At 63.9% G+C, this 56,342-nt stretch carries 55 protein-coding genes and 1 pseudogene (2 of these 56 only partly in view); 28 read left to right on the top strand and 28 right to left on the bottom strand.

Annotated features, from left to right (window positions below):
* Window positions 1-93 carry the 3' end of a class I SAM-dependent methyltransferase gene (locus I6F33_RS07070; protein WP_225141695.1) on the top strand. Its footprint begins 687 nt before the window's first position, so 93 of the gene's 780 nt are visible here — the last part of the coding sequence; its start codon lies beyond the left edge, outside the window; its stop codon occupies window positions 91-93.
* Between the two features lie 258 nt (window positions 94-351).
* Complete coding sequence (locus I6F33_RS07065; protein WP_036022807.1) at window positions 352-1,599, top strand: glycosyltransferase; 1,248 nt, start codon at window positions 352-354, stop codon at window positions 1,597-1,599.
* A gap of 564 nt (window positions 1,600-2,163) precedes the next feature.
* On the opposite strand, the gene I6F33_RS07060 is transcribed toward I6F33_RS07065, so the two are convergent.
* Window positions 2,164-2,418: a hypothetical protein gene (locus I6F33_RS07060; protein WP_036022803.1), complete on the bottom strand. Its 255-nt coding sequence runs from the start codon at window positions 2,416-2,418 to the stop codon at window positions 2,164-2,166.
* A gap of 163 nt (window positions 2,419-2,581) precedes the next feature.
* On the opposite strand from I6F33_RS07060, the gene I6F33_RS07055 reads away from it, so the two are divergent.
* Window positions 2,582-3,316 carry a DUF3750 domain-containing protein gene (locus I6F33_RS07055; RefSeq protein WP_036000436.1) on the top strand — a complete coding sequence of 245 codons (735 nt, stop codon included), beginning with the start codon at window positions 2,582-2,584 and terminating at the stop codon, window positions 3,314-3,316.
* A gap of 179 nt (window positions 3,317-3,495) precedes the next feature.
* On the opposite strand, the gene I6F33_RS07050 is transcribed toward I6F33_RS07055, so the two are convergent.
* Window positions 3,496-4,899, bottom strand: coding sequence for a DUF305 domain-containing protein (locus I6F33_RS07050; RefSeq protein ID WP_225141693.1), 1,404 nt, complete (start codon window positions 4,897-4,899; stop codon window positions 3,496-3,498).
* Between the two features lie 433 nt (window positions 4,900-5,332).
* Between I6F33_RS07050 and I6F33_RS07045 the strand changes: the two genes are divergently transcribed.
* Window positions 5,333-6,085: a hypothetical protein gene (locus I6F33_RS07045; protein ID WP_050995868.1), complete on the top strand. Its 753-nt coding sequence runs from the start codon at window positions 5,333-5,335 to the stop codon at window positions 6,083-6,085.
* 158 nt (window positions 6,086-6,243) lie between these two features.
* Here the strand turns inward: I6F33_RS07045 and I6F33_RS07040 are convergent, their stop codons facing one another.
* From I6F33_RS07040 to I6F33_RS07020, 6 genes and pseudogenes are all read right to left on the bottom strand, one after another.
* The gene (locus I6F33_RS07040; RefSeq protein ID WP_225140298.1) at window positions 6,244-6,822 is read right to left on the bottom strand and encodes a cupin domain-containing protein; all 579 of its coding nucleotides are present in this window, start codon (window positions 6,820-6,822) and stop codon (window positions 6,244-6,246) included.
* A gap of 75 nt (window positions 6,823-6,897) precedes the next feature.
* Window positions 6,898-7,746 (bottom strand): enoyl-CoA hydratase/isomerase family protein, encoded by an 849-nt coding sequence (locus tag I6F33_RS38170; protein ID WP_050995869.1) that lies wholly within the window; start codon window positions 7,744-7,746, stop codon window positions 6,898-6,900.
* A pseudogene (locus tag I6F33_RS38165) lies at window positions 7,732-8,400 on the bottom strand (type 1 glutamine amidotransferase domain-containing protein); the annotation flags it as partial. The gene I6F33_RS38170 and the pseudogene I6F33_RS38165, both read right to left, overlap by 15 nt.
* 111 nt (window positions 8,401-8,511) lie before the next feature.
* A complete protein-coding gene (locus tag I6F33_RS07030) occupies window positions 8,512-9,825 on the bottom strand; it encodes an epoxide hydrolase family protein (RefSeq protein WP_225141690.1) in 1,314 nt (437 codons plus the stop codon).
* A gap of 173 nt (window positions 9,826-9,998) precedes the next feature.
* Entirely contained in the window at window positions 9,999-12,743 is a 2,745-nt protein-coding gene (locus I6F33_RS07025; protein WP_225141688.1) for a winged helix-turn-helix domain-containing protein, read from the bottom strand.
* A gap of 305 nt (window positions 12,744-13,048) precedes the next feature.
* Window positions 13,049-13,792, bottom strand: a complete 744-nt coding sequence (locus I6F33_RS07020; protein ID WP_036022789.1) for a hypothetical protein — start codon at window positions 13,790-13,792, stop codon at window positions 13,049-13,051.
* 244 nt (window positions 13,793-14,036) lie between these two features.
* Between I6F33_RS07020 and I6F33_RS07015 the strand changes: the two genes are divergently transcribed.
* Window positions 14,037-15,125, top strand: a complete 1,089-nt coding sequence (locus I6F33_RS07015; RefSeq protein ID WP_036022787.1) for an alpha/beta fold hydrolase — start codon at window positions 14,037-14,039, stop codon at window positions 15,123-15,125.
* Window positions 15,126-15,251: 126 nt separating this feature from the next.
* The gene (locus I6F33_RS07010; RefSeq protein WP_036022786.1) at window positions 15,252-16,148 is read left to right on the top strand and encodes an alpha/beta fold hydrolase; all 897 of its coding nucleotides are present in this window, start codon (window positions 15,252-15,254) and stop codon (window positions 16,146-16,148) included.
* Window positions 16,149-16,245: 97 nt separating this feature from the next.
* Here I6F33_RS07010 and I6F33_RS07005 read toward each other — a convergent pair whose 3' ends face one another.
* A complete protein-coding gene (locus I6F33_RS07005; protein ID WP_225140293.1) occupies window positions 16,246-16,950 on the bottom strand; it encodes a hypothetical protein in 705 nt (234 codons plus the stop codon).
* A gap of 303 nt (window positions 16,951-17,253) precedes the next feature.
* Here I6F33_RS07005 and I6F33_RS07000 point away from each other — a divergent pair, with 303 nt between their 5' ends.
* Both I6F33_RS07000 and I6F33_RS06995 read left to right on the top strand, forming a co-directional pair.
* The gene (locus I6F33_RS07000) at window positions 17,254-17,490 is read left to right on the top strand and encodes a hypothetical protein (RefSeq protein WP_225141686.1); all 237 of its coding nucleotides are present in this window, start codon (window positions 17,254-17,256) and stop codon (window positions 17,488-17,490) included.
* Window positions 17,475-17,705, top strand: a complete 231-nt coding sequence (locus tag I6F33_RS06995; protein WP_225141684.1) for a hypothetical protein — start codon at window positions 17,475-17,477, stop codon at window positions 17,703-17,705. The genes I6F33_RS07000 and I6F33_RS06995 overlap by 16 nt, the downstream gene beginning before the upstream one ends.
* Before the next feature lie 102 nt (window positions 17,706-17,807).
* Here the strand turns inward: I6F33_RS06995 and I6F33_RS06990 are convergent, their stop codons facing one another.
* The 3 genes from I6F33_RS06990 to I6F33_RS06980 form a co-directional block, all read right to left on the bottom strand.
* Window positions 17,808-18,629, bottom strand: a complete 822-nt coding sequence (locus tag I6F33_RS06990; protein ID WP_225141682.1) for a tetratricopeptide repeat protein — start codon at window positions 18,627-18,629, stop codon at window positions 17,808-17,810.
* A 69-nt stretch (window positions 18,630-18,698) separates the two neighbouring features.
* A complete protein-coding gene (locus I6F33_RS06985) occupies window positions 18,699-19,400 on the bottom strand; it encodes a GrlR family regulatory protein (protein ID WP_225142039.1) in 702 nt (233 codons plus the stop codon).
* A 186-nt stretch (window positions 19,401-19,586) separates the two neighbouring features.
* Window positions 19,587-20,621: a glutamine synthetase beta-grasp domain-containing protein gene (locus I6F33_RS06980; RefSeq protein WP_036000382.1), complete on the bottom strand. Its 1,035-nt coding sequence runs from the start codon at window positions 20,619-20,621 to the stop codon at window positions 19,587-19,589.
* 539 nt (window positions 20,622-21,160) lie between these two features.
* Here I6F33_RS06980 and I6F33_RS06975 point away from each other — a divergent pair.
* Window positions 21,161-21,364 carry a DUF2735 domain-containing protein gene (locus I6F33_RS06975; RefSeq protein ID WP_036022780.1) on the top strand — a complete coding sequence of 68 codons (204 nt, stop codon included), beginning with the start codon at window positions 21,161-21,163 and terminating at the stop codon, window positions 21,362-21,364.
* Window positions 21,365-21,475: 111 nt separating this feature from the next.
* Here the strand turns inward: I6F33_RS06975 and I6F33_RS06970 are convergent, their stop codons facing one another.
* A complete protein-coding gene (locus I6F33_RS06970) occupies window positions 21,476-21,802 on the bottom strand; it encodes an MliC family protein (protein WP_225141680.1) in 327 nt (108 codons plus the stop codon).
* A gap of 86 nt (window positions 21,803-21,888) precedes the next feature.
* Between I6F33_RS06970 and I6F33_RS06965 the strand changes: the two genes are divergently transcribed.
* From I6F33_RS06965 to I6F33_RS06950, 4 genes are all read left to right on the top strand, one after another.
* Entirely contained in the window at window positions 21,889-22,632 is a 744-nt protein-coding gene (locus I6F33_RS06965; protein ID WP_036022792.1) for a tyrosine-protein phosphatase, read from the top strand.
* A 24-nt stretch (window positions 22,633-22,656) separates the two neighbouring features.
* Window positions 22,657-23,337, top strand: coding sequence for an SDR family oxidoreductase (locus tag I6F33_RS06960; protein WP_225141678.1), 681 nt, complete (start codon window positions 22,657-22,659; stop codon window positions 23,335-23,337).
* A 98-nt stretch (window positions 23,338-23,435) separates the two neighbouring features.
* Window positions 23,436-24,122, top strand: coding sequence for a DUF2161 domain-containing phosphodiesterase (locus tag I6F33_RS06955; RefSeq protein ID WP_225141676.1), 687 nt, complete (start codon window positions 23,436-23,438; stop codon window positions 24,120-24,122).
* A 95-nt stretch (window positions 24,123-24,217) separates the two neighbouring features.
* A complete protein-coding gene (locus I6F33_RS06950; protein WP_036000395.1) occupies window positions 24,218-24,517 on the top strand; it encodes a hypothetical protein in 300 nt (99 codons plus the stop codon).
* A gap of 80 nt (window positions 24,518-24,597) precedes the next feature.
* Here I6F33_RS06950 and I6F33_RS06945 read toward each other — a convergent pair whose 3' ends face one another.
* From I6F33_RS06945 to I6F33_RS06915, 7 genes are all read right to left on the bottom strand, one after another.
* A complete protein-coding gene (locus tag I6F33_RS06945) occupies window positions 24,598-25,203 on the bottom strand; it encodes a GNAT family N-acetyltransferase (protein ID WP_109143965.1) in 606 nt (201 codons plus the stop codon).
* Window positions 25,204-25,355: 152 nt separating this feature from the next.
* Window positions 25,356-25,754 carry a PaaI family thioesterase gene (locus I6F33_RS06940; protein WP_036000401.1) on the bottom strand — a complete coding sequence of 133 codons (399 nt, stop codon included), beginning with the start codon at window positions 25,752-25,754 and terminating at the stop codon, window positions 25,356-25,358.
* Between the two features lie 140 nt (window positions 25,755-25,894).
* A complete protein-coding gene (kynU, locus tag I6F33_RS06935; protein ID WP_225141674.1) occupies window positions 25,895-27,097 on the bottom strand; it encodes a kynureninase in 1,203 nt (400 codons plus the stop codon).
* Between the two features lie 8 nt (window positions 27,098-27,105).
* Entirely contained in the window at window positions 27,106-27,945 is an 840-nt protein-coding gene (gene kynA / locus I6F33_RS06930) for a tryptophan 2,3-dioxygenase (protein WP_225141672.1), read from the bottom strand.
* Window positions 27,946-27,977: 32 nt separating this feature from the next.
* Window positions 27,978-28,790, bottom strand: coding sequence for an alpha/beta hydrolase (locus I6F33_RS06925; RefSeq protein WP_225141670.1), 813 nt, complete (start codon window positions 28,788-28,790; stop codon window positions 27,978-27,980).
* A 243-nt stretch (window positions 28,791-29,033) separates the two neighbouring features.
* Window positions 29,034-30,311 (bottom strand): ArgE/DapE family deacylase, encoded by a 1,278-nt coding sequence (locus I6F33_RS06920; protein ID WP_036000410.1) that lies wholly within the window; start codon window positions 30,309-30,311, stop codon window positions 29,034-29,036.
* A gap of 54 nt (window positions 30,312-30,365) precedes the next feature.
* Window positions 30,366-31,091 (bottom strand): pyridoxamine 5'-phosphate oxidase family protein, encoded by a 726-nt coding sequence (locus tag I6F33_RS06915; protein WP_225141668.1) that lies wholly within the window; start codon window positions 31,089-31,091, stop codon window positions 30,366-30,368.
* Between the two features lie 74 nt (window positions 31,092-31,165).
* On the opposite strand from I6F33_RS06915, the gene I6F33_RS06910 reads away from it, so the two are divergent.
* Together I6F33_RS06910 and I6F33_RS06905 are read left to right on the top strand one after the other, a co-directional pair.
* Window positions 31,166-32,635 carry a PLP-dependent aminotransferase family protein gene (locus I6F33_RS06910; protein WP_036022770.1) on the top strand — a complete coding sequence of 490 codons (1,470 nt, stop codon included), beginning with the start codon at window positions 31,166-31,168 and terminating at the stop codon, window positions 32,633-32,635.
* A gap of 67 nt (window positions 32,636-32,702) precedes the next feature.
* The gene (locus tag I6F33_RS06905; RefSeq protein WP_036022769.1) at window positions 32,703-32,948 is read left to right on the top strand and encodes a DUF6719 family protein; all 246 of its coding nucleotides are present in this window, start codon (window positions 32,703-32,705) and stop codon (window positions 32,946-32,948) included.
* A 10-nt stretch (window positions 32,949-32,958) separates the two neighbouring features.
* Here I6F33_RS06905 and I6F33_RS06900 read toward each other — a convergent pair whose 3' ends face one another.
* Together I6F33_RS06900 and I6F33_RS06895 are read right to left on the bottom strand one after the other, a co-directional pair.
* Window positions 32,959-33,321 (bottom strand): hypothetical protein, encoded by a 363-nt coding sequence (locus I6F33_RS06900; protein WP_036022768.1) that lies wholly within the window; start codon window positions 33,319-33,321, stop codon window positions 32,959-32,961.
* 32 nt (window positions 33,322-33,353) lie between these two features.
* Complete coding sequence (locus I6F33_RS06895; RefSeq protein ID WP_167361658.1) at window positions 33,354-33,518, bottom strand: hypothetical protein; 165 nt, start codon at window positions 33,516-33,518, stop codon at window positions 33,354-33,356.
* Between the two features lie 412 nt (window positions 33,519-33,930).
* Between I6F33_RS06895 and I6F33_RS06890 the strand changes: the two genes are divergently transcribed.
* A complete protein-coding gene (locus I6F33_RS06890; protein ID WP_036000463.1) occupies window positions 33,931-34,143 on the top strand; it encodes a hypothetical protein in 213 nt (70 codons plus the stop codon).
* 12 nt (window positions 34,144-34,155) lie between these two features.
* Here the strand turns inward: I6F33_RS06890 and I6F33_RS06885 are convergent, their stop codons facing one another.
* Window positions 34,156-34,704 (bottom strand): CreA family protein, encoded by a 549-nt coding sequence (locus I6F33_RS06885; protein ID WP_036000425.1) that lies wholly within the window; start codon window positions 34,702-34,704, stop codon window positions 34,156-34,158.
* A 208-nt stretch (window positions 34,705-34,912) separates the two neighbouring features.
* Here I6F33_RS06885 and I6F33_RS06880 point away from each other — a divergent pair, with 208 nt between their 5' ends.
* The 5 genes from I6F33_RS06880 (at window position 34,913) to I6F33_RS06860 (ending at window position 40,246) form a co-directional block, all read left to right on the top strand.
* On the top strand, window positions 34,913-36,436 hold the full coding sequence (locus tag I6F33_RS06880) for a L,D-transpeptidase (protein WP_074447896.1): 1,524 nt from the start codon (window positions 34,913-34,915) through the stop codon (window positions 36,434-36,436).
* Between the two features lie 89 nt (window positions 36,437-36,525).
* Window positions 36,526-37,095 carry a glutathione peroxidase gene (locus I6F33_RS06875; RefSeq protein ID WP_036022762.1) on the top strand — a complete coding sequence of 190 codons (570 nt, stop codon included), beginning with the start codon at window positions 36,526-36,528 and terminating at the stop codon, window positions 37,093-37,095.
* Window positions 37,096-37,275: 180 nt separating this feature from the next.
* Window positions 37,276-38,298: a polysaccharide deacetylase family protein gene (locus tag I6F33_RS06870; RefSeq protein ID WP_036000479.1), complete on the top strand. Its 1,023-nt coding sequence runs from the start codon at window positions 37,276-37,278 to the stop codon at window positions 38,296-38,298.
* A gap of 9 nt (window positions 38,299-38,307) precedes the next feature.
* The gene (locus I6F33_RS06865) at window positions 38,308-38,859 is read left to right on the top strand and encodes a dihydrofolate reductase (protein ID WP_225141666.1); all 552 of its coding nucleotides are present in this window, start codon (window positions 38,308-38,310) and stop codon (window positions 38,857-38,859) included.
* A gap of 271 nt (window positions 38,860-39,130) precedes the next feature.
* On the top strand, window positions 39,131-40,246 hold the full coding sequence (locus I6F33_RS06860) for a helix-turn-helix domain-containing protein (protein ID WP_051056837.1): 1,116 nt from the start codon (window positions 39,131-39,133) through the stop codon (window positions 40,244-40,246).
* A gap of 3 nt (window positions 40,247-40,249) precedes the next feature.
* Here the strand turns inward: I6F33_RS06860 and I6F33_RS06855 are convergent, their stop codons facing one another.
* Together I6F33_RS06855 and I6F33_RS06850 are read right to left on the bottom strand one after the other, a co-directional pair.
* On the bottom strand, window positions 40,250-40,702 hold the full coding sequence (locus tag I6F33_RS06855; protein ID WP_225133060.1) for a DoxX family membrane protein: 453 nt from the start codon (window positions 40,700-40,702) through the stop codon (window positions 40,250-40,252).
* A gap of 362 nt (window positions 40,703-41,064) precedes the next feature.
* Window positions 41,065-43,374 (bottom strand): NADP-dependent malic enzyme, encoded by a 2,310-nt coding sequence (locus I6F33_RS06850; protein ID WP_225141664.1) that lies wholly within the window; start codon window positions 43,372-43,374, stop codon window positions 41,065-41,067.
* Between the two features lie 239 nt (window positions 43,375-43,613).
* Between I6F33_RS06850 and I6F33_RS06845 the strand changes: the two genes are divergently transcribed.
* A complete protein-coding gene (locus I6F33_RS06845) occupies window positions 43,614-45,578 on the top strand; it encodes a hypothetical protein (RefSeq protein WP_225141662.1) in 1,965 nt (654 codons plus the stop codon).
* A 165-nt stretch (window positions 45,579-45,743) separates the two neighbouring features.
* On the opposite strand, the gene aspS is transcribed toward I6F33_RS06845, so the two are convergent.
* Window positions 45,744-47,516 (bottom strand): aspartate--tRNA ligase, encoded by a 1,773-nt coding sequence (aspS, locus tag I6F33_RS06840; RefSeq protein ID WP_225141661.1) that lies wholly within the window; start codon window positions 47,514-47,516, stop codon window positions 45,744-45,746.
* Window positions 47,517-47,713: 197 nt separating this feature from the next.
* Between aspS and I6F33_RS06835 the strand changes: the two genes are divergently transcribed.
* Window positions 47,714-49,186: a YdiU family protein gene (locus I6F33_RS06835; RefSeq protein WP_057029315.1), complete on the top strand. Its 1,473-nt coding sequence runs from the start codon at window positions 47,714-47,716 to the stop codon at window positions 49,184-49,186.
* Between the two features lie 114 nt (window positions 49,187-49,300).
* Here the strand turns inward: I6F33_RS06835 and I6F33_RS06830 are convergent, their stop codons facing one another.
* A complete protein-coding gene (locus I6F33_RS06830; protein WP_225141660.1) occupies window positions 49,301-50,311 on the bottom strand; it encodes a M23 family metallopeptidase in 1,011 nt (336 codons plus the stop codon).
* Window positions 50,312-50,562: 251 nt separating this feature from the next.
* Between I6F33_RS06830 and I6F33_RS06825 the strand changes: the two genes are divergently transcribed.
* The 4 genes from I6F33_RS06825 to I6F33_RS06810 are packed head-to-tail and all read left to right on the top strand — an operon-like array spanning window position 50,563 to window position 54,575.
* Window positions 50,563-51,414: a phosphodiesterase gene (locus I6F33_RS06825; protein ID WP_036033944.1), complete on the top strand. Its 852-nt coding sequence runs from the start codon at window positions 50,563-50,565 to the stop codon at window positions 51,412-51,414.
* A 1-nt stretch (window position 51,415) separates the two neighbouring features.
* Window positions 51,416-52,366, top strand: a complete 951-nt coding sequence (locus I6F33_RS06820) for a carbohydrate ABC transporter permease (RefSeq protein ID WP_225141659.1) — start codon at window positions 51,416-51,418, stop codon at window positions 52,364-52,366.
* Complete coding sequence (locus I6F33_RS06815) at window positions 52,363-53,232, top strand: carbohydrate ABC transporter permease (protein WP_036000527.1); 870 nt, start codon at window positions 52,363-52,365, stop codon at window positions 53,230-53,232. Before I6F33_RS06820 ends, I6F33_RS06815 begins: the two co-directional genes overlap by 4 nt.
* Window positions 53,233-53,243: 11 nt before the next feature.
* The gene (locus tag I6F33_RS06810; RefSeq protein WP_225141658.1) at window positions 53,244-54,575 is read left to right on the top strand and encodes an ABC transporter substrate-binding protein; all 1,332 of its coding nucleotides are present in this window, start codon (window positions 53,244-53,246) and stop codon (window positions 54,573-54,575) included.
* A 76-nt stretch (window positions 54,576-54,651) separates the two neighbouring features.
* Here the strand turns inward: I6F33_RS06810 and I6F33_RS06805 are convergent, their stop codons facing one another.
* The gene (locus tag I6F33_RS06805; protein WP_225141657.1) at window positions 54,652-55,641 is read right to left on the bottom strand and encodes a zinc-dependent alcohol dehydrogenase family protein; all 990 of its coding nucleotides are present in this window, start codon (window positions 55,639-55,641) and stop codon (window positions 54,652-54,654) included.
* Between the two features lie 103 nt (window positions 55,642-55,744).
* On the opposite strand from I6F33_RS06805, the gene I6F33_RS06800 reads away from it, so the two are divergent.
* Window positions 55,745-56,342 carry the 5' portion of a LysR family transcriptional regulator gene (locus tag I6F33_RS06800; RefSeq protein WP_225114151.1) on the top strand. 302 nt of this gene lie beyond the right edge of the window, so 598 of the gene's 900 nt are visible here — the first part of the coding sequence; it begins with the start codon at window positions 55,745-55,747; its stop codon lies off the right edge, out of view.

Raw genomic sequence — 56,342 nt, 5'->3', positions numbered from 1 at the left:
GCGGCGGTGATTGCCGAGGTGCGGGCCAGAGCCGATGGTCGTCCGGTGCTGCCGATAAGCTCGACCGCGCTCATTGGCGTCGCTGAACGATGAGGCTCAAACATAAAGCCTGGCGGGCCGTCACACTATCGGCCGATCTCTCGATCTCCCGAAACCGGAGCGTCTGACCAGTGAGCAGAAACTCGCGCCCGATTGCGACACATGGGTGGGGTGTGGTCAGTGAACTGGGGAGGGACAAACAACTATCGAGCCGCCAGCAAGTTTGATCCTTCCGGGAGATCAAAGCTTCATCAGAAGCGGCTTGTCTGAGCAGCGGTTGTCGTCCCAATCCATTTCTCAATGGTCAGAAGCATGCGAGTCGCAATCCATACACTAGGCACCCGCGGCGACGTGCAACCCTATCTCGCCTTGGCGCTCGGTCTGAAGCAGGCCGGGCACGAAGTGCTGATCGCCGCGCCCTCGCAGTTCGAATCGTTCGTCGTGAGCCGCGGCATCGCTTTCGCGCATCTTCCGAGTGAATATCTCGCCCTCCTGGAAACCCCGGAAGCCAAGGCGGCAATGGCGGGCGGTGCGGGGTTTATGGCTGGCTTCAGGATGCTGAAGCAGTTCAGGCCGATCGGCCGCCAACAGCTCAGCGCCGAATGGCAAGCCGCCCGACGATTTCGTCCAGAACTGATCATCTATCACCCGAAGGCCATCGCCGCGGCGCATATCGCAGAAAAGTTATCCTGCCCTGCCGTTCTGGCTTCTCCCCTGCCTGGCTTCACACCGACAGCAGCGTTCGCGAGCCCGCTCGTGCCGTTCCGCTCGCTTGGCCCCCTCAACAGACTCACGCACAGCGCGATGGCTCACAGCGCCTACGCCCTCTTTCGCGGGATGATCGGGGAATGGCGGGCCACCGAGCTCCACCTCGCAAACACGCCGGAGAAGAAGCTGCGGCCTCGCGCGACGCTCTACGCCTATAGTCCGCATGTCGTGCCCGTTCCGCCGGACTGGCCGAATACTGTCGCGGTGACTGGGTACTGGTTCCTGGGAGGCGACGACGTTTGGCAGCCTGACCCGCAACTCCAGCGCTTCGTAGAGGGCGATGAGCGGCCTGTTTATGTGGGCTTTGGCAGCATGCCAGGTGTCGACCCGACGTCCCTGACGAAACTCGTACTGGAGGCATTGGCCAAGGCTGGGAAACGCGGCGTTCTAGCGGTCGGCGGCGGTGCTCTTCGAGGCGATCTCGGAGCCAGTCACGTCCATTTCATCCAAGGCGCACCGCATGCGCAGTTGTTCCCGCTGATGTCGGCCTGCGTCCATCACGGCGGGGCCGGCACTACGGGGGCTGCGCTTCGAGCTGGCAAGCCGAATATCATTTGTCCCTTCTTTGGCGACCAGCCGTTCTGGGGAAGGCGCATCGATGATCTGGGCGTCGGACCAAGATCAAGAGGAGTGAGGAACCTTTCAGCCGATTGGCTGGCCGCCGCGATCGCAGAGGCCACCGGAAATCCGTTGATTCAGCAGCGAGCGAACCGCCTTGGCGAAGCGATCCGCGTCGAAGACGGCGTCGCAAGCGCGATTGGCTTCCTGCGAAGCCAACACCTTCTCAATTAGGCCCGAAATTGCACAGGCCGATTCAAAAGGCTCGAGTTGCAATGCAGGTGAGCAGCCCTTGCGGCCGATCAACACAGATGCCTGCTCCTGGTCCACTGCGAGGGGACGTCGACCAAAGCGCGGCCATAGCGAGTGGGCACGCCGCCTTGATCACCGCTACTTCTTAAGGATGCCCGTGTTGGTGTTTCCAAGCTGCTGGACGGCGGCGTTTGCGGCTGGCGTGTTGTAAGACGGTCGAGATCCGCCGCCCTCCTGACCGGACGGGGTCACGCCGAGTCTCTGGCCCGTCGTTCCCTGCCCTTTTGCATTGAGCGTGTTGGGCCCCGGCGAACCGCCGGTTCCGCTCAGCGTCGTCCCGTTCGAGAGCGTCGAGCCACCAGCGCCGCCCGAACCGGTTGCGCCCGCCCCTCCAGCGGAGGAAGCACCTCCCGAACCGCCTCCTGAGCTTTGCGCCATGGAAAACGAGATGGTGCCCAGAAGGACAGTCGCGGCCAAAACCAGAAGTCTCATCGTCCACCCTTTCCTATGCCAGCGTCTGAAACCGCTTGCTTCTTGTCACAGTTCCTAGCGGCGGCGAGCGATCCATGCTCCGGCCAGGAAAGCGACGAGCAAGGACCGTAACGGCGCCCTCACCGTCACCTCGCGCAACTGGTCGGCCCATCGCTTCGCCGGCTCTGGCGACGGCGTGCGGGCCTGCGGAGCAAAAGCTCCTCCTTGCTCTCCGGAACCCGGCCGCGGGCCTGAAGTCCGCTCCATGCCGCCCTGATCGTCCGTCAGCCCGGAGGCTTCGGTCATTGCCGCGGCTTCCTTCATGTCCATGCGTGTGCTCCATCCGTTGCGGAACAACTCGATCGATCTCGTGCCCGTCCGACCGAGGTGACAGGCTCGTTCGGCGACCGGGGGCGGCGGCTATGGCGTCGACATCGATGCGAACTATATGTTTGCCGAAGATCCCCGCCGTACCACTCCCTTGAAAAAGCCGTTGCTCATCTTTCTGTTCCTCGTCTTCGCACCGCTTGCCGCATCGGCGGCGAGATATTTTTGGCTGGATGATGGCCGCCAGAACTGGCAAACGGCCGACCGCTCCAGCGCGGGTCTATTGACCTCCGCGACCGACCACCGTGAGGCCGTCATCCGGGTGTTCGGAGCAAGAACGGTGAGATGGCGCGGCATCTTCGCGATTCACACCTGGATCGTCGTCAAAGAGAAAGATGCGCCGACCTACACAAGGTACGACTACACGGCCTGGGGCGAGCCGATCCGCACCAACGGCTTCGCTCCGGACGGGCGATGGTTCGGCGCTGTGCCTGAAATCGTCGTGGCCGTCGATGGCGAGCGTGCGGAGGCGCTGATCCCGAAGATCAGGCATGTGGTCGAAAACTACAGGTTTCGATCCTATGGAGATTACAGCGTCTGGCCTGGGCCCAATTCGAACACCTTCGTGCAGGCCGCACTCGATTCCGTCCCTGAGCTCCGGGCCGTCCTGCCGCCGACCGCGATCGGCAAGGACTTCCCGTACACCGGCAAATGGTTCGGCGTAACGGCGTCCGGCACGGGCATCTACGCCTCGCTTGCCGGATACATCGGCTTCTCGCTCGGCTGGGTCGAAGGTCTGGAGATCAATTTCTTCGGCGCCGTTCTCGGCATCGACATCCGACGCCCGGCGCTCAAGCTACCTGGCCTCGGTCGGCTTGGGGTAACCCCCGGCCTGTCGTGATGGAGAGCGAACTGCTGGGTTGGCCGCACCGTTTGTGGACTGCTCAGTGCTTTCGTAAGAGCTTGGATCGATAGAAGAGCTGGCTGCTTACTGACGTGATGTTTGTTCCTGCCGAGCATCTGTTGCGCTCAAGCGGGACCAATCAGGACGACGGAGCCTGTCGCGCTCATCGCCCTTCCTCACGGTTGCGGAATGTTCTTCTGACTGAGCCATGTCCGCATCTCGCCGATCTCCCGCCTTTGGGTGTCGATGATCTCGCGAGCAAAGTGCTGGTTTCGAGAATCCTTGCCGAACTTGAGGACGATCTCGGCCATGTCGACTGCGCCTTGATGGTGAGGGATCATGCCGAGCACAAAGGCTGTATCGGGATCAGCATTGGTGATGCCTCGCATCATCGGACCGTGCATGCGGTCCATGGCGGCGCGGTAGGCATCCGGAGCCGTCAACCCTATCGCCGCAGCGCCGTGCATGCCATGCGGATGTTCGGGGTTCGGCGTATGGGTCAGCCGCTCTCCAGCCAGCGTTCCGATGTCTCCTTCGAGGCCATAAATCGCAATGTGCAGTCCCCAGTAACCCGTTGTGAAAATGACTAGCGCCGCCGCAAGTCCGGCCGGGACGCCGGCAAGCCTTCGCTTGAGTGCGGGCAGGAAATGCACCTCACGACTATGATCGGCAGCAATGGCAACGACGACCGCCATGATGAGCGCGTGTCCGATCAGGTCGGTTCGCCCGAACGGATAGACGGCTGCGTTGAAGATGATGAAAAGAGCGATGGCCGACAGCCGGCGGACAAGCGGCGTCCAGATCAAGCCGAATCCCATCGTGAATTCGGCGACGCCTGCCATCGGAATAAATACGTCGCGCGGCATGCCGAAGGTCAAGAAGGGCTTTTCCTGCACGAGCGGGTAGAACCAGTCCGGATAGGCAAACTTTTCGAGGCTCGACCACATCAGTGCGATGGCGACGCCCCAGCGCAGCGCCTCGAAGCGATGGTTGCGCCATTCCGGATTGGATGAAGCCTCCAACACCAGATAGGCGGCGACACCGACTCCAAGCGCCAGGTAGTCCAGCAAATGGAAGACATCATAGTCGCGCAGCGCGAGTAGCCACAAGGCGATGATCCCGAGAGCCGCAAGTGGCTGCGTCTTGCGAGAGAAGATCAACCCGGCGATCAGGAGCTGGGTCCAGGACACCCATTCGGCCGGCGTTTTGAGATCTGGCGTCAGGTAGACGCCGCCGACGGCGAAGATCGCCACGAAGAAGGCGGCGATGACGACGCGCACGAAGTCGTCGAGGCGCATCCAGAGAGGGTCGGTGATGCGATCCATAGCCAGCAGGATCGTCTCGCCGGCGCTCGACTTCTCGATGGCTCGTGACGCGAGGAAGAATGCCAGCACGAGCGCAATGCCGGTCCAGAACCATACATTGGTCAACGTGGCCCCGATCGACTGTGGTGGCGCTCCGACAATATAGGGCGCAAACCATTTGACATGTGCGTGCGCCGGCACCGGGGCCGCCACCGATGCGAGGATGATCAGGGCCAGCAGGCAACCAGAGGAGCGAGGCGGCGCGGGATGGTTCAATTTCTGCTCCTCAGGTGGTGAGGTGACTAAAGCGTGATTGAGGCGGGCGGTAGGAGACGAGAACGCCAGAGCATGATGTCAGGGCGATGGCTCTTGTGATAGTTTAGACGTTGCCAAGCGTGCTCCCTACTCTTTCTTCAATCGAGCTGCATCACGGCGGACGCGCGCTGTATGCCGTACAATGCTGAGCGCGCGTACCGCCGTGGCAGCGGGCTATTGCGGCAGGTAGCCGCCGTTGATCACAAGTTCGGCGCCGGTGATGTAAGCGCGTAAGCACGCGTCGAAGGAGGCTGTGAGCTGGTTCACATGCTGTCTTAGTTAAACGGAGTACGGTTGGAAGAAGCCGGATAAGAGAAGGGCATCGCGTCGGCGCAGCGTCCGCTGCCGGAATTGGGCTTTTTCGGTCCAAACGTTTTCAGAAAAGTCATTTGCCATGTGTATTTTCACAAGCCGAGCCCGGCGCGCGGCAGGTCATAACCAAGCAAGCCGACCTTTCCTCTACCTTTTGGCTTCCATACTCTCGGCGGCCTGCGTCATTTCCTTTGCGAGCGCCGCGTCCGCTCAATGCGCGGCGCGCGACGTGTTGCAAAACAAGCTGAAGCTCAAGACGCGCTCGGCTCCGGCGTCGCAACAGCCTATTAAGTCCGCGCGCGACGTTGCGACATGGAAAACGATCACAATAGGTACCTTCGCCGACTCTCTTGCCTTGCGCAACGAACTCGACAGCAAGGGCTGCAATGTCGGTGGTCAAGCCGCTGAAATCCTTGCTAGGTCGACGTTCACCGTTAGCTCTCGGAAGACATATGTGGAGCTTCTCGATCTATCGCCTGCGCAGCTTGGATTCACGTCCGATACCGTGACTTTGGCTAACGTTTACGCACGCGCCCAGCAGTTCGGCCTCGAACTCGCTGCGGCCGAAGTCGGCCCGCAATTGCGTCTTCAATATTTCGACCAGCCTATCGGCGAATTTCTCATCATCGGAATGGACCCGATCAAGACATGGAGCGGCGAGCCGATCATTCTGAATGTGGCAAATGGCGGCGCCGGATTGATACTCATCGGCCAGGATGGTCGCTCCGAAGCGGATATACCCGTAGCATCTCGTTTCATTTTCGTTCGATCCCATCGACCGGCAGCTGGCCGCGACGTCGTCGGGCCAATAGCAGGAGCCTTTCCGCCGCCGTGAGCGGACCGACGCGCTTTTGCATCGAATGTCAGGTCAATTGGCCCTCAGCCGAACTGCCCATGACCGCCGCGAAGCCTGCTCTCGGAGAGAAACCGGACCGGACGAGCAGAGCGGTCGGACCGCAGCTTGTGACCCGTTGCGGTCATGCGACAACCCGCTCATTCAATCCGTTCCCTGCTGACGAACAGTCGTCGCGGATCGATGACTGCAGTATGACGGAACTGCTTATCGATGTGATAGGCGAATTCACCCGAAGCGGAGTTGCTGTGGTCGCAGAGACGACCATTGCTCCTCTCGCTTCCGATTGCGGCCCCCGCACTGCCGCGCGGATCATCTCGCGAGTCGTGATACTCGAGGCCGAGCGGACCGAGCGCCGAGACCTGCGTGACGTACTCACCTGATTTCGCCCAGTGGAAATGCCAGGTCTCGCCCGGGAGGACAATGACGCTCCCAGGTGGATAGGCCTTGAGCTTGTCGTCATCGAAGGCTTCTCCAAGGCCGATATAGAAGACCCCGGATATGACCGTGTAGATCCGGTCCTCCGGATGCTTGTGCGGCATAAGCTTCGTTCCGCGCGGTACTTTAACCCAAATTAGGTACGGCCCCGGTTCAGCGGGGTGACCAACCATAACAGCTAGACGTGCGCCCGCTGGAAACGCCGGGAACGGCTCCCACGTAATTTCTTCCGGCAGAATCGCTCGGAATGTATCCTCATCCAATTGATGCTCGAGGATCATAACCTCTCCTCTGCTAGCGAAGACCTGAGAGGGGGCCGCCTCGGGGCAGCCCCTTGTCGCGGATTCTCCGGATGGTTAGTTGTTCAGCCGGCCGACGTGATATCCGAGCCGGTTCTCAACATCGCCCGGCCGATGGAAGCCACGATCGAGCAGGATCTTGATTCGGCTCTGGCTGGCCGGACGCTGGACCGACGCGAGGAAAGCGTCCCATTCGGGCGCGATGTCCGCATCCGACGGCAGGCTCGCGACGTTGACCAGCCGCTTTGTCTCGGCGATCGCTTGCTTGTCGAAGGAGGCGATTCGTCTGGCCAGGGCGTCAACGAAGCCGTCGAGTTCTGCGTCCGTCAGCGATCGATTGACGTAACCGTAGCGTTCCGCAAGATCCCCGCTGATGTCATCGGCGCCTAGCAGCACCTCAAGGGCACGACCCCGGCCGATCAAGCGCGGGAGCCGCGCCATTGGGCCGCCGCCCGGCACGAGGCCAGCGCCGACTTCCCATTGCGACAGGATCGCATTTTCGCGGCTCGCAAAGCGCATGTCGCTTGCCAGCGCCAGTTCGCTGCCAACGCCGGTGGCGCGGCCACGGACCATGGCGATTGACGCGACCGGCGCGCGACTCAGACGGACCAGCAGGTCAGGTAGCGCCTGCAGTCCGGTGGCCCCCGGCGGAATCTTCGTCGACTCCTCCAGCGGGGCGAAGAAATTGTAGTGCGTCAGGAAGAAGCCCTCGACTGCGCTGTCGAACACGACCACCTTGACCTGCGGGTCGGTCTCGATCGCCGTGATGATTTCGTTGAGCTGCGGAATGTTCTCGGGCCCAAAGATATTCAGCGGCGGAAGGTCGAAGGTGACGCGCCAATAAGATGGCGTGCGGCGTTGCAGCCTGATGCCGCGGGTGGCTGCAGGCTTCAGGAGCTTGAGCAGCGCCTCGGCGCCGGCCTTTGACGAGGCTGGATTCTGGCCGGTGACGAGCCTTCCGTCGGTGATGACAAAGCTCTGCCAGTCCGGCGCCTTTTCAAATAGCCCGCCCAGCCGCCTCAATTCGTCTTCGACAAGGAACGGCACGACCTTCGTCAACCCAACCGCTTCTTCCTCACTGTTGGTGAATCCGGCCACGCGCTTGCCCTTCACGATCGGCTCGCCGTTGTATGTGACGTGCCGGAGCACGCCCGGCGCATGGCAGACGGCCGCCACCGGCTTGCCGGCGTTGTAGAAGGCTTCGATCAGCGCGACGGAATCCGGATCCTCGGCGAGGTCCCACATAGGGCCGTGACCACCCGGATAGAATACCGCATCAAAGTCTGCGGGCTTCATCTGCGACAGCTTGCGCGTATTGGCAAGAACCGCCTGCGCTGCGGGATCCTGCTTGAATCGCCTGGTCAGGTCGGTCTGACCTTCCGGCGTATCGCTGACGGGATCGAGCGGCGGCTGACCGCCCCGGGGCGAAGCTACGGTGATGTCCGCGCCGGCATCAAGGAAGGTGAAGTAGGGCGCCGCAAATTCCTCGAGCCAGAAACCGGTCTTGCGGCCGGTGTTACCGAGTTGATCGTGCGAAGTCATGACCATCAGGATTCTCATTGGAAACTCCCATTGTCGGCGCCATCAGGTGAACACGCCGTGTTTGGTTTGAGTGGCAAGGGGCGTCAGGTGCTGATGGGGGCGCGCAGTATCCTCGCGCGCCTCCATTTTTCAGGACGATTGACGCAAAGAGCGGAACGAGGCGCGCATCTCCGCGCTGAACAGCTCGGGCTGCTCCCAGGCGGCGAAGTGTCCGCCGCGATCAAGCCGGTTGAAATGGATCAGCTTGGGATAGGCACGTTCCGTCCAACTCCGTGGGGCGGCGTAGATCTCGTCCGGGAACACGCTCACTGCGACCGGAATAGTGACATTCTTGGGCTGGAAGAACTGAAGCTTGTTCTCCCAATAAAGTCGCGCCGATGACATTGCCGTGTTCGTCACCCAGTACAGCGTTATGTTGTCGAGGATGTCGTCCCGCGTGAGCCCGGCGGTCTCGCCGCCGAAGACTCGGGCAATAAGCTGATGGCTGCGTGTATCGTGGTCGAGGATCCATGCTGCGAGGCCGACCGGCGAATCCGTGATGCCGTACAGCGTCTGCGGCCGGTTGGCCATTTCGATAGCGTAGCCGAGGCCGTGTTTGTAGAAGAAGTCGAGCTGGTTCCACGCGTTCTGCTCTTCGCCGGAGAGACTTGACGGCTGCTTCCCACCGGCCTGGAGCGAAGCCGCAACGTCGTCAGGAACAGTTGCAGGCATGTTGGTGTGGATGCCAACAAGTTCGGGTGCGCCGAGAAGCGCCATCTGTTCGGTGATGGCGTTGCCCCAGTCGCCGCCTTGCGCGACGAACCGCATGTAGCCGAGCCGCTTCATCAACACGATCCAGGCGCGCGCGATGCGCTGCGGATCCCAGCCGGTGGTCTCGGGCTTGCCGGAAAACCCGTAGCCGGGGATCGACGGGATCACCACGTCAAAAGCATCCGACGCTGCCGCCCCATGGGCAAGGGGATTAACCAGGCGATCAACGATCTTCAGCTGTTCGATGATCGAGCCGGGCCAGCCATGCGTTACGATCAGCGGCAGCGCATTGTCGTGCCGGGACCGAACGTGAATGAAGTGGATGTCAATCCCGTCAATCTCGGTGATGAATTGCGGGAGTGCATTGAGCCGTGCTTCCACCTTGCGCCAGTCGTAGTCCGTCTGCCAGTACCGGACCAGCTTCTTGACGGTCGCGAGCTGCACGCCCTGACTGTCGTCAGTCACGGTCTCCTTCTCCGGCCACCGCGTCGCGCCGAGGCGGTGACGAAGGTCGATCAAAGTGGCCTCGGGAACATGGACGTGGAAGGGGCGGATTTCGCCAGCGGTCTTGCCCGAGGCGGGCTGCAACGGCAGAAGGCTGACGGCTCCCGCGGCGACGATGCCCATGGCGGCGGTACCCAGCAGTTGGCGGCGATCCTGGTCGATCGTTTCGGAAGTGGACTGCGCGATCATTTTAATCTCCTTGGTTTGCGGGCCGTCGATATGGCCGGCCAGGCGGTTCGTGACGCCGCCACACTTGCGCAGAACCTGGGAGATTGCTCGTTAGGTGATGTAAAAGCGCGTTATGCTCCGCTGGGCCGCTTGCTTGCCTCGCGATAACGCGAAGCGTCGCCCACCGAGAATGATCAGGACTGGAGCAGGCCGCGAGCCGACTGCAAATCGGCTGTCTCAAGCCCCTCACTGAAGCGAGCCAACGTCTGGGCTAAAGCCGTCAGCGCGGATTTCTTGCCCTGTTTGCCGGAAAGCACGACCAGCGTAATCTCGGAGCGCAGCCGCCAGGACAACGCGCCTTGCGTCTCGGCGAGTTCAATGGATGATTTGAGGCTCTGCCTCGCGCCGTCTTCGTCGCCGCCCTGGGCCTTCAGCTTGCCGCGAAGCCGGAGCAACTCCGGCATATCAAAAATCTCACCGCCGGCGGATGTACGGGACATCGAGTTGTCGAGCGCTTCAAGCGCTTCCTCAACCCGCCCTAGCCGGCCTAGCCCTTGCGCTAGGTCGGCGCTGAACCCGGATGCGTAGAGTTCGTAGCGGTCGGCGTGCAGGCGGGGCAGCACGTCGTGGAGAAGATCGACGCCGTCCTTCACGTCGCCGCGGGCTACCATCACCTGACCACGGAATCCGTCGGCCACGGCCTGATACGGAACGAAGCCGTGCATCAAGGCGTGTTCGCTCAGGCGCGCGGTCAATTTTTCCACGCTCGCCCAATCGCCGACCCAGCCAAATACTGATGCAGCCCAGCACAGCGCGATGCTGTACATCACAACGTCTTTTGGCGCGGCATCATTGGTGACCGCACGGGCGAGTTCCACCGCTTGATCAGGAAATCCCCGCAACCACAATGTTCGCGCCAGCGGAATGCGTGGCGTGCGCGCAAAGGCGAAGTGGCTGGGACCGGCAACGCGCAGCGCGATGTCGTTTTGCATGGCCTTTTCGAGGTGATGCTGCGCAAGGATCTGATTGCCGGCCAAATGATGGGAAACGCCGAGCAGGACGCTTGCTCCGGCAAGTCCTGCGGGATCGCCGATCTCGCGTGCCACTTCCTCGGCCGCCTCCGCGGACGGTACCAGGCGGTCGCATTCGCCGGTTCGCCGGTAGAACATGTTGAGGCGCGACAGCAGCCGGAATTGGTTGGGTCGATCCGACAATTTCCTTGCGACGGAGAGCCCTCGTAGCAGCGCGGCCTCGGCCTGCTCGCTGTTGCGCTCTGTGAACATGGCTGCGTGACCGAGCGCCGATTGCAGTTCGATTTCCCAGATTCCGCCGCGGTTGGTGTCGTCGAGCGCTCCGAGGGCGCGTTGCGCCACCCGGCTGCACTCGTTGAGCAGGTTCAGTTCGACGAGCAGCGGAGCACTAGCGCCGCTCAAGGGAACGCGCAATTCTGCCGCACCTTCATCCGAATAGGCCCATGACAGCGCGGCACGCACGTCGCCGAGCAGTTCGGAGCGCGCCGGCAGGCCTAGGGCATTTCCGTTCGACCCGCTACGGACCAGCGCGCTCATCACGTATTCCGCGTGCCGTCGCGCGATGGTATTGGCCTCGCCGCTTTCGCTGAGCCTTTTCAGCGCGTAGGTCCGGGTGGTGTCAAGCAACCGATACCGCATCGACGATTTGATTGGCCTGGCTGACAGCAGGGACTTGGCGACGAGTTGCCCGATCATGTCGATGACCTGCTCGTCGTCGGGCTCAGCTCCGGCAACCGCTATTGCAGCTTCCAGGGTGAACGCCCCGGCGAACACGGCAAGCCGCCGAAGCGCCAGCCGTTCGGCGTCGGTGATGAGATTGTAGCTCCAGTCCAGCATTGCGCTCAGCGTCTGGTGGCGCGGCGGTGCCGTACGACGCCCCCGCCATTCCAGTTTCAGCCGACCGTCCAGCAGCGCATCGATCTCGCGCAGGCCGTGCGCGCCGAGGCGAACGGCCGCGAGCTCGATGGCGAGCGCGATGCCGTCGAGTTTCTCGCAGATGCCGGCGAGGAGCCGCATATTGTCGGGACTCATCTCCACGCTGTATCCGGCCGCCATCGCTCGTTCCGTAAAGAGCCGGACCGCCGGATAGGCCAGCATCTCCTCCGATGTGAGCGCCTGGTCCGCGGGGGGGGTTGCGAGCGGCGGCAACTCGACGATCTGCTCTCCCTGAACCAGCAAGGATTCTCGGCTGGTGGCAAGAATGCTGGTGCCAGGCGCCTGCAGATAGATGGCTTCGGCGAGCCGTGCGGCATGTTCGATGACGTGCTCGCAGCTGTCGAGAATGAGCACGACGCGCCGGCCGCCCAGGAATTGCACGATACTTGAGGTCGGGTCCGCGGTTTGCACGACCAGATTGAGCGCCGAAGCGACGGTGCTTGGAACAAGCTCGCCTTCCTTCAGGGGCCCAAGATCGACGAAGCGCACTTCCTGCGCGCGGCCCGACAATGCGTGGGCAACCGCAAGCGCAACCGTCGTCTTCCCGATGCCGCCAGGTCCCCGCAGCGTAATGAACTGCTCGGCGAGTAATCGCTCCGAGAGGCGCTGAACCACATCTTCCCGTCCGATCGTGCGGGTCAGCAGCAGCGGAAACGACGGTTCGCCCGAGACCATTGCCGCCGGCTTCGGGGCATCCTGCGCCGGCTGGCGCTGTTCGATGGTCGCAACGAAGCAGTATCCCCGATTGGGTACGTTGGTGATGAAGCGCGCACCGTCCTTGCCGTCGCCGAGCACCCTTCGGATCTCTGCGATGTGGACGCGGAGACTGGCCTCGTCCACCGTCAGGTTCGGCCAGGCGTGCGCCAGCAACTCGTCCTTGTGAATAATGTCTCCCGCACGACCAACCAGCAGGCACAGAATGTCGAGCGCGCGGCTACCGATTTTGACGGGACCCTGATCTTTTTCGAGCAATCGGGATTTTTCGTAAAGACAAAACCGGCCGAATCTTACGCCCAGGGAATCAGGCTCGCTCGCGCGAGATGGCTGTGCGCCTCTGTGCTTTGCTGGGAGGCTGGAAGGCATCGCCCGCTACTTCGACAATCGTCGCGATGCAATCCGCGGCGCGCGCGTTGCTTCGTTGCCGTTTATTTCGCGCATTTCACAACTATTCCGGGAAAATTAGCAGTACTGCGGTCGAGGCCAATGAGGAAGCATGTCGCGGGCGGAGCTTCAAATCAATACACAGTTAGGTCATGGGAGATGCGCCCAATATAGGGTCACGATCCGGCATTCGACTCGGCCGGGCTGAAACGAACCACAGATAGATCTATGCCGACCATCAGATCTTCCGGGATCGGCTTCAAATCACGGTCGCGCAGATAGGCGCGCTGCCTGGTCGGAATCGTGATGCCGTCGATCACGACCGGCTCGGAGAAGTATTGGGCGGCAGGAAAATTGCCGGCGATCTGCACGTGATAGTCGTGGCGCCTGATCAGCATGTCGGGTCCGAAATAGAAGTCCTGCTCGAGGCTGTGGCTGGCTAGCCTCTCCGGAAACACGGCCCGCAATCCGCGCCAGATTTCCGCGCCTTCGCGCCATGGTTCGATCTCGCGCAGCGTGAAGCCGCGCATCGTGAGCAGGAATGGCACGGTCAGGCAAGTCCAGAGCGCGTAGCCGCCGAAATAGGCCCGGTGCAGTAGATCCCAGGCGGTACGCATGTCGTGGCCATCGAACGATGCGCGCGGGTTCCTGCGCTCGGCGATTGTCCTGCTGCCGCCGGACAGGATCGCGACGCGGTCGGGGGTGAAGTCACTCCGTTGTCCAGGTTTGCCGATATCGTCGACAGACGCCCATTGCCGGTGCAGATCGACATGCACCGTCCTTGGAAGGCCACTCTGGTGCACGCATTTCAGGTCCCAGAGTTCGCCCGTGATGACGAACGATGCGCTGAGACGGCCGTGCGCCCGCCAGCGGCTTTCGCCACCATGAGCTTCGATCGCTTCGGCCAGGAGCGGAATCATGTCTAATTCTCCCGTTTCAACTAGGCCATGGTGCCGCCGCCTACGCGCGCGGCGCGAGTTCATAGATGTAAAGCGATGTTAATGGCCGCCCGCGGAAGGCTGGACCGGCATGCGAACCGCCGGAATGGCGCCGTTTCGCGCCAAATAACATCAGTTAACGGGCGGAAATCGCCGTGTCGTTGCACAGTGAGCTCGCAACCAAGCTCGACCGAAAGCTGGACGGGCCAACGACAGGAAAATTACCATGTCAGACAAGATCGACGTTCAGCGCCGCAACTTCTTCGGCACCGCCGCGATGACGCTCGCCACGGCTCAATTTGCTCTGGCCGGCACCTCGCAGGCTGGCCTTACCAAGCTGACCGCCGCAGCCGATGCGGATCTCAACCGGACGAAATCGGGCAGCCTACCAGCGATCAAGCCGGGCACGAATACGGCTTTCTCTGCCCTCAAGCAGATCGATGCTGGCCTGCTCAATGTCGGCTATGTGGAGACCGGCCCGACAAATGGACCCGCGGTCCTGCTGCTGCACGGCTGGCCCTATGACATCTACAGCTTCGTCGATGTCGCGCCGCTGCTCGCCGGCTCCGGCTATCGCGTGATCATCCCGTATCTTCGCGGCTACGGATCGACGCGGTTTCTCTCCCCGACATCCTTTCGCAACGGTCAGCCTTCGGCGATTGCGCTAGACATGATCGCTTTACTCGATGCGCTTAGGATTGAGAAGGCTGTTGTCGCCGGCTTCGACTGGGGCGCGCGGACCGCCAACATCATGGCGGCGCTGTGGCCGGAACGCTGCAAGGCGATGGTATCTGTGAGCGGGTATCTGATCGGCAGCCAGCAGGCCGGCAAGATGCCGCTGCCGCCGAAAGCGGAACTGCAATGGTGGTACCAGTTCTATTTCGCCACCGAGCGCGGCCAGCTCGGCTATGACAAGTATCGCCGGGAATTCTCCAGGCTGATCTGGCAGCTGGCGTCGCCGAAGTGGAATTTCGACGATGCCACTTTCGAGCGCAGCGCGAGCGCCTTCGACAATCCGGATCATGTCGCGATTGTCATTCACAATTACCGCTGGCGGCAGGCGCTTGCCGATGGCGAGGCTAGATACGAGGACATCGAAGCGAAGCTCGCGCAGGGTCCTGCCATCGCCGTGCCTACAATCACCATGGAAGGCGACGCCAACGGCGCGCCGCACCCGGAGCCGGCCGCCTACGCCAAAAAATTCTCTGGCAAGTACGAGCATCGGACCATCTCGGGCGGCATTGGGCACAATCTGCCCCAGGAGGCGCCGCGCGCATTCGCAGGGGCGATCATCGATGTCGATGGCGAAGCCTGATCCCGTCGAGCGAACGAGGAGAATGTGACCATGCGCAAGACAAGTGTTCTGGCGGCACTCGCCCTCATCGCGTTGCTCATGCTGATCCAATTCAGCCCGCCGTTTCTCTATGGTTAGGAGATCGGTATGAGCGTGCGGGCAACAAATCGCGATCTGCGTTCGACACGACAGTCGATCGCCTATCGCAGCATCGAGATCGAAGGCCTCGAGATCTTCTACAGGGAGGCAGGGTCGGTCGATGCGCCGACCGTGCTGCTGCTGCACGGCTTTCCATCCTCATCGCGGATGTGGGAGCCGTTGCTGCCGCTCCTTGCCGATCGATATCACCTGATTGCGCCTGATTATCCCGGCTTCGGTCACAGCAGCGCGCCGCCGACATCCGATTTCACCTATACGTTCGACCGGCTCGCGCAGATCATGGACACGTTTGTGACGAAGCTCGGCCTCGCCAAGTATGTCCTGTTCGTTCAGGACTATGGCGGGCCCGTCGGCTTCCGCCTAGCGCTCGCTCATCCCGAACGGGTGCGCAGCATCGTTGTCCAGAACGCGGTGTCGCATGAGCAGGGTTTGAGTTCGCTGTGGGACGCCCGCCGCAGGTACTGGGCCGATCCGGCCGGCGAACTCGATAACCTCAAGGCCAATTTCACCTCGCTGGAGGCAACCCGGCTGCGGCATGTCGGGACCAGCCCGCATCCCGAGCGGTATGATCCGGATAGCTGGACCGACGAGCACGCGTTTCTCTCCCGTCCGGGTCAGGCGGATATTCAGGCGAAATTGTTCCTGGACTATCGCAGCAACGTCGCATCCTATCCGCGCTGGCAGAAATGGCTTCGCGAAGTTCAGCCACCGATGCTAGTGGTCTGGGGAAAGTACGATCCTTCGTTCACCGTGGCGGGGGCAACTGCGTACGTCGACGATGTGCCTGACGCGGAGGTCCACCTGCTTGAAGCAGGTCATTTCGCGTTGGACGAGGCGACCGATAAGGTCGCCGAACTGGTTCGGCGCTTCCTTGCTAATTGCTAGGTGTGGTTGGTTAATGGCGCCTATGGCCCAATGCGGACATCCAGATGCGCGACTTGATTGTCGCCTCCGGAGCAGACGCGACAGAACGATCGGCGCCCTACGCTCTTCGCATCAGCTTGAGCGACGCCGTCAGCCGCAGGCTCCGCTTTCCCGCGAGCGCGATGCCTTCGAGCTCGCCGCTGTCTTCCGTGCAGGTCCCGGAGAAGCCGATGCCGACCTCGAGGCCGCCGAACACCGGGTTCTCGCCTTTCGCCGGCGTGTGCTCCTGGTTCAGCATCTCGCCCTTCCAGCGGCCGTCCGCCGAGGAATAGGCGCCGAGATAGTAGAAGAACGCATCGCCTCCGAGGATGCGCCCGTCGATCAGCAGCATCACGCCGGACAGTCCAGCATCGACGCCGTCGAGAGCGCGCAAGCCCATCCCATAGAGCCCGTTGGCGATGCCGCCCGGTCCGACCGTTCCGCTCGGCGGCAAGCCTTCGTCGTCGAGGCGCGTGAGATTGGCCCAGAACCTGGCGCCGGGCATGGTGTCCGCGCCGCCCTCGAGACGGATCTGGTTGCCGTAGAGCCGGCCACGCGCTCCGATCGAGGCGACGTCGGCGCCCATCAGCGGCTTGTAGCTGGGGTCGAGGTTGTGCCGCTCGGTGATGACCTGGGCGATGATCTCGCCGTCGCGCTCGACATAGGTACCGAGATGCGCGAAGCCAGAATTGCCGCCCAGCATCCTTCCGTCGTGCAGGCACATGATGCTGCAGCCGAACCCATCGTTGACGCCGTATTCAACCTTGTAGAGCCCGTCCAGCAACGTCTTGAACCTGCAAATCGAAAATGAATTGCGGGCTACCTAGCACCGACGCCACAGCGAAGCCACCGGCTTCTGCGCGCACCGCCACCCCGGGGACCTCCGCCCGCCGTGATGCCATTATGCCCCTGTTTTGCCCGACGGGTCAAAACTTCACTTCGTAAAACCCGCAGTCAATGATTTCAGGGACTTGGCTACTGTGCATGGGGTTGTTTTGGAGGTTTATTTGCCGGCCTCCGAAAAAAGCTCCTCGGCCGATCGGCGCCAGGCTCGAACCTGCTCCCACGGACGCACGACCAATCGCGCATGGACACGCAATCAGCCGAGGACGAGCTCAGCGCGATCATCGCCGGCGCCGCGAAGCAGCCGCTGCTCGATGCCGCCTACGCGCTCTGGCGCCAACGCTACCGCCTGGAGGCCATCGCGGGCCGCCCCACCGCCGAAGAGGTGCGGGTCAATCGCACCTTCTCGCCGGAGGAATTCATCATCCAGTACCGCCATGAACGCGCCCCGCCCATGAAGGGCCGATGTTCGGCTATGTGAAGCGCGCTCATCCGCGCGCCGACGATCAGGCGATCCGGCAAGCCATCATCACGGCGGTCAAATTCGAAGACGCCTACAACAAGCACTTCGACTGGAACGGCGATTTCGAGAATTGCGTGGCGCGCGCGGTGAAACAGGCCGCGCGGAAATATCCGCATTATCTCGAGACCACCTACCGCGATGCCCGCAACGATCTCGCCTACTACATGAAGTGAACTAGAGCATGATCCGGAAAAGTGTGAAGCGGTTTTCCGAAAAGATCATGCTCAAACAATAGGCTAAAGCGCGATGACGATTCATCCTGATCGCATCGCGCTTTAGAAGCACAGCGTGGTGACCAGCCTGCCCTGCTTGTCCTTGATCGCATAGGGACAGCGAATGCGCTCCAGCGCCTTCTTGGCATCCTCGTCACCGAGCGCGGCGGCGCGCTCGTAATAGGCCTTTGCGGCGTCCTTGTCCTTCGCACCGCCGCGCCCCTCCTGCGCGAAGGCGCCCATCCGCTCCAGCGCGCCGGGATGGTTTTGCGCCGCCGCCTTCTCGAACAGCGCGCGCGCCGCGACATCGTCCTTTGCGCCGCCATCGCCTTCAGACAACATCAGGCCAAGCTGGTACTGCGCTTCCGCATTGGTCTCGGCGGCCTTGCCGAGCAGCGCACGGGCTTGGGCGGGATCGGCCGGCGCGGCGCCACCTGCGCCACCGAGCGCTGCGAGATTGCTGACGCCGCGCGGGTTGCCGGCCTGCGCCGCCTTCTCGAAAAGCTTACGCGCCTGCGCCTCGTCCTTGGCGACGCCCGAGCCGGTGGCGTAGGTAACACCGAGCTCGACCATGGCCGCACTGGATCCCTTGTCGGCCGCCTTGCGCCAGACCGCGATCGCCTCTGCGGTCTGCCGGTTGGCCGCATAGGCGCGGCCGAGTGCGAACATCGCACGCCGCGAGGAATTTGCCGCCTGCTTGCAGAATTTGATCGCTGTCGCGACGTCGGACGCCGCGATGTCGGTTACGCCCTTCACGTCAGCCGGCTTGTCGGGATCGCTGGGATCGGCGGCGAGACGGTCACACAACACGAGGTCGGCCGATTGCGCCTGCGCCGTCAGGGGCACGGCGAGCGCAAAGAGCATGGCAAGGAGGAAAGTCCGCATGATCGTCACGTTGCGTCTGTGGCCCGGCAAATTCAAGGCTCAAGTCGGTTCGCGTCTGCGATGGGTGGCTCAGGCGGGATGCATCAGCTTGAGCGCTGCGGTCAGGCGCAAGCTCCGCTTGCCGGCCAGCGCGGTTGCCTCCAGCACCGCCTGCTCCGCGTCATAGCTGCCGGAGAAGCCGATGCCGACCTCGTGGCCGCCGAAGATCGGATCGTCCTTGGCCGGCGTGTGCTCCTGGTTGAGGATCTGGCCCTTCCAGCGGCCCTTCGCGGCGGTGTAGCTGCCGAGATAATAGAAAGCCGCATCGCCGCCGAGGATGCGGCCCTGGTTCAGCAGCATCACGCCGGTGAGTCCGCCGTCGAGGCCGTCGAGCATGCGCAAATGGATGGAGTAGAGACCGTCGCTGATGCCGGCTTCGCCGACGCCGCCGGCGATCGGCACCTCCTCGTCCGTGATCGGCGTCATCAGCGACTGAAACGGAACGCCCGGCAGCTCCTTGAGCTCGCCTTTGAAGCGATAGAGATCGCCGTCGGCCCAGCCCTTCGCGATCAGGGTTGCATCGTCGGTGCCGGCCATGGCGCGGTAGCTCGGATCGGGATTATGGCGGACGGTCTTGATCACGATGTCGACGCCGCTGCCCGTCTTCTCGTAGCTGCCGATATGGGCGAAGGCCGAATTGCCGCCGAGCATCTTGCCTTCGCCGGCATGCATCACGCTTCGGCCGACGGTATCGCCGAGCTGAAATCTCACTTTGTAGAAGCCTTCAATCACCAGCCGTGTCCCCGGCCCTGCGCGCATCCAGATGCACTCTATCCCGCTTTCGGCGGCGATGGACAAGTTTCGCGGCGCAGCGCCGGGTGTCTTGGGATCATCAAAATGCAAAAAATCCGCCGGAGCCTTCGCTCCGGCGGATTGCAAGCCAACCCGGGCCAGCCCCCAGCCCGGGCCGGGAGGATCTTAGGCCGCGGCCTTCTTGTCGGTCGGCACGGACGAGATCGTCTTCAGGATCTGCGAAGCGATCTGGTAGGGGTCGCCTTGCGAGTTCGGACGGCGGTCTTCCAGATAGCCCTTGTAGCCGTTGTTGACGAAGGAGTGCGGAACGCGGATCGAAGCGCCGCGGTCGGCAACGCCGTAGCTGAACTTGTTCCACGGCGCGGTCTCGTGCTTGCCGGTCAGACGCTTGTCGTTGTCCGGGCCGTAGACGGCGATGTGGTCCATCAGGTTCTTCTCGAAGGCGGCCATCAGCGCCTCGAAATACTCCTTGCCGCCGACTTCACGCATATAGGCGGTCGAGAAGTTGGCGTGCATGCCCGAGCCGTTCCAGTCGGTGTCGCCGAGCGGCTTGCAGTGGAATTCGATGTCGATGCCGTACTTCTCGGTGAGGCGCAGCATCAGGTAGCGGGCCATCCACATCTGGTCGGCAGCGGTCTTGGAGCCCTTGCCGAAGATCTGGAATTCCCACTGACCCTTGGCGACTTCCGCGTTGATGCCTTCATGGTTGATGCCGGCAGCCAAGCACAGGTCGAGATGCTCTTCGACGATCTTGCGGGCGACGTCGCCGACGTTCGAGTAGCCGACGCCGGTGTAGTACGGGCCTTGCGGCGCCGGATAGCCGGCGGTCGGGAAGCCGAGCGGACGGCCGTCCTTGTAGAAGAAGTATTCCTGCTCGAAGCCGAACCAGGCGCCGGAATCGTCCAGGATGGTGGCGCGCTTGTTGGACGGATGCGGGGTCTTGCCATCGGGCATCATGACTTCGCACATCACCAGCACGCCGTTGGTGCGCGCACCGTCCGGAAACACCGCGACCGGCTTCAGCACGCAATCGGAGCTGTGGCCTTCGGCCTGCTGGGTGGAGGAGCCGTCGAAGCCCCAGAGCGGAAGCTGCTCGAGCGTCGGGAACGACGCGAATTCCTTGATCTGAGTTTTGCCGCGCAAGTTCGGAGTCGGCGTATATCCGTCGAGCCAGATGTACTCGAGCTTGTACTTGGTCATTGAGCCTCTCTGTAGATGATGCGAAAGGTTGGGGGCCCGGGAGGGCCCCCGCACGTTTGTACCCGGCCATCATCGGCCAGCCTTTCCCAAGCATTTCGCGTGCCAAAAGGCCGCAGTACGGGCGGTTTTCCACCGCTTCCGGCTCCTCTTCGCCACAGACGGGCCCTCCACGGCACCGTGCGTCATAGCCGCGCACCTTGGCCCGAAGCTGCGCTGCAAAAATCCGGCGGAAAACGCCCGATTTAGAAGCAGCGGACGCCGACCGCGCATTGCCGATGAAACGCGCATCAACGTCCGGTAACTTTCGCAAACTCCCCCACCCCTCCTCAGCAACCTTCGGAATGGCCCACGCGTTGGTCAGCGGTAGCGTGCCTTGGAGGATGCAGAAGGCTGCCTGCCTACAAATTGAGCGGAAACTGATTTCCTTTTCAGCACTTTCCAATCGGGGATGAGCGGCCGATATGGGGATTCCAGTAACCACAATCGAACGAGTCGGGCGCACCATGGAGGCCAAGGCGCTTCGACCAAGGAGAATCGCAATGATGAACAATGGTCTGAGTCACGGATCTGCAAAGATCTACCAATTCCCCGTCGGCGGCCGTGCGGCCCTCGCCGGACGCCGCTATGGCGAGACCCGCCTTCCCGCCGATCAGGCTTCGCTGCCCGCGAACGTCTCGATCTGCAGCGACAGCTGGTATCACCAGGATGCGGTCGACGAAGCCAAGCCCAAATGGGAACGCTGATGCCAGCTGCTGGTCTGACAGCGCCGGGCTTTCGCAAGCGGCCGGCGGCAGTTTGAAAAAGGGTCGAAACAACGGCGTTTCGGCCCTTTTTAATTCCAGGCGCGCCCGCGCCTAGATCCCGGGCTTGTCGACCACCGCGCAGGCCGTAACCGGCCGCTTCAGGTGTTTGACCGTAGCGGGCCCGGTTTTGGGAATCCTCAGCGTGACTCCCGCCCCCGAATAGCGCATCCCCGAAACCGCCAGCCGCTTGGCGAGCGTAACCGGCTGGCCATCGATCTGGACGAAGGCCCGCTTGTCGTGGTCATAAAAGCCCAGGATGAACTGCGTACCATCGGCGCAGCGGTAGGTTTGGAAGGTCTGCGCATCGGCCTGCCGCGCACCGACCATTGCGCCCGCCAGCATGCTGACCGTCAAAACAATGGCCTTGTGCCGGCCCATGATCGCCCCCTGTAATAGACCGCAAGGACGCCAAACGTGCATCCGGTGGAACCATAACCCAAGCTGATCCCATGCAAGACTCCTCCCTGAAGGACTCCCCCGCCCGCCATCTCGCCCTTCAGGGTGCGAGCAATTTCCGCGACCTCGGCGGCTACCCGACCATTGATGGCCGCACCACACGCTGGCGGCACATCTTCCGCTCCAACCATCTCGGCCAGCTCACCGCTGCCGACATCGAGGTCGTCCGCGCGCTGGGCGTGCGCAGCGCGTTCGATTTCCGTGGCCTGGAGGAGCGCGCGGCCGGCATCTGCGTCGTGGACGAGATCACGGTGCATTCGCTGCCGATCGAGCCGACCGTCGTGGCCGGGCTGCGCGCCGAGCTCGCGAAGGGCACGCTGACCGCGGCCGTGGCGCTCGAGCTCATGCGCGAGTCCTATCGCAATTATGTGCGCCACAACACGCACAGCTTCCGCGCGCTGTTCGGTCATTTGCTGGAAGATCGCGCGCCGCTCGTGATTCACTGCACCGCCGGCAAGGACCGCACCGGCTTCGCCAGCGCGCTGATCCTGCATGCGCTCGGCGTGGCGGACGAGGTCATCGCCGAGGATTATCTCTTGACCAACCGGCACTACAAGCGCGACCCGTCGAACGTCTTCGATCTGCCCGCCGACGTCCTCGACGCGATCGGCAGCGTCGAGGCCTCGTACCTTGCGGCCGCTTTCGAAGCGGTCGGCAGCGAATATGGCGATCTCGAAACCTATTTGCGCGACGGGCTCAAGCTCGGCACGGCAGAGCGAGACGCGCTGAAGGCGCGCTATCTGCAAGCATAGGGCGGCTGTGCCGGGAGAACGATCATGCAAGGCAAGATCTTGATCGTGACGGGCGCACGCGGCGCGCTCGGCAAGGTGGTCGCAGAAACGGCGCTGGTACGCGGCGCGCGCGTGGCCGGCATCGATCACGCACCTTCGCAAACCGCCGCAAGCGCTGACCACATCGACATCGGGGGCGTTGACCTGTCCGACCCAGCGCAGGCGAGAACGGCCGTCGATGCGGCGGCAAAGCATTTCGGCCGGCTCGACGCATTGATCAACATCGCCGGCGGCTTTGCCTTCGAGACCGTCGGCGACGGCGATATCGCGACGTGGCAGCGCATGCATGCGCTGGACGTGCTGACCGCGCTCAACGCCTCGCGTGCGGCGTTGCCGCACCTTGCCAAGTCCACGGCCGGCCGCATCGTCAATATCGGCGCCATGGGCGCACTGCAGGCCGGCAACGGGATGGGCCCCTATGCCGCGTCGAAAGCCGGCGTGCATCGCCTGACCGAGGCCCTCGCAAACGAATGGAAGGGCGAGGTTACCGTCAACGCGGTGCTGCCCTCGATCATCGACACCGCGGCCAACCGCGCCGACATGCCGAAAGCCGACTTTTCCAAATGGGTGACGCCGCAGGAGCTCGCCGAAGTCATCCTGTTCCTCGCCAACGATGCCGCGAGCGGCGTCACGGGCGCCCTGATCCCGGTCGGTGGCCGGGTGTAGTCGCGTTCCGATCAAAACGTTAGAGGCACCGGCTCCGATTCAATCGGGGCCGAGAACGCTCTAGACTGGCTGCAACTGATTCTCCGATCGGACGTCCCTTGGAAACCGCGCTTTACCTGCCCGTCAAACGCTTCCTCGAAGAGCTCGGCTTCACGGTCAAGGGCGAGATCGGTGGTTGCGATCTCGTCGGCCTTAGCGCGGGCGATCCGCCCGTGGTGGTGATCGGCGAGCTCAAGCTTGCCTTTAATCTCGAGCTGATCCTGCAGGCGGTCGATCGCGCGCCGGCCGGTGACGAGGTCTGGATCGCAGCGAAGATGTCCGCGCGCGGCAAGGGACGCGAGAGCGACGCGCGCTATCGCAATCTCTGCCGCCGCCTCGGCTTCGGCATGCTCGGCGTGACCGATCGCGGCCAGGTCGAAGTGCTGGTGAAGCCGCCGACCGCGGCGCCGCGCCGCGAGCCGAAGGTGCGCTCGCGTCTCGTCGCCGAGCATCAGCGCCGCCAGGGCGACCCCGTGCTCGGCGGCAGCACCCGCGCACCGATCATGACGGCCTATCGCCAGCAGGCGCTGGCCTGCGCGTCGGCTCTTGCCGAAGGGCCGAAGCCGGTGCGCGAGCTGCGCGAACGCTGCCCCGATGCCGGCAAGATCTTGCTTAACAATGTGTATGGCTGGTTCGAACGCACGGAGCGGGGAATCTACCGGCTCACCGAAGCTGGACACGCCGCCCTGAACCGTTGGCCTCAGCAACGGGTGGAGGTCGGCGCAGGTGCTGCGTCACCGCTGTGACACCAGACCGGTGCATAGCTGAGATGCCGCACCGATTTCATATTGCAATGCAACATTGGCGGCACTAGGTATCCCGGCATCAAGATGAGGCCGTTATGAGCGCAGACTGGAATACCAAATATGGCACGCGGCGCGTCCGCCACGATCCCCCGACCCTGGACGAGGCGATCTTCGCCGCTGTCGGCATCACAGACGACCAGGCGCAGCAGGCCGAGATCGCCGCAGCCTTGATGGGGATGCCGCTCGACGTCGTCCAGGCCGAGGTGAAGAAGCAGGCCCGCTCCAACAGCCGCATCACCGCCACCCGCGTGATCGCCGGCGAACAGGGCGCGCAGCGCTCCGTCGTGGTCGAACGCCGCGTCGTCCGCCGCTTCGGCGCCGGCACGCGCAGCTGAGCATTCCTTTCATCGCACCGAACACGAAAGCGGACCGGCCTGGCCGGTCCGCTTTTTGATTCCTGTCCGCAATTTCCCGGTTATGCGGCTCGATTGCCGTACATGCTCGAGATCAGCTTCCAGCACGTGCTGTTGAAGCTGAGAAGCGCGCGCCCGGCCGTGAACGGCGAGGCCGCGAGATCGGCAAGCTCGGCCTCGGGCGTCTTGGCGAGGTCGATCGTGCCGGTCGATTCACCATGGCGGAAAGCCAGATGGGCCCCGAACTTCCTGGCGAGCGCCCGCATCGCATGATTGTCCGCGCCCGTCGTGATGCGCAGCTGCTTGTAGCCCTTCCAGCGGGCCTCTGCGATCAGGCGGCGGAACAGCACGGTGCCGACGCCCTGGCGGCGCGCGGAGGCTTCCACGCTGAAGGCGACCTCCGGCAAGGAACCGTCCTCCGGCGGGTGCAGCTCGGCCGCGCCGCGCACCACGCCTTCGACGATATAGGCAACGATGACGGTGCCGTCCTCGGCACAGCGGGCGGCGTAGCGCTCGATGAAGCTGTCGTCGAGAAAGCCGTTGAAACGGTCGTGCCGGCTGCCGGCATCAAGCCTCAGCAGGTGATCGCGCAGGAGCGGCAATTCTTCCTGCTGGATCAGGGTCCGCACATAGCCGGGAACGGTACGGACGGCGTCTTCAAGTACCACGTCAGAACTCCTCTTGGTGTTCCCTCGAGGAGGCGTTCGAATCCCTAGGCCTCCTATATTGTGCATCGCACCATGATTTTCAAGACGGAGACCTGCCCAAGTTTCGGGCACCGAAGCGATCAATTCGTTAATAAAATCAAAGTCCCGTAGTTTCACAGGACCAGCTGGGTCTGGGTCACCACCGCAACCAATTTGCCGTCCTCGGTTTCCAATCTGGTGGTCCAGACCTGGGTCCGCCGACCCCTGTGCACCGGGGTGGCGGTGGCGATGACCGTGGCCCCCTCCTTGGCCCCACCGATGAAATTGGTCTTGCTCTCCAGCGTGGTCGTACCCTTGGCGTCCTCGGGCAGATTGATCACGGTCGCTGCCGCGCCGACGGAATCGGCCAGCGCCATCACGGCCCCGCCGTGGATGGTGTGGTGAAGCGTGCAGAGTTCGGGCCGGACCGTCATCCGCGCCACCACGCGGTCCTTCTCCGCCTCGACAAATTCGACGCCCTTGAGTTCGGCGAACGGCATCTTCATCGCTTTAAGTTTCTCGAGCGGCGTCATCGGATCTCCTCCCAACTTCTTGTTGGCTCAACGTGAATTGCTTCAAGCCGCAAAGCAATGACGTCCGAGGTAATGGCGATGCTGACATCGGCGCGCAGAGCCGGGAAGCGCTGCACTGCGTCCGGGGCACGAGACCACCCTCACGTCACTGCATGCACCACCTGATACTCCGGCCGTCGCCACACCTCCCCTGAAATCACCTCTTCGACGATCTCCGCGGCCCGCACGATCTCGCTCTCGCCGATGTACAGCGGCGTGAGGCCGAAGCGCATGATGTCGGGCGCGCGAAAGTCGCCGACGACACCGCGGGCGATCAGGGCCTGCATCGCGGCGTAGCCGCCGGCGAAGGCGAAGGAGACTTGCGAGCCGCGCAGCTCATGGTCGCGCGGCGTCACGAGCTTGAGTTGCGGACAACGGCGCTCGACTTCACCGATCAGGAGATCGCCCAGCGCCAGCGAACGCGCACGAACCTCCTTGATATCGACCTTGTCCCAGATATCGAGCGAGGCCTCCAACGCCGCCATGGCGAGCACCGGCGGGGTGCCGACGCGCATGCGCTCGACGCCGCCCGCGGACGCATAGGCAAGCTCGAAAGCAAACGGTTTTGCGTGGCCCATCCACCCCGACAGCGCGGCGCGCGCGCCGGCGGAATGGCGCGGTGCGACATAGAGGAAGGCCGGCGCGCCGGGGCCGGCGTTGAGATATTTGTAGGTGCACCCCGCGGCGAAATCGGCGCCGCTCCCGGCGAGATCGACCGGCAGCGCGCCGGCGGAATGGGCGAGATCCCAGACCGTGACGATGCCGAGCGCATGCGCTTTCGCTGTCAACTTCGCCATGTCGTGGCGGCGGCCGGTGCGGTAGTCGACCTCGGTGATGTACAGAACGGCGATCTCCTCAGACAATGCGTCCTCGATCTCCTCCGGTGCTACCAGGCGCAATTGATGGCCCCGTCCGAGCGTCGCGATCAGGCCTTCGGCCATGTATAGGTCAGTCGGGAAGTTACCGGTATCCGACAGGATCACCTTGCGCGAGACGCTCATGTCGAGCGCGGCAGCTAGCGCCTGATAGACCTTGAGCGACAGCGTGTCGCCGACCATGACCGAGCCGGCCTCCGCGCCGATCAACCGCGCGATGCGGTCGCCGACATGGCGCGGCTGCACATACCAGCCTGCACTATTCCAGGCGCGGATCAGCTCGTTGCCCCATTCCCTGGTGATCACGCGGTTGACACGCTCGGCAACGCCCAGCGGCAGCGCACCCAGCGAGTTGCCGTCGAGATAGATCACGCCGTCAGGCAAATGGAACAAGGCTCTAGTATCGTCGTAGACGCGAAGCCGGGTCATGGACATCCCTACAGAATCGTACGCACGCGCCAGAGTTCGGGAAACAGTTCGACCTCGAGCATGCGCTTGAGATAGCTGACGCCGCCAGTGCCGCCGGTGCCACGCTTAAAGCCGATGACGCGCTCGACCGTGGTGACGTGGTTGAAGCGCCAGCGCCGGAAATAATCCTCGAAATCGACCAGCTTCTCGGCCAGTTCGTAGAGCATCCAGTGGGTTTCCGGCGCCTCGTAGACGATACGCCAGGCCTGCAGCACGCCTTCGTTGAAGCTGTGGGTTTCGCGAACGTCGCGCGCCAGCACCGCAGCAGGCATCTTGAGCCCGTTGCGGTCGGCAAGCCGCAGCACCTCGTCATAGAGGCTCGGCGTCGCGAGCTCGGCTTCGAGCAGCTTGATCGTCTCCGCATCGTGCGCGTGCGGCTTCAGCATGGCGTGGTTGCGGTTGCCGAGCAGAAATTCGATCAGCCGGTATTGCCGCGACTGAAAGCCCGAGGATTGTCCGAGTTGCGAGCGGAAGCGGGTATACTCGCTGGGCGTCATCGTGCGCAGCACGTCCCAGGCGCCGTTGAGCTGCTCGAAGATACGCGACATCCGGGCCAGCATCTTCATCGCGGGTTGCACCTCATCCCGTGAGATCGCACGGCGCGCAGCGGCGAGCTCGTGGATGGCGAGCCGCATCCACAGTTCCGTGGTCTGATGCTGGATGATGAACAGCATCTCGTCATGCGCCTCCGACAGCGGATGCTGCGCACCGAGGATCGCGTCCAGCGCGAGATAATCACCGTAGGACATGCGCAGGGCGAAATCGGTCTCGGCGCCTTCGCTTGTGGGATCGTAATCGCTGGACGTCATGGCTGGCCCCTCTCGATCGATCGTCCCTGGCCTCATTCATCGAGGCCGATCAGGCGCGCGGTGATCTGTGACGACGGATCCTTGAGCCCGTCGATCACCGTGAAATGGTTGAGGCCGGGCTCGACGACGAGGTGCGTCGGCACGTCGAAGCCGGTCCAGATGTTCGCCATCAGATCGGACTGGCGGATGAATTCGGGCCGCTCGCTGCCGCCGACCCAGGCCGTCACTGGCGAACGCCCTCGTGGCAGATGCAGCGCCGCGCTTTCCAGCGTCGCCTCCTCCATCGTCATGCGCAGCGTCTCGTTCATCCCCGTCTTCAGGAGCGGACGCAAGTCGTGCAGGCCGCTGATCGAGAGCGTACCGGCGATGCGGTTGTAGACGGCGGACTCGAGCCGGCTGTCGCCGCACAGCATGCGTGTGACGAGATGGCCGCCGGCGGAATGGCCGGCGAGCCGGATCGGCCCCGAGACGAGCGATGCCGCTTTGGCGATCGCGGCGGTGATCTCCGCAGTGATATCGGAGATGCGGGCAGCTGGTGCCAGTGTGTAGCTCGGCAGCGCCACCGTCCAGCCATGGTGCCGCGCACCTTCGGCGAGATCGGTCCAGGTCGATTTGTCGAAGCGCATCCAGTAGCCGCCATGGACGAAGACGACGAGACCCTTGCTGTCGCCGTCAGGCAGGATCAGATCGAGCCTCTGGCGCTCGCCGGCGCCGTAGGCGATGTCGGGGCGAAATTCCTTCAGCCCGGCGCGGTAGGCCGCTGCCCGCTCCGCCCACAGCGCCGGCATCTTGTCCGAGCCCGAGATGTGGGCCGAATTGGCGTAAGCGTCATCCCAATCGCGCATCGTTGCTCCCGAGGACTCGTCCGACGAACCGAAGCCAGTCTGCCACCGGTCAGGGCGGCATCCTAGTCTTTCTTTTAAGCTTAAAGGATTGAGGGAGCCGGTGGATTGGGCAGCGACCGCTACGAGGGTACAGGGTGGGCAAAGCGGAGCGTGCCCACCATCTTGGTTCATCCGAGAGAAAGGTGGTGGGCATGGCGCAAGTGCGCCTTTGCCCACCCTACCGCAGTGGCGATGGGGAGACCGCTACGCCTTCTCCACGCCGCACCATTCCGCGATGAACAGCGCCATCGCCTTGGTCGCCTTCTTCAATGACTCCAGGTCGACGAACTCGTTGAAGCCGTGCATCTCGCCTCCGCTGGCACCAAAACACAGACTCGGGATGCCGTGGTTGAGGCCGTAGAAGCGCGTGTCGGTCAGCGCCGTGAAGACGAGGTCCTCTGGCGTACCGCCATAGACCCTGTTGAAGGCCTTACCGAACGCAGCCTCGGGCTCCGCGGCGTTGGTCAGCTCATAGCCTTCCGACAGGAAGCCGGACCATTCGACCTGCGGCGGATTGTTGGCGAGGAAGCGGTGGTTGCGCGAAGCGGCGGCGACGCAAGCCATGATCTCCTTCTGGTGATCGGCGATCGACCAGCCCGGCAACACCGCAATCCGGCAGTCGACATCGCACCAGGCCGGCACGCTCGACGCCCAGTCGCCGCCCTTGATGATGCCGGCGTTGAAGTTGACGGGATGGTCGAGCGTCTTGAAGTGACGGTCGGCCTTGGCCCGCTCGTTCCATTCGATCTCGAGCTTTTGCAGCGCCTGGATCAGGTGATATGCCGCCATGATCGCGTTCGCGCCGGAGCCTGCGAAGGCAACGTGGGTCGGATGCCCCTTCACGCGGAGGCGGAACCAGATCACGCCGACCTGGGAGCGCACCATCTTGCCGCCGGTCGGCTCCGGAATGAAGCAGGCGTCCGCGCGATAGCCGCGTTGCAGCGTCGAGAGTGCGCCGACACCGGTGCTCTCCTCCTCGATCACCGATTGGAAATGGATCCGCGCCGTCGGCCTGAAGCCCGCGGCCTTGATCGCGTCCAGCGCATAGAGCGCACCGATCGTCCCGGACTTCATGTCGCAGGCACCGCGGCCGAACATCTTGCCGTCCTTGATGACCGGCGCGAATGGCGGCGTTTCCCACAATTCCAGCGGACCGGCCGGCACCACATCGCAGTGCCCTTGCAGGATCAGCGACTTGCCGCCATTGGTTCTCGGACGGTAAGTTCCCACCACGGATCGCGCCTTCGAGAAGTCGTGCTCGATCGGACCGAAGCCGCGCAGATCCTTCAAATCCTCGACGTCGATATGCCAGTCGTCGACCTCGTAGCCACGTTCGCGCAGGAGATCGCCGATCATGTCCTGGCATGGTCCCTCCGCCCCGCGGGTCGAAGGGATCGCGACGAAATCGCGGGTGGTTGCGAGCTGAGCCTCGAAGCCGCTGTCGACGGCGTCAAGAATCCTCTGCTGCGTTTCGGCATTCATTCGGGCGACTCCAGACATTCCAATGGTCCCAGGGAGCGCGCAAACTAGCCGATTTCAGCCGTTCGGGTACTCCAGAAAATATGCATCCCGCAATGCATCTTCGAGCAGCCGGCCTTCGGAATAGCCGTTCAGAGTCGCAGGCCGGCTGACACCATCGAGCAGGCGCGGGCACGGTTCGGGGGCGCCGAGCACGGTGCGGACCGGAATGCGCTCCGCATAGATCGGCAGCGCATAGTCCTCGTCATCGTCGGCGACGCCCTTGGCGCGGATCTTGGCCGAGGCTTCCTCGATTTCCATTGCGATGAAGGACGTCGCCTTGATTTCCTGCATGGTGCTCTGTCGCAGGCCGGCGGTGCGATCCGGGAAGAAGCGATCGACCATGGCGATCACCGCGCGCTCCTTCTCATCAGGATCGGTGACGAGATAGGCTGTGCCGAACGCCATCACGGCGCGGTAGTCGGCGGAATGGTTGAAGCCGCAGCGTGCCAGCACGAGGCTGTCGAGATGGGCGACCGTCAGGCAGACGCGCTCGCCCTTGCTCTGGTTGCGTAGCATGCGGCTGGCGCTCGATCCGTGCCAGTACAGCCTGGTGCCCTCGCGCCAGAAGAAGGTCGGCGTGCAATAGGGCTGGCCGTCGATTGCGTAGGAGACGTGGCACAGCATCGAAGAATCCAGGATGCGATGAACCGTGTCGTGATCATAGAAGCCGCGGTCGTGCCGGCGCTTCACCTGGTTGCGTGCCGATGTCGGATAGGAATTCGAGGTCTCGGTCTGGCTCACAGCCGCTCCTGCTCGGATGGAAGAAATCCGGAGCAGTTGTAGCGGCGCATTTGGTCTGCGATAGTTCCAATTCCATGCAAAAAATTCCGACCAATTCGTCGTCCCGAACCAAGCCCGAGCTTCCGCTCGACCTCACCGGCCCTCACGTCACGGCCGGCGCTTCTGCCGCGCACCGGCTGTATCAGGCACTGTGCGAGATGATCGTCTCCGGCCTGGTCCGGCCGGGCGAGCCGCTGCCGCCATCGCGGACGCTGGCCAGGCAGACCGGCTTCCGCCGCAACGCCGTCGTCACCGCCTATGAGCGCCTGATCGCCGACGGCTTTGCCGACGCGACGGTCGGCTCCGGAACGTTCGTCGCGGCGCGTATACCCCAGCGCGCCGCCGAGCCGAACAAGCCGAAGGTCGTTCTCGAAGCGCCAAAGCAAGGCGCGTTTGCGCTTGGCTGCACCCATATCGACGAACGCGCCGTGCAGCGTTTTCGCGCTTTCGTCGGCCGCCGCATGCGCGCATTCGGAACCGAGCACCTGCATTATGGCGACCCTCGCGGCAGCCGCGAGCTGCGCGTGGCGATCGCCGACCATCTGTTGTCGGCGCGGGGGCTGCGTTGCGATCCCGACCAGATCATGCTGACCTCGGGCACGCTGCACGCGCTGCGCATCGTGCTGAGCGCGATCCTGAAATCCAGCGACCAGGTCTGGTGCGAGGATCCGGGCTATCCCGCCGCGCGAAAAACCATCGCCCATTGCGGTTATCGCGCCGTGCCCGTCCCGGTGGACGAACACGGGATGCGCGTCGCCAAAGGCCGCATCGCGGCGCCGTCCGCGCGCGCGGCCTACGTCACGCCGTCGCACCAGTTTCCACTTGGCGTGCAGATGTCGATGCCGCGACGGCTCGAGCTTCTGGACTGGGCCAAACAGGCCGGCGCATTCGTGCTCGAGGACGATTACGACAGCGAGTTCCGTTATGACGGCGCGCCGCTGATGTCGCTCGCCGGCATCGATCGGCTCCAGCGCGTGATCTACCTCGGCACCTTTGCCAAGACGCTGTTTCCGGGCCTGCGCATCGGCTATTGCGCGCTGCCCGAACGCCTGATCGCGGACGTGACGACGGCGCGGGCGGCGCTCGACCGCTTTCCCGGCACGCTGATGGAGGGCGCGGTGGCGGACATGCTCAATTCCGGCGCCTTCGCCGCGAATCTGAAGCGCGTGCGGAAACTCTATCGCGAGGCGCGCGACGTGCTCGCCGAGAGGCTGGAAGTCGCATCCGGTGGCGCGCTTTCGGTGCCGGTGCCCTCACAAGGCCTGCATCTTGTCGCCCGGTTCGATCCTGCCGTCGATCCGGCGGTGGCGGCGCTGGCCAAGCAGGCGGCTGGCGCCGAAGGCTGGCTATTGGCCGACACCTATTCGCGCGGGCGTCCCCTGCCCGGCTTCGTGCTGGGATTTTCCGGACATCCCGTGCCGCAGCTCGTGGCGTCCGCGGAACGTCTCGCGAGGGAATCGCGCGCAGCCTTGGCCGCAAAAGGAAAACCGGCCCGCCGGGCCTGACGAAGCTTCACTATCAGAATCGCCCGCCGCTCCCTAGATTGCGGCATCGATTCCGGGACCTCACATCATGCTGCTGCGCCACGCGACCTGCCTCTCGCTGCTGATCTCCATCGCGCTTGTCTCGACGGCACGCGCTGCCACAGTCGGACGTGAGCAGGACATCGGCGATCTGAAGCTCGGCCAGCGCGTGCTCGTGGATGACGGAACCTGCCCCGCCGGTCAGCTCAGGGAAGTGCGCGGCGCGAAGATGACCGACAAGGGAGTCTCGCGCACGAGTTCCTGCGTGCCCCGGCACGGACCGAAAACGAAGTAAGGATCCAGGACTATTTCGCCGGATCGAACATGCACTGCAGGGTCGGTTTGGCGATCTTGGTGAAGGTCGGGCCGATCTCGCTGTGCTTGGAGGCCGGTACCCAATCTGTCTCGATGGTGGGCACGCCGGTCTCGCTGATGCCGCGCAGCAGCGCTTCGCGCAGATCGCGATCCTCGACGGCCGCGGCGGCGTGATCGTGCAGGCAGCCGCAGACCGCTTCCGGATGCTGCCAGCGCCCGAGCATGTGCGGCGCACACTGGCGCACGAATTCGCCACGCGGATCGGGTAGCCTGGAAGGTGAGCGGACCTGCGCCTGAACGGAGTTGATCGTCAGAAGGGACACGAACGCTGCGGCGCAGAGACGAAGCAACATGATAGTTTTGCCGGCTGTTTCGTTGTGTGCAGTCAGAAGCGCGCGGCGACCATGATCGGCTGAGCGGCCGGAACCGCAACGGGCGAGCCGCTGTACTGGAAGGTACCGACACCGGGGAGATTGCCGTCGGGCGCACCCGCCAACGAGGAGCCGGCGAGCACGAAACCGAAAGCAAGGATGAAGCTGAGCGCGCGCATGATCTGTGTCCCAATTCTGTGGCCGGCGGTGCGCCGTCGTCCTTATCAGCCTGATAACCATGGGCGGTTTCGCGCGTGATGCGCGAAAAACTGAAAATGGTTTCGTCTTCGTGAGAATTGTTTCGTCCCGGCCACGGCGACGAAACAATTCTCGGAAAATGCCAGTTATTTCAGATAGGTCTGGCGGCAGGCCAAAGTCGCCTGCCAAGTTCCGGCGCCGGCACGGACGTGCACCCCGCCCAAGCGTTGTCACGCGGCCGCCGCGCGCGCTTCACATGCATTTTACGTTTTTCTGCTGAAAGGGCGGCAAAAGAAGGCTGGATCCTGTCGAACCGGAATTGGTTCAGCAACGACCCAAGCCATCGAAACCGAGACGCCCGGATCATCGGGCGCATTCACGTGAGGGATGGCCATGATGGCGGGAAATCGCGCAACGCCGCGCGATGAAAATCCACCGACGGAGCGCGCAGATCAACCGATCATTCGCGGCAGCACCGGCGCAATGGCGCTGCAATCGAGCCGCGGCCTCGAGGCGGCGCCGCAGACGTTCGTGCGACTGACCGGATCGCGCCTTGCGACGCCGCGCGATCGCCGCCGGGTGAACGCGAGCGCGTTGCAGGAGTGAACGCGGAGCGCCTCATTGCGTGAAGAACTCGCCGCACTTCTGGACGTTTGCGTCCGCAGGTCCCCACGGCATGATCGGCACGGTCGAGGTCGAGTTCTTGGGCGAGCCTTCGATCAGCTTGTCTGAATAGACCATGTAGACCAGCACGTTGCGCTTGGCGTCGCAGCCGCGCACGATCTGCATCTTCTTGAAGAACAGCGACCGGCGCTGGCGGAACATGTCGTCGCCCTGCTCCATTTTGTGCTTGAACTTGACCGGACCGACCTGGCGGCAGGCCAGCGAGATATCCGAGACCTCCTCGGCAAGGCCGAGCCAGCCTTTGAAGCCGCCCTTCTCCGGCACCGTGAAATGACAGGCGACGCCTTCGACTTCGGGATCGTCGAGACCATAGGTCGCGAGCTTGTCGTTCGGGCTCATCCATTTGAACACGGTAGAGCGGCGGAAGATCAGATCAGGTTCGTCGGCCGCAGATGCCGACGCCATTGGCGCGGTCAGAGCCAGGAGGAATAAAGCGAGGCCTTTCAGACGGATGCTCGAAAGACCGGGGAAACGAGATGACATGAAGTTCTCCGCTAACAAGTCCCCGCAATGTAGGAACGCAAGCGGCGGTCAGGAAGGCGGCAGAGGAGCGGACCCGGCCGCCGTTTACCGCTCCGTGAGGCTTTTTTGCTACGCCTTGGACAAAAGTAGCTGATGGCAGAACCGCGCTGCTGGTGAACGCGTATTCCCTTTGCGAGACTAACGTCTGATTTGGATAATGGATTCGAGGATGAACAGCGTGAACGGGTGGGGTTCGCCTGCCAAGCCGGCACGGCTGTGGCAGGTCGCCATGTTGACGGCGGCGGGTGCGATCGGCGCAACCAGCGAAGCAAACGCAGCATTTTATTACTGGACGGACTATTCCGACCGGCCCTACTACGCCCGGCCGAACCGGCTTCCCGAAATACCGCGCCAGAAGCCGCAAAAGCGCGGCGCCGCAAGCAAGAAGGACGTCGTTGTCGAGAAGGAAGCCGGCACCAAGCCGCAAGGGCCACTCGTCATTGTCGTCTCGATCGACCGGCAGAAGATGACGGTCTACGACAAAGCCGGCGTGTTCGCGGAATCACCGGTGTCGACGGGCATGAAGGGCCACTCGACGCCGATGGGCGTGTTCAGCATCATCCAGAAGCACAAATTCCACCGTTCCAACCTCTATAGCGGCGCGCCGATGCCGTACATGCAGCGGATCACCTGGTCCGGCGTCGCGATGCATGCTGGCGCGCTGCCGGGCTATCCGGCCTCGCATGGCTGCATCCGCATGCCCATGGCGTTCGCGATGAAGATGTGGAACTGGACCAGGATGGGCGCGCGCGTGATCGTGGCGCCCGGCCAGGTATCGCCGCAAAGCTTCTCCCATCCCGTGCTCGCCTCCATGCGCGTGCCGCCGCAGCCCGCCGCGAGCCTCGCGCCGCAGACCAATGTCGCTGACAAGGCCGATAAGGGCACGACCGAAGCCAAGCCGGTCGAGACCAAGACGGCCAGCGCCGACAGCGTGGTCGAGCTGCGCACCTCGGTCGGCCACACCGTGTTGTCGGACGTGACCACCGGCCATGCGGCTGCGCGCGAGGAAGCCGCGGCGACGGCCAACGAGGTCAAGACGGCCGAAGCGGCCAAGCCTGCGTCCGAAGACGCCGCCAAGCCGGCGACCGAGAACAAGCCTGCCGACAAGGTCGACCCGGTCAAAACGGAAGCCGCGAAGGCACCCGATGCGCCGGCGCTCGCCACCGCACCCGATGCAAAGAAGGACGAGGGCCGCCTCACCGATCCTGCGCCGGCGGCAAAGCCGGACACACCCAAGCGGGCCGGCCAGATTGCCGTCTTCATCAGCCGCAAGGATTCCAAGCTCTATGTGCGGCAGAATTTTGCGCCGCTGTTCGAGGTGCCTGTCACGATCGCCGCGAGCGACCGGCCGCTCGGCACGCATGTCTTCACCGCCGAGCTCGACAAGGCCGATGCCAACACGCTGCACTGGTCGGTGGTGTCGCTGCCCGTGTCCGCCCGTTCCGTGGCGCGCGAGGACGACAACCGCGTGGCGCGCCGCCAGCGCGGTGCCGCCGTGATCCCCGTCGCCGCAAAACCGGTGGTGACGCCGGACAGCCCAGCCGAAGCCCTCAACCGCATCTCGGTCCCCACTGAGACCATGGCGAAAATCAACGAGATGCTGACGTCAGGCGGCTCGATCATCGTCTCCGACCAGGGCATCAACCAGGGCGAGACCGGCGAAGGTACCGACTTCATCGTCCGCCTGTACTAGCTCTCTCGCAGGACCGATAACGCGGTGTTGACGCGCGAGGCCGCAGTGGCGGAGTAATCTGCCCTCGGATCATCTCGGGGGACGCCGTCATGATGAATCGCAGAACCGTGCTGAGCGTCACGCTTGCGGGCGCGTTCGCGCCTGTCACGCGCGCCCTCGCCGATGGCGCCATGAGCCGGATCTCGGCCTACGCCTTCTCCTTCCCCGCATTGTCAGGCGACGACATCCGCCTCGCCACGTTCACCGGCAAACCGCTGCTGGTGGTGAACACGGCCTCGCTCTGTGGCTACACGCCGCAATATGCCGGCCTGCAGGAAATCTGGAACGAGTTTCGCGGGCGCGGGCTCACCGTGATCGGCGTGCCGTCCAACGATTTCGGCGGCCAGGAGCCCGGTGGCAGCAGCGAGATCACGCAGACCGCACACCACCAATATGGCGTTACCTTCCCGATTACGGCCAAGGCTGCGGTGGTCGGTGCGCGGGCGCATCCCTTCTACAAATGGGCCGCGGAAGCCCGACCGAAGGAAGTTCCGCGCTGGAACTTCCACAAATACCTGATCGGCCGCGACGGCTATATCGCCGAGGTATTTCCATCCGCCGTCGAGCCGGCCGACACGCGGATCAAGACCGCCATTGCAAGGGCCCTGGCCGACACTTGACTCACGTGCACGACTCAAGTGCACGCCATCCGGCTGGGCACAATTGCGACGCGGCATCAAACAGCCGTTGCAATGGCGATGGCCCACCATCTAGGCTAGGATTGTTTTGGGCAGGACGGTTTTTTGCCGCAGGCGAAAAGCCACGGCGGAACAACGGGATCAATCTCGAGGGACATCACCATGCGCGTGGCGGCAGGACTGATTTTAGCAGGTGCGATGTCGGTGGCGCTCTCCGGCGCCGCATGGTCGCAGACGCCGGCCGCGAAGCCCGCGGCCGCACCGCAAGCCGCGCCGGCGGCAACACCAGCGGCTGCAACATCCCCTGCAGCTCCAGCGCCCGCAGCAGCGGCTGCGGCGCCAGCGGGCTTCGTCAATCCGCCCCCGCCGAAACAGCCGCCGCAGCCGGCCCGCGCGGCCTGCAACACACCGGGCGCACTCGGCGTCGCCCGCACCGTCGAGATCGACACCACGGGCGGTCCCGGCTTCGGCTTCGAGCATTTCAAGGAGCTCGACTTCCTGCGCGACAAGGAGGTCGTGCTGACCTTCGACGACGGCCCCTGGCCGCGCAACACGCCCGCGGTGCTGAAGGCGCTCGCGGACGAATGCACCACCGGAATCTTCTTCATCATCGGCAAGCACGCGACCTACGAGCCGGAGGTCCTCAAGCAGGTCTACGCAGCCGGCCACACCGTCGGCGCCCACACTTGGTCGCACGCCAACCTCAACAACAAGAAGCTCAACGAAGCGCAGCGCAAGGACGAGATCGAGAAGGGCTTTGCGGCGGTGAAGTGGGCGCTCGGCGGCATCTCGCCCGCGCCGTTCTTCCGCTTCCCGGCGCTGCAGCATCCGCCCGAGATGGTCACCTATCTCGGCAACCGCAATGTCGCGAGCTTCTCCTGCGACATCGACTCGTTCGACTTCAAGGCTTCCAAGCCCGAGAAGATCGTCGAGACCGTGATGAAGAAGCTCGACACCAAGGGCAAGGGCATCATCCTGATGCACGACTTCCAGAAGCACACCGCGGAGGCCCTGCCCGAGCTGCTCAAGCGGCTGAAGGCGGGCGGCTACAAGGTGGTAGCGATGCGCGCCAAGTTCCCGGCCTCGACGCTGCCGGAATACGACCAGGAGCTGCTCAAGGATCTCAAGCTGCCGACGGTGAGCCAGCGCCCGGTCAATTCGGTGGTGACCACCGTTTCCGAATAGCCGTCGCACTTGTCTTTCCGTATCGAAGGCTACGTCATCGTCTCCGCGGACGGCATGCTCGCCGATCCGTCGCACATCATGCCTGAGACGTTGAAATTCGAAGGTGACAAGCGGTTCTTCGAGCAGGCGCTCGATCGCGCCGCGCTGATCGTGCACGGCCGCAACTCGCACGAGCAGCAGCCGAATTCGGCCAGCCGCAAGCGGCTGATCCTGACCCGCAAGACCAGGGACCTCACCGTCGATCCGGAGATGCCGAACGCGACGCTGTGGAATCCTGAGCATGCGAGCTTCGAGGAGGCCTGCGCCTTCGCCGACGTCGCATCCGGCATGGTCGCCATCATCGGCGGCCCGGTCGTGTTCGACCTGTTCATGGACCGCTACGACACGTTCTGGCTGTCGGAGGCTCCGCATGTGCGGCTGCCCGGCGGTGAAGGCTGCTTCGTCGGCGTACCCCAGCGGACGCCTCACGAGGTGCTGGCTGCGCGCGGGATGAGGCCGGGTGCGCCCTACCTCCTCGACGCGGCGCATGAGGTGACCGTGACCCCGTGGCGGCGGGGGTAGCCTCTCGATTCGAAAGTGGAAAAACAACCCCATGCACAGTACCGGCAATAGAATACCGTTTCGTATCTTGCTGCTTCATCAGGCTAAAATTGGTCCGCCGCCGGCCAGCGCAAAGCCGGCTAGCATATTTGCCGAGACCCTAAAATCGGCCCCGACGGCGGTCGTGGCGCTATAGCCAACGTCCGCGGCGCGGCGTCAATACGAGCCAACGGCTGCGACACACCGCATCAATAGACTGAGACAAAAGAGCAAAAACTAACCCACGGCCAGAATGAGCGACGACTGCACGACGACTAGTCCGACGGACGCTTCCGGATTGAATGACGATGTCGCCCCGATATCGTCCCTGCTGCCGGCATTCGGCTTCAGCGCCGATCAGATGGAGACGGAGGCGAACATCGCAGCGTGGCGGGAAGCCGTCGCCACGCTGTTCGAGGTGGACGAGCTCGCCGCCGGCGAACCGGGCCCGTTTCGCGCCGACCTCAGCTCCTACGCCATGGGACCGGTGCTGATCGGGCTGAGCCGTGCCAGCGGCCAGCGTTTCCGCCGGACGGCCGAAACGATCGCGCGCAGCGGCGTCGACCACATCATCCTCCAGCTCTATCTGAAGGGCGGCTATGACGGCGTTGCCGGCACACGGCCGATGCGCGTACGCGCCGGCGACATCTGCCTGTTCGATCTCGCCCAGGCGCTGGAGACCAAGGCGACGGCGTTCGAGAATGTCACGCTGGTCGTGCCGCGCCCGATGTTCGCCGCCCATCTCTTGCGGGTCGATGATTTGCATGGCCTGGTGCTGCCGGGCAGCAGCGTGATCGCGCGATTGCTGGCGGGGCATCTCACCGCCCTGTTCGAATTTGCCCCGCGCATGAGCCTCGACGAATGCCAATCCGTGGTCGAGGGCACGGTGTCGCTGCTGGCCGCGTGCCTTCGCAACGAAATCGAACGGGGCGAGGCCGATGCCGACCATGGCGTCGCGGCAAGCCCGTCCTTGATGCGGATCCGCCAATATATCGAGGCTGGCCTTGCCAGCGAGGATCTGTCGGCCAATTCGATCGCCGCCCATTTCGGCCTGTCCCGGGCCTCGCTGTACCGGCTGTTCGCCCCGGTCGGCGGCATCGCCGACTACATCCGCAGCCGCCGGCTGCACCGCGCCTTCTTCGACCTCGCCAATTCGGGCGCGCGGGGCCCCCGGATCAGCGAGGTGGCACGGCGCTGGCAGCTCGGCACCGACGCGCATTTCACGCGCTCGTTCAAGGCCGCCTACGGCATCACGCCCCGCGCCGCACGGGAGGCCGCCCTGCTCGGCCGACAGCGCGGCAGCGATGGAGCGAGCAGCGCGACGATTTCCCGCTGGATGCGCGAGATCGCGCCGCCGAGAGCGGAGTGACCGCTAGACGTCGCCGTAGGCCGCCTCGGCCGGACGCGTGGTGCGGCCATAGCCGATGATCATGCAGAGCGCGCCGATGATCGAGAGGTTCTTGAGCGCGTCGACCAGCATCTTGGCGTTGTCGGGCGCCGCCATGTTCCAGAAATCGTAGAACAGGACGGTCGCGACGGCGACGTAGACGATCAGCAGCATCGCGAAGAAACGCGCGCCGAAATTCAGCGCGATCATCAGCCCTGCAATGAGCTCGAGCCCGCCGATCGCGATCGCCAAGAGCTGCGGCGTGGTCATGGCGGTCGCCGTCTCGACCTGCTGGGCATAAGGCGCGACGACATCGGGCACCACGAGCTTGGTTGCGATGACGTCGGCGGTGGCCTGGATGGCAAACAGCTTGGTCGCGCCCGTGTAGATGAACAGCACGGCGAACAGGATTCGCCCGAAAGTCACGAACGCTGGCATGATCGGCCTCTTGGCAAGCTCAGAGCGCAGAACGCAGAACGCTTGAAGGGGATTATGGAGAGTCGTGCGCCGGTTTACAAACGGGGAAATGGCGAACTGATAGGAATTCAAAATTGCCGGTCTCTTCCCTTCTCCCCCTTGTGGGAGAAGGTGGCTCGCCGCGAAGCGGCGAGACGGATGAGGGGTATCTATCGGCACGGGCAACTCGCGAGATCCCGACTCGCGGAAACAACCCCTCATCCGGCGCCACGGCCGAAGCTTCGCTTCGGCGTCGCTAAGAACGGCGGCCGAAGGCCGCCTATGCCACCTTCTCCCACAAGGGGAGAAGGATTGCACCTCCAGCGGCGCGCGACAGCGGTGCCTTACGTAAACAACGTCGGCTGCTGCCGCGAGGCGCGTTCCTGCGCTTCCACCACGGCCACGGCCGTCATGTTGAGGATGCCGCGTGCCGTCACCGAGGGGGTGAGGATATGCGCGGGGCGCGCCGGGCCGACCAGGATCGGGCCGACGGGCAGCGCGTCCGCGAGCGACTTGATCATCTGATAGGCGACGTTGGCGGTATCCAGGGTCGGCATGATCAGGATGTTGGCCTCGCCCTCCAGCTTGGAATGCGGCAGCACCATCCTTCGCGCAGCTGCGGAGAGTGCGGTGTCGCCCTGCATTTCGCCGTCGGCCTCGATCTCCGGATGCTTGTCCTTCAGAAGCTGGGTCGCCAGCCGCATCTTGCGTGAGGAATCGGTGTCGTAGCTGCCGAAATCCGAATGCGAGACGAAGGCGATCTTTGGCTTGATGTTGAAGCGCTGGACGTGGACCGCGGCGAGCGATGCGATCTCGGCAAGCTCCTCCGCGCTCGGATTGGGGCGAACTTGCGTGTCGGCGATGAAGAAGGCGCCTTTGCTGGTGATCAATAGCGCCAGCGCCGCATAGTCGCTGATTCCAGGCGAGAAGCCGACGATCTCGCGGACATGGCGCAGATGGCTCATGTAGCGGCCCTCGACGCCGCAGAGCATGGCGTCTGCTTCCCCGCGCGTGACCGCGAGCGCGGCGATCACCGTATTGTTGGTGCGCACCACGGTGCGGGCTGCATCCGGCGTCACGCCGCGGCGACCGGCGACCTCGACATAGGACTGCACGTAGGAGCGGTAGCGCGGATCGTCCTCGGGATTGACGAGGTCGAAATCCTTGCCGGCCCGGATCGAGAGGCCGAAGCGCTTGATGCGCGCCTCCACGACCGACGGACGGCCGACCAGGATCGGCCGCGCCAGCTTTTCCTCCAGCACGACTTGCGTGGCGCGTAGCACGCGCTCGTCCTCGCCTTCGGCATAGATCACGCGCACCGGCTGGGTCTTGGCCTTGGCGAACATCGGCTTCATGACGAGGCCGGAGCGGAAGGCGAAGCGTTCGAGCAGCGCGGTGTATTCGTCGAAATTGGTGATGGGGCGCGTTGCGACGCCCGATTCCATCGCCGCCTTCGCAACGGCCGGCGCGATGCGCAAGATCAACCTGGGATCAAAGGGGCTCGGGATCAGCGAGCCCGGACCGAAGCCCTGCGTCTCGCCGGTGTCGAAACCCTGCGCGACGGCATCCGACGGCGCCTCGCGCGCGAGCTGCGCGATGGCCTCGACGGCGGCCTGCTTCATCTCCTCGTTGATCGCGATGGCGCCGACGTCGAGCGCCCCACGGAAGATGAAGGGAAAGCAGAGGACGTTGTTGACCTGGTTCGGGTAGTCGGAACGGCCGGTGCAGATCATGGCGTCGGGGCGCGCCTTGCGCGCCTCTTCCGGCATGATTTCCGGCACCGGATTGGCGAGCGCCATGATCAAAGGCTTGTCGGCCATCGCCTTGGCCATCTCCGGCTTGAGCACGCCCGGCGCCGAGAGCCCGATGAAGATGTCGGCGCCGCCGATCACGTCGGCGAGCGTGCGCTTGTCGGTCTTCTGCGCATAGACCGCCTTCCAGCGGTCCATCGAGGTGTTGCGGCCCTCGTGCACGAGGCCGTCGATGTCGCAGACCCAGATGTTCTTGCGCTGCGCGCCCATCGAGACCAGGAGATTGAGTGTCGCGATCGCCGCGGCCCCTGCCCCCGACGCGACGATCTTGACCTCGGACAGCTTCTTGCCGTTCAGCCTCAAACCATTGGTGATGGCGGCGGCGACGATGATCGCAGTGCCGTGCTGGTCGTCGTGGAAGACCGGAATCTTCATGCGCTCCTTCAAGCGCGCTTCGATCTCGAAGCATTCCGGCCCGCGGATGTCCTCCAGATTGATGCCTCCGAAGGTCGGCTCCAGCGCGGCCACGGTCTCGACCACGCGGTCGATGGTGTCGGCGGCGATCTCGATGTCGAACACGTCGATGCCGGCGAATTTCTTGAACAGGACCGCCTTGCCTTCCATCACCGGCTTGGAGGCCAGCGGACCGATATTGCCGAGGCCGAGCACCGCGGTGCCGTTGGAGACCACGGCAACCAGGTTGGCGCGCGTGGTGAGCGTGGCCGCCTCGGCCGGATTCTTGGCGATCTCGGTGCAGGCCGCGGCGACGCCCGGCGAATAGGCCAGCGCGAGGTCGCGTTGATTGGCAAGCGGCTTGCTTGCCTGGATCTCGAGCTTTCCAGGGCGCGGCAGACGGTGGTAGGCGAGCGCCGCCTGGTGGAGATCATCAGAATAGGACGACATGCGGTGTCTCGCCTCGCGTTACCGGCCTCAAAAATGCGATTCGACGGCCCAAGCGGACCGTATTTCCGGGTCATGGAAACGGGATGAAGCACGGCCGAAGGCCCGGTGGCAACATCCGATTGCATCCCCGTCAACAGGGCGCGCCGTCAAATATTTGAAACCATAGCTTTCTCTGGACCGCGCGGCGTTTCGCGAATATGGCAGGTTGCGCGATCCAAAATCGGCAATCGGAGCTGGGAATGAAGCGAATCCTGATCGGCCTCGTCGTGGCAGCGGTGCTCGCCGCGGGCGGATGGTTCGGCTTCAATCTGTATGTGCAGAACCGGGCGACCGCCGAGGTCGAGGCGGTGTTCGCGCAGATCCGCTCGGGTGGGGGCAAGGCGAGCCATGGCAAGATCGGGTTCGAGCTCGCGACCCGGACGCTGACGATCGAGGACATTGCAGTCGAGCCTGCCCAAGCGCAGATCGCCACCTTGAAGGTCGCCAAGATCACGGCCGTCGGTGTGCGCCAGCCGGACGAGGCCCGTTTTTCGGCCGACAACATCGATGCATCCGGGATCGAGGTCGGATTCACGTCCACCGACCGGATCACCGTGAAGGCGAACTACAAGATCCCACAGATCAGCGCGCGAGATTTTTCCGGCCCGACCCGCGCACACGGCCCGCCGTTGGCCGGCTCGATCATCGACATGTATCGCTTCGTCCTCGCGCAATACGCGACCATCTCGGCGTCGGAGATCGCGGTGCCGACCCTCACGGTCAACATCAATGCGGGCGGCAATGCCGGCGGCGGGGATTATGTCTATTCAGGTCTATCGGTCCAGAACCTCAACCGGGGCAAGATCGAAACGGCGAAGATGGACCGCGTCACCTATACGGTCGACCTGAGCCAGCCGGGCAAGCCTGGGAAGATGACCGGCGAATTGTCCGGCCTGGCCATCTACGAATTCGACCCAACCGCTGCGAGGGCCGCGCTCGATCCGCAAGGATCGAGCGACGACAATTTTCACAGGATCTATCGGCGCATCTCGGTCAACTCCTATGTCGTCACCGCGGCGCCCGGCATGCGCATGCAGGTGGACGGTTTCACCTTCGACGACATTGCCATCCGGCCCTCGAAATTCCGGCCGTCCGAGATCATCGCGCTGGTGCCGGCCGACGGCTCGATCCCAACGCCGGCGCAGTCGCGCGACATGATCGCGAGAGTGGCTGATTTCTTCGAAAGCTTTCAGATCGGCAAGGCCGAAATCGGCCGACAAACGGCCGAGACGCCGCAAGGGACGGGACGGCTCGACGCGGTCAAATACGATCAGGACAGAATAACGCTGGAGGGCCTCGACATCCCGATGCCGCAGGGCCAGTTCAAGATGGACCGCTTCGCGTTGAAGTCCTTCAGCGTGGCAAATCTGATGCGCTGGGCGGCGAGTCTCCAAACGCCGGGACGGCCGCCCTCGCCCGATCAGATGGTCGGCCTATTCCGCGTGCTCCAAGGTGCCGAGATCAAGGGCGTGGTCTCGCCGTACAAGACGACGCGGCAGCTCTTCACCATCGATACGATCAGCCTGAACTGGGGGGAGTTCGTCGGGCCGATCCCGAGCAAGGTCAATCTGGTCGTGAAGATGGTCGCGCCGACCGATCCCGCCAATCCGGCGCTGCAGCCGCTGATCGTGGCAGGCGTGGACAAGCTGGCGATCGATCTGGATCTCGGCGCGGCCTGGACGGAATCGTCGGGCGCGTTCGCGCTCGCCCCCGCTACGCTCGATCTCGGCAACCTCGCCAGGCTGCAGACCCGCGTCGCGCTCGTCAATGTGCCGCGCGGCCTGTTCACGACCGACCCGGCGCAGGCGATGGGTCAGGCAGCGCTGGTCGAAACCGGCGCGCTTGAGGCCTCGCTGCGTGACGGCGGCGTGGTCGATCTCGTCGTGGCGCAGTTCGCACGCATGCAGAATGTCAGCCGCGATGCTGCCCGCAGCGCCATCGTCGCGATGATCAGGGCGCAAGGCGAGAAGATCGCAGGGACCAATAGCGATGCCAGGGGCGCGGTCGACGCGCTCGCCGGATTCGTGGAAGCGCCGGGGCAGACGCTGACCATTAAGCTGACGCCCCGCGCCAAGGTGCCGTTGATGCAATTGATGCAGCTCTCGCAAACCGACCCGCAGAGCGCGCTGGCGCAGTTCAGGATCGAGGCCTCGACGGGGCTGTAGGGAAGAGATAGGCGGCTCTCTCCTCCTCGTCATTGCGAGGAGCTCTTGCGACGAAGCAATCCAGACTCGTTCCGCGGAAAGATTCTGGATTGCTTCGCTGCGCTCGCAATGACGAGGAGGAGAGAGCGTGCTTTTCCGCGCACGAGGAGAGGCGTAGCCTCACCTTCACTTCTGCGGCAGGTTGACCCGCACATGCAGCTCGCGGAGCTGTTTTGTGGTGGCTTCCGACGGAGCGCCCATCAGGAGGTCCATGGCCTGCTGGTTCATCGGGAACAGCGAGATCTCGCGCAGATTCGTGGTGCCACAGAGCAGCATCACGATGCGGTCGACGCCGGCGGCCATACCGCCATGCGGCGGCGCGCCGTACTGGAAGGCGCGGTACATGCCGCCGAAGCGGTCGACCACTTCCTGCTCGCCGTAACCTGCAATCTCGAACGCCTTCACCATGGCTTCCGGCACGTGGTTGCGGATGCCGCCCGAGGCGATCTCGTAGCCGTTACAGGTGATGTCGTACTGGAACGCCTTGATCGTCAGCGGATCCTGCGACTTCAGCGCCTCCAGGCCGCCCTGCGGCATCGAGAACGGGTTGTGCGAGAAGTCGACCTTCTTGTCGTCCTCGTTGTACTCGTACATCGGGAAGTCGACGATCCAGGCGAGCTCGAACCGCTCCTTGTCGGTGAGGTTCAAATCCTCGCCGACCTTGTTGCGGGCGAGACCTGAGAACTTCCAGAACTTGTCGGGATCGCCGGCGACGAAGAAGGCGGCATCGCCTTCCTTGACGCCGAGCTGCGCGCGGATCGCGGCGGTGCGCTCGGGCCCGATGTTGTTCGCGAGAGGACCTGCGCCCTCGCCGCCCTCGCGCCACATGATGTAGCCAAGGCCGGGCTGGCCCTCGCCTTGCGCCCACGAGTTCATGCGGTCACAGAAGGCGCGGCTGCCGCCGCCCGGTGCCGGGATCGCCCAGACCTGGTTCTTGGGATCTTCGAGCATGCGCGCGAACACCTTGAAGCCGGAGCCGCGGAAATGCTCGGAGACGTCCTGCATCTCGATGGGATTGCGCAGGTCCGGCTTGTCGCTGCCGTACTTGCGCAACGCCTCGGCGAACGGAATCCGGCGCCAGCCCTTGGTCACCGGCTTCCCCTTGGCAAACTCTTCAAAGACGCCCGTGATCACAGGCTCCATCGCCGCGAAGACGTCTTCCTGCGTCACAAAGCTCATCTCGACGTCGAGCTGGTAGAACTCACCGGGCAGACGGTCGGCGCGCGGGTCCTCGTCGCGGAAGCAGGGCGCGATCTGGAAGTAGCGGTCGAAGCCCGACATCATCAGCAGCTGCTTGTACTGCTGCGGCGCCTGCGGCAGCGCGTAGAACTTGCCGGGATGGATGCGCGACGGGACGAGGAAGTCGCGCGCGCCTTCCGGCGAGGACGCGGTCAGGATCGGCGTGTTGAACTCGAAGAAGCCCTGCCCCTCCATGCGCCGGCGCATCGACTTGATGATCTCGACGCGCGTCATGATGTTCTGGTGCAGCTTCTCGCGACGCAGATCCAGGAAGCGATACTTGAGGCGGATGTCCTCGGGATATTCCTGGTCGCCGAACACCGGCAGCGGCAGGTCGCCGGCCGGGCCCAGCACCTCGATCTCGCTGATGTAGACTTCGACCTTGCCGGTCGGCAGATCGTCGTTGTCGGTGCCGTCGGGGCGGCGGCGGACCTTGCCGTCCATCTTGACCACGAATTCCGAGCGCAGCTTTTCGGCCAGCGAGAACGCCGCCGAGTCCGGGTCGACCACGCACTGGGTCAGGCCGTAATGGTCGCGCAGGTCGATGAACAGCACGCCGCCATGGTCGCGGACGCGATGGACCCAGCCGGAGAGGCGGATGGTCTCGCCGATGTTGCTCTCGCGGAGCGCGCCGCATGTGTGTGACCGGTAGCGATGCATGGTCGTCCCAAAATCAATGTCTGAAGGAGGCGAATCGAACGGCCCGTGATGGCCGGTCCGAAGTTGCGGCAGGGTTTACCCCGGCAGGACGGGGGCGGCAACCAAGGGAACGGCCGGATTTGGACCTCAGGTGCCCATTTTTGGCTTATCCGGGGGCGAACCTTTGCCGATTGACGTTCCAGCCCTATCTTGAGGTCATGACGGTGCATTTCCCCTTCCAGAACTCCTATTCGGCGCTGCCGGACAACTTCTTCGCCCGCGTCGCGCCGACCCCCGTCGCCGCGCCCCGGCTGATCAAGCTGAACCGGCCGCTGGCGGTCCAGCTCGGGCTTGATCCTGATGTGCTGGAGACCCCTGAAGGCGCGGAAATCCTGGCCGGCAAGACGGTTCCCGCCGGAGCGGATCCCATCGCCATGGCCTATGCCGGGCACCAGTTCGGGCATTTCGTGCCGCAGCTCGGCGACGGCCGTGCCATCCTGCTCGGCGAGGTCATCGACAAAGACGGCGTCCGCCGCGACATCCAGCTCAAGGGAAGCGGCCCCACCCCATTCTCCCGCCGCGGCGACGGCCGCGCGGCGCTCGGCCCGGTCTTGCGCGAATACATCGTCAGCGAGGCCATGTTTGCGCTGGGCATCCCGACCACGCGCTCGCTCGCCGCGGTCGTCACCGGCGAGCACGTCATCCGCGAGACCGCGTTGCCCGGCGCGGTGCTGACCCGCGTCGCCTCCAGCCACATCCGCGTCGGCACCTTCCAGTTCTTCGCGGTCCGCCGCGACACCGAGGCGATCCGCCGGCTCGCCGATCACGTCATCACGCGCCATTATCCGGACCTGCTCCACGCCGAGCGGCCGTATCACGCGCTGCTCGCCGCCGTGGTCGCGCGCCAGGCCGAGCTGATCGCACGCTGGCTGCTGGTCGGCTTCATTCACGGCGTGATGAACACCGACAACAGCTCGATCTCGGGCGAGACCATCGATTATGGCCCGTGCGCGTTCATGGATTCCTACAATCCTGCCCAGGTGTTCTCCTCGATCGACGAGATGGGCCGCTACGCCTATGCCAACCAGCCGCGCATCGGCTTGTGGAATTTGACGCGGCTTGCCGAATGCCTGCTGCCGCTATTTTCGGACGACCAGGAGAAGGCCGTCGCCGAAGCCCAGGACATTCTCGGCGCGTTCTCCGACCAGTTCAGCGCGGCCTATCAGGCCGGCTTGCGCAGGAAGGTCGGCCTGTTCACGGAGCGCGACGGCGACGATGCGCTGATCCAGGACCTGCTCGACGCCATGGCCAAGAACCAGGCCGACTTCACCCTCACCTTCCGCAAGCTCGGCGAGGCCACTGGCGATGAGGCTGCGGACGTGCGCGGCCAGTTCATGGAGCCCGCAGCCTTCGACGAATGGGCCGGCCGCTGGCGCGCACGCATCGCGCTGGAGCCGCAAACCGCCGCCGAGCGCCAGGCCGCCATGCACGCGGTCAACCCGCTCTTCATCCCGCGCAACCACCGCGTCGAGGCCGTGATCCAGGCCGCGGTGAACGACGACGATTACGCCCCGTTCGAGGAGCTGGTGCAGGTGCTGGCGAGGCCGTTCGACGACCAGCCGGAGTATGCGGCCTACGCCGATCCGCCGCTGCCGGATCAGCGCGTGTTGCAGACGTTCTGCGGGACGTAGCTACAAGTCCGCTGCGTAGGGTGGATTAGCCGAAGGCGTAATCCACCACTTCTCTCGACGCGCGAAAAGCGAAAAGGTGGATGACGCTTCGCTAATCCACCCTACGCACTCATTCTACTTCGTCGCCTTCTTCACCCCGCCGAACGATGCCACGTCGAATTTCTGAGGATCGACGGTCTCGTAGCGTGACCACTCCATGTCCGGCATCTTGCCGTAGCGTTCGCTCCAGGCCTTGTCCGTCGTCGTGTTGCCGGGAGCGACGGGGCGAAGCTCGAAATGCAGCACCTTGCTCGGGCCGATCTCGCCGATCGTGTCCTTCGCTTTGACGGTCGCTCCCACCCTAAGTGTCTCGCCTTTCGGACCGACCACGCGGCCGAGCTGGACGTAGCGCGTGTAGACGGTGCCGCCATTGGGATAGGTGTGCTTGAGCACGACGTATCGGCCGCAGCCGCCGATCCCGGGAAAATCGGCCGGCGCCTGCTCGCCGGTCTCGATCTTGACGATAACGCCGTCCGCCATCGCTGCCACCGGAGCGCCCGGCTTGTCGGCGGTGAAATCGACACCGGGATGCTCGTCGTGGGTCCAGCATCCGCAGGATGTCATCGTCGTGTCCGCCGGCTTGTCGGCACGTGGAAAGCTGCGCGGGGTCAGGAATTCGTTGACCAGCAGTCCCGGCCCGTCGGGCGAGGTGAAGGCGTGGATCGCATAAAGCGAGAGCTTGCCGCCGACCGGCACCTCCTTCGGGAGAAACCCGTAGACCACGTCCTGGATGAAGACCTTGAGCTCACGCCCCTTGGCGGAGCGCACCGTGATGCAGTTGGTCGCCTGCAGGCTGTCGGCATCCTGCTTGGGCATGCCGCTCATGATCAGAGACCGCTTGAGCGCTCCGTTGGCACACGGCTCGCCGTGAGAGGCCAGCGTGACATCGAGCTTCAGCGGCGACATTGGGTAGACGTCCATGCCGGTGGCGGGCCGCCGGCGCGCCAGGAATTCGTCGAGATCGGTCTCCTTGTAGCGGGCGAAGTTGAACTCGGCCGCGGTCGCACGCGGACCGGTGCTCAACACGGCAAGCAGGACGGAGAGAGAAGCAAGCAATCCCAGCTTGCGGAAGACTCGCGGCGGCATTGGGGAAACTCGTGATGCAATGAGGCTTGGACCAGCAAACCATGACCGCATCTTCACGGCAAGGTAGCTTCTCCACTGCACCGCAATCGTGAGGCGCCGTCCCCGTCGCATCTGCCCGCCGAAGCGTGTCCACATGTTCAGCAGGCCACGGGAACCGCTGTCATCAAACTGAAACACACGCGCTCTAACGGGCTGAGAGCGCCGTCTTGCCGGAGGCGCCGATCCTCCAACCGTCCCGATTTAGGCGCGCCATGCCCTTCAAATTCATCCACCTCACCGACACGCATCTCGCGAATCCCGGCTCGATGCTCTACGGCCTCGATCCGCGCGCCCGGCTGGATGCGGCGATCGCCGACATCAACAAGCACCAGTCCGACGCTGCGTTTGCGGTCGTGACCGGCGATCTCACCCATTGGGGCGAGCCTGAGTCCTACGCCAACTTCGCCGAGGCGATGACGGCGTTGAAGATTCCCTACATCGCGATGGTCGGCAATCACGACAAGCGCGTCACCTGCCTGGACGCGCTGAAGGCGGCGCCGCGCGATGCCAACGGCTTCGTGCAGGGCACGCGCACCACCGAGCACGGCCTGTTCGTCTTCCTCGACACGCTGGACGAGACCAGCCATGCCGGCGAGATGTGCGCAAAGCGCCTCGGCTGGCTGGCGAATACGCTCGCCGCCGCATCCGCCGACCAGGAATTCGTCGTGTTCATGCACCATCCGCCGTTCCCGGTCGGCGTCCACGCCATGGACGAGATCGCGCTGAAGCAGAGCGCCGAATTCGCGGAAGTCATCGCGCCCTATCGCGCGCGGATCCGCCACCTCTTCTTCGGCCATGTGCACCGGCCGATCTTCGGCAGCTACGGCAAGATCCCGTTCTCGACGCTGCGCGGGACCAACCACCAGGTCTGGTTCGAGCTCGACGTTGCGGCCAGCGAGCATCTCGCCAGCCACGAGCCGCCGGCCTATGGCGTCGTGCTGATCGACGACGAGAACCTCGTCGTGCACAGCCACGATTTCCTCGACCAGAGTCTGCGCTTCCCCTTCGAGCCGCCGGCAGGAGTGGACGGCCGCGACTACGCGCTCAATTTCCGGGCGCGATGAGATGAGCCTCGCTGAACCCGCGGCTCTCCCGGTCGCGACGTCGGCGGCACCGCGTCTGCACCTTCTGAAGCGCTTCACGAGCCGCTTCAAGGCCTCGCTGCCGGCCTATTTGCTGCTCCTGCCCTCGCTGGTCTTCCTCGCGCTGTTCACCTATGGCGCGATGGGGCGCGTGCTGATCGATGCGCTCTATCAGCGCGCGACGCCGAAGGCGCCGGTGCGTTTCGTCGGCTTTGAGAACATCAGCGCGGTGCTTGCCGACCCCGCCTTCGCAGGAGCCGTCGTCAACAATTTGATCTACGCCGTCGGCACGGCAGTGCCGAGCATCGCGCTTGCGCTGTTGTTCGCGCTGGCGCTGGCGCGCACCAACGCGGTGACCAGCGCGCTGCGTGCCGCGCTGTTCCTGCCGGTGCTGATTCCGATGGTCGCGGCCTCGTCGCTGTTCCTGTTCATCTTCCTGCCGAACGTCGGCCTGCTCGATTATTACATCGGCCGGCTGCTGCCGGTGCTGCCGAACTGGCTCGGCGATCCCGACATCGCGCTCTACGCGATCATGGTCATCACCGTCTGGAAGAACGCCGGCTATTACATGCTGTTCTTCCTCGCCGGCCTCCAGGCCGTGCCCGAGGACGTGATGGAGGCGGCGCATCTCGACGGCGCCGGACCGTATCGGCGGCTGCGCCATATCATCCTGCCGGAGCTCAAGCCCACCTTCCTGTTCGTCACCGTCATCGCCACGCTGAATGCGGTGACGCAGGTCGACCACGTCTTCGTCATGACTCAGGGCGGGCCGTCCAATGCGACCAACCTCGTGCTGTTCTACATCTACCAGCAGGCGGTCGAGCACTACGACATCGGCAAGGCTTCGGCGGCGACGCTGCTGACGCTGGCCGCGCTGATGGCCCTCACCGCGCTGTCCTTCCGCACCATGGCGAGCCGCGAGGGCGGGCCATGAAGCTGATCGATACACTGTGGAAGGACGCCCCGCTCGCCACCCGCGGCGAGATCACGCCCAAGCTCGGCTTCGCCCTGACCGTGCTGCTCGCAATGGTCTGGCTGATCCCCTTCCTGTGGATGGTCATCGCGACGCTGCGCCCCGCCTCCGACGGCATCAACGCCATGGCCGAGTTGATGCCGAGCCTCAAACCCACGCTCGACAACGTCAGGGACGCCTGGGAGATCGGCGATTTCCCGCGCTACACGCTCAACACTACGATCATCTGCACCGGCATCCTCCTGGTGCAGTTCGTCACGATCACGCTGGCCGGCTTTGCCTTCGCGCGCCTGGACTTCGCCGGCAAGACGCCGATCTTCTACCTGTTCCTGATGCAGCTGATGCTGGTGCCGGTGCTGCTGATCGTGCCGAATCTGTCACTGGTGGCGCAGCTCGGTCTCTACGACACGCTCACCGGGGTGATGATGCCGTTCTTCGCCTCGGCCTTCGGCACCTTCCTGATGCGCCAGGCGTTCGAGGCCATTCCGACCGAGCTGGAAGACGCCGCGCTGATCGATGGCGCCGGTCTGTTCCAGCGCATCCGCCACATCTACGTGCCGCTGTCGATGCCGAGCTTCTCGGCCTTCGCCATCATCTCCGTGACCAGCCACTGGAACGACTTCCTGTGGCCGCTGATGGTGATCAATTCGCCGGACAAGCGCCCGCTCACGATCGGCCTCTCCGTCTTCACCAAGACCGCCGAAGGCACGCAGGCCTGGGGCACCATCGCCGCCGGCACGCTCATGGTGATCGCGCCTCTGCTCGTCGCCTTCCTGATCTTCCAGAAACGCTTCATCAGCTCTTTCGTCACCTCAGGCATCAAATAGGAGATTTTCCGATGCTGTTCTCTCGCAGGCTCATGCTCGGCCTTGCCATGGTAGGCACCATGGCAGGCGCCCTCGCCGTTCCGGCCAAGGCCGAAGGTCCGACCGAGGTCGATCTGTTCTTCCCCGTCCCCGTCGACGGCAAGCTCGCCCGCGACATGGGCACCCTGATCAAGGAGTTCAACGAGACTCATCCCAGCGTCAAGGCGACTGCGGTCTACACCGGCTCCTATGACGACACGCTGATCAAGACCCGCGCCGCGATCAAGGCCGGCAAGCCGCCGGCCGCCGTGATCATGTCAGCGAACTTCCTGCTCGACATGCAGATCGAGAACGAGCTCACCAATCTCGATGCGCTGATCAAGGCCGACGGCTCCACCAAGGACCAGTTCCTCGGCCAGTTCTTCCCGGCGCTGCACGGCAATGCCGTGATCAACCGCTCGGTCTACGGCGTGCCGTTCCACAATTCGACGCCGCTGCTCTACATCAACGCCGACAAGGCCAAGGAAGCGGGCCTTGATCCGAGCAAGCCGCCGCAGACCTGGGCCGAGCTCACCGACTGGGCCAAGAAGCTGACCAAGCGCGAGGGCGACAAGGTGACCCAATGGGGCATCGCGATCCCCTGCGCCTACGATTATTGCGGCTGGATGATGGAAACGCTCACCATGAGCAATGGCGGGCGCTACTACAACGAGGAGTTCGGCGGCGAGGTCTATTACGACACGCCCTCGATGCTGGGTGCACTGACCTGGTGGAACGACCTGATCTACAAGCACAAGGTCCACACGCCCGGCGCCACGCCCGGCCCTGCGGTGAGCACCTCCTTCATCTCGGGCAATGCCGCGATGATGATGCTGTCGACAGGCTCGCTCACCTATGTGCGCGACAACGCCAAGTTCCCCTACAAGGTCGCCTTCATCCCGCGCAACGTCCGCAACGCCGTGCCGATCGGCGGCGCCTCCCTGATCATGCCGGCCGGGCTTGAGGCCGACAAGCAGAAGGCCGCCTGGACGCTGATCAAGTGGATGACTTCGCCCGAGAAGAGCGGCTGGTGGAGCCGCGCCACCGGCTATTTCGCGCCGAACATGGCCGCCTACAAGACGCCGGAGATGGTCGAATTCCTGGCCAAGAACCCGGACGCCAAGACCGCCGTCGAGCAGCTCGACGTCGCAAAGCCGTGGTTTGCGACCTACAAGACCGTGCCGGTGCGCAAGAACCTCGAGGACGAGGTGATGCTGGTCCTCAACGGCAAGAAGCAGCCGAAGGAAGCCCTCGCCGCCGCCCAGAAAGCCGCCGACGAGACGCTCAAGCCGTACAATGCGGAGACGTCGCTGAAGCTGCCGTAAAATCGGCTGTCCATCGCACGAACAAGCTTCGGCGCCCCGTCATGCGGGGCGCCGAATGCGTTGGGAATGCGCTCGATCAGATCGTCACCACGATCTTGCCGAACTGATCGTTCGACTCCAGAAACCGATGCGCTTCGACGATGTCCTCGAAGCGGAACGTCCTGGCGATGACCGGCTGCAACGTGCGATCCGACAGCCCGTCGAGAATGAACGCCTTGGCCTGCGCAAGGCGCGCCGGATCGCGGATGATCTCGTGCACGAGGTAGCCGCGCAACACCAGGCTCTTCGTCAACACGTTGAACAGCGGAAACGGCGTCGGCTCAGGACTCAATCCACCATATTCGATCAGGATTCCGCCCGGCGACATGGCCGCGGTCAGCGGCTCGAACGCGGGACCACCGACGGCGTCGAAGACGACGCGGACCCCGTTTGATCCGGCGATCGCCTGCAGCCGCGCCCGAATGTCGTCTTCCTCCGAAGCGACGACATGGGCAGCGCCGGCATCGCGCAAGGCCCCAAGCTTGGTCGAGGTCCGCGTCAGTGCGACCGCCGTCGCGCCGACCCGGTTTGCAATCTGAATCGCCGCGAGCCCGACGCTGCTGGATGCAGCGGTGATGGCAACGATGTCCCCTCGGGCAAGCCGGGCGATGTCGACCAAAGCGCCGTAGGCTGTCAGATACTGCATCCACACGGCCGCCGCCGTCTCGAAGCCGAGCTCCGGCGGATGTTTCACGATGAGTTCGGCCGGAAACGTCGCGAGCTCGGCATAGGCCGGCCATCGCACCATCGACAGCGGCGGCACGATGCTCACGATATCGCCAAGCACAAAGCTCGTCACATCGTCCCCGACCGCTTCGACGATGCCGGCCGCCTCGAGACCCAGCCCAGATGGAAATGTCGCGCGCTCGATATAGGTCCCCGTTCGCAACAAGGCCTCGGCGCGATTGAGGCCGAGTGCCTTGACCCGGATCTGCACCTCTCCCGTCGCCGGTGGCGGAACATCGATCGGTTCGATGCGCAGCACGTCGGGACCACCATGGCGATAAAAGCGAACGGCGCGGGCCATGGATGCACTCCAAAACAGTTGAACTGAATAGAGCTATGCCGATCCGTGCGAAGAGGATAAATCGCCCAAGCAAGCCAACAGTCGAAACCAGGAGTTTTCAATCATGGACCGCCTGACCAGCATGGCCGTGTTCGTCAGGGCCGTCGATCTCGGCTCGTTCGCGGCTGCGGCCGATGCCCTGGAGATGTCGGGGCCGATGGTTGGCAAGCACGTCCGTTTCCTCGAAGAGCGCCTCGGGGCGCGGCTCCTCAACCGCACCACGCGGCGCCAGAGCCTGACCGACGCCGGCCAGGCCTACTACGAACGCTGCCGCGCGGTGCTGAGCGAGGCCGAAGCCGCAGATAGCGTCGTTGCCGACCAGCTGTCGGAGCCGCGCGGCAGGCTGCGCGTTACCATGCCGGCCCTGCTGGGACGGCACTGCATTGCGCCGTTGCTGATGAAGCTCGCGCGGAAATATCCGCATCTCGAACTCGACCTCTCGTTCGGCGATCCGATTGCCGACATCGTCGAGGCCGGCTACGATCTGGCAATCCGAACCGGCGATCTCGACGACCAGTCCGGCCTGATCGCACGGCGCATCGCAAGCCAGCGCATGGTGGTATGTGGCGCGCGGTCGTATTTGCGCACGAGCGGCAGGCCGAAATCGCTCGACGATCTCGCCGCCCATCAAGCGATCATCTATCGCGGCTCAGGGCGTGTCC

Source organism: Bradyrhizobium sp. BRP20 (assembly GCF_020194215.1).
In the GTDB taxonomy this organism is placed as follows: Bacteria; Pseudomonadota; Alphaproteobacteria; order Rhizobiales; family Xanthobacteraceae; genus Bradyrhizobium; species Bradyrhizobium yuanmingense.
Note: the sequence above shows the minus strand (reverse complement) of the source record. Positions and strands in the feature narration are given on the sequence as shown.

Coding starts and splice junctions, on each gene's coding strand:
- I6F33_RS07065 (WP_036022807.1), top strand. CDS start 352: ATGCGAGTCGCAATCCATACACTAGGCACCCGCGGCGACGTGCAACCC.
- I6F33_RS07060 (WP_036022803.1), bottom strand. CDS start 2,418: ATGGACATGAAGGAAGCCGCGGCAATGACCGAAGCCTCCGGGCTGACG.
- I6F33_RS07045 (WP_050995868.1), top strand. CDS start 5,333: ATGTGTATTTTCACAAGCCGAGCCCGGCGCGCGGCAGGTCATAACCAA.
- I6F33_RS07040 (WP_225140298.1), bottom strand. CDS start 6,822: ATGATCCTCGAGCATCAATTGGATGAGGATACATTCCGAGCGATTCTG.
- I6F33_RS07030 (WP_225141690.1), bottom strand. CDS start 9,825: ATGATCGCGCAGTCCACTTCCGAAACGATCGACCAGGATCGCCGCCAA.
- I6F33_RS07020 (WP_036022789.1), bottom strand. CDS start 13,792: ATGATTCCGCTCCTGGCCGAAGCGATCGAAGCTCATGGTGGCGAAAGC.
- I6F33_RS07015 (WP_036022787.1), top strand. CDS start 14,037: ATGTCAGACAAGATCGACGTTCAGCGCCGCAACTTCTTCGGCACCGCC.
- I6F33_RS07010 (WP_036022786.1), top strand. CDS start 15,252: ATGAGCGTGCGGGCAACAAATCGCGATCTGCGTTCGACACGACAGTCG.
- I6F33_RS07000 (WP_225141686.1), top strand. CDS start 17,254: ATGGACACGCAATCAGCCGAGGACGAGCTCAGCGCGATCATCGCCGGC.
- I6F33_RS06995 (WP_225141684.1), top strand. CDS start 17,475: ATGTTCGGCTATGTGAAGCGCGCTCATCCGCGCGCCGACGATCAGGCG.
- I6F33_RS06990 (WP_225141682.1), bottom strand. CDS start 18,629: ATGCGGACTTTCCTCCTTGCCATGCTCTTTGCGCTCGCCGTGCCCCTG.
- I6F33_RS06980 (WP_036000382.1), bottom strand. CDS start 20,621: ATGACCAAGTACAAGCTCGAGTACATCTGGCTCGACGGATATACGCCG.
- I6F33_RS06975 (WP_036022780.1), top strand. CDS start 21,161: ATGATGAACAATGGTCTGAGTCACGGATCTGCAAAGATCTACCAATTC.
- I6F33_RS06970 (WP_225141680.1), bottom strand. CDS start 21,802: ATGGGCCGGCACAAGGCCATTGTTTTGACGGTCAGCATGCTGGCGGGC.
- I6F33_RS06960 (WP_225141678.1), top strand. CDS start 22,657: ATGCAAGGCAAGATCTTGATCGTGACGGGCGCACGCGGCGCGCTCGGC.
- I6F33_RS06950 (WP_036000395.1), top strand. CDS start 24,218: ATGAGCGCAGACTGGAATACCAAATATGGCACGCGGCGCGTCCGCCAC.
- I6F33_RS06940 (WP_036000401.1), bottom strand. CDS start 25,754: ATGACGCCGCTCGAGAAACTTAAAGCGATGAAGATGCCGTTCGCCGAA.
- kynU (WP_225141674.1), bottom strand. CDS start 27,097: ATGACCCGGCTTCGCGTCTACGACGATACTAGAGCCTTGTTCCATTTG.
- kynA (WP_225141672.1), bottom strand. CDS start 27,945: ATGACGTCCAGCGATTACGATCCCACAAGCGAAGGCGCCGAGACCGAT.
- I6F33_RS06925 (WP_225141670.1), bottom strand. CDS start 28,790: ATGCGCGATTGGGATGACGCTTACGCCAATTCGGCCCACATCTCGGGC.
- I6F33_RS06920 (WP_036000410.1), bottom strand. CDS start 30,311: ATGAATGCCGAAACGCAGCAGAGGATTCTTGACGCCGTCGACAGCGGC.
- I6F33_RS06910 (WP_036022770.1), top strand. CDS start 31,166: ATGCAAAAAATTCCGACCAATTCGTCGTCCCGAACCAAGCCCGAGCTT.
- I6F33_RS06905 (WP_036022769.1), top strand. CDS start 32,703: ATGCTGCTGCGCCACGCGACCTGCCTCTCGCTGCTGATCTCCATCGCG.
- I6F33_RS06900 (WP_036022768.1), bottom strand. CDS start 33,321: ATGTTGCTTCGTCTCTGCGCCGCAGCGTTCGTGTCCCTTCTGACGATC.
- I6F33_RS06895 (WP_167361658.1), bottom strand. CDS start 33,518: ATGCGCGCGCTCAGCTTCATCCTTGCTTTCGGTTTCGTGCTCGCCGGC.
- I6F33_RS06890 (WP_036000463.1), top strand. CDS start 33,931: ATGATGGCGGGAAATCGCGCAACGCCGCGCGATGAAAATCCACCGACG.
- I6F33_RS06885 (WP_036000425.1), bottom strand. CDS start 34,704: ATGTCATCTCGTTTCCCCGGTCTTTCGAGCATCCGTCTGAAAGGCCTC.
- I6F33_RS06880 (WP_074447896.1), top strand. CDS start 34,913: ATGAACAGCGTGAACGGGTGGGGTTCGCCTGCCAAGCCGGCACGGCTG.
- I6F33_RS06875 (WP_036022762.1), top strand. CDS start 36,526: ATGATGAATCGCAGAACCGTGCTGAGCGTCACGCTTGCGGGCGCGTTC.
- I6F33_RS06870 (WP_036000479.1), top strand. CDS start 37,276: ATGCGCGTGGCGGCAGGACTGATTTTAGCAGGTGCGATGTCGGTGGCG.
- I6F33_RS06860 (WP_051056837.1), top strand. CDS start 39,131: ATGAGCGACGACTGCACGACGACTAGTCCGACGGACGCTTCCGGATTG.
- I6F33_RS06855 (WP_225133060.1), bottom strand. CDS start 40,702: ATGCCAGCGTTCGTGACTTTCGGGCGAATCCTGTTCGCCGTGCTGTTC.
- I6F33_RS06850 (WP_225141664.1), bottom strand. CDS start 43,374: ATGTCGTCCTATTCTGATGATCTCCACCAGGCGGCGCTCGCCTACCAC.
- I6F33_RS06845 (WP_225141662.1), top strand. CDS start 43,614: ATGAAGCGAATCCTGATCGGCCTCGTCGTGGCAGCGGTGCTCGCCGCG.
- aspS (WP_225141661.1), bottom strand. CDS start 47,516: ATGCATCGCTACCGGTCACACACATGCGGCGCGCTCCGCGAGAGCAAC.
- I6F33_RS06835 (WP_057029315.1), top strand. CDS start 47,714: ATGACGGTGCATTTCCCCTTCCAGAACTCCTATTCGGCGCTGCCGGAC.
- I6F33_RS06830 (WP_225141660.1), bottom strand. CDS start 50,311: ATGCCGCCGCGAGTCTTCCGCAAGCTGGGATTGCTTGCTTCTCTCTCC.
- I6F33_RS06825 (WP_036033944.1), top strand. CDS start 50,563: ATGCCCTTCAAATTCATCCACCTCACCGACACGCATCTCGCGAATCCC.
- I6F33_RS06820 (WP_225141659.1), top strand. CDS start 51,416: ATGAGCCTCGCTGAACCCGCGGCTCTCCCGGTCGCGACGTCGGCGGCA.
- I6F33_RS06815 (WP_036000527.1), top strand. CDS start 52,363: ATGAAGCTGATCGATACACTGTGGAAGGACGCCCCGCTCGCCACCCGC.
- I6F33_RS06810 (WP_225141658.1), top strand. CDS start 53,244: ATGCTGTTCTCTCGCAGGCTCATGCTCGGCCTTGCCATGGTAGGCACC.
- I6F33_RS06805 (WP_225141657.1), bottom strand. CDS start 55,641: ATGGCCCGCGCCGTTCGCTTTTATCGCCATGGTGGTCCCGACGTGCTG.